Origin of the sequence: Clavibacter sp. VKM Ac-2873 (assembly GCF_015351075.1) — a bacterium.
GTDB lineage: Bacteria > Actinomycetota > Actinomycetes > Actinomycetales > Microbacteriaceae > Clavibacter.
Window position 1 is genome coordinate 1 of the sequence record NZ_JADKRS010000007.1, and the last position, 57,671, is coordinate 57,671.

Annotated in this window: 48 protein-coding genes and 1 pseudogene (1 of these 49 running past the window's edge); 19 read left to right on the top strand and 30 right to left on the bottom strand. The window is 67.9% G+C overall.

All coding sequences use genetic code 11. The features are described from left to right. Nucleotides 1-1,892: pseudogene (locus ITJ44_RS16200) on the bottom strand (DUF11 domain-containing protein); the annotation flags it as partial. 1,470 nt (nucleotides 1,893-3,362) lie between these two features. Between ITJ44_RS16200 and ITJ44_RS15350 the strand changes: the two are divergent. From ITJ44_RS15350 to ITJ44_RS15365, 4 genes are all read left to right on the top strand, one after another. Next, nucleotides 3,363-3,527: a hypothetical protein gene (locus tag ITJ44_RS15350; protein WP_194636418.1), complete on the top strand. Its 165-nt coding sequence runs from the start codon at nucleotides 3,363-3,365 to the stop codon at nucleotides 3,525-3,527. Nucleotides 3,528-3,589: 62 nt separating this feature from the next. Further along, nucleotides 3,590-3,784 carry a hypothetical protein gene (locus ITJ44_RS15355; RefSeq protein WP_194636419.1) on the top strand — a complete coding sequence of 65 codons (195 nt, stop codon included), beginning with the start codon at nucleotides 3,590-3,592 and terminating at the stop codon, nucleotides 3,782-3,784. Between the two features lie 61 nt (nucleotides 3,785-3,845). After that, nucleotides 3,846-4,226, top strand: coding sequence for an Lsr2 family protein (locus tag ITJ44_RS15360; RefSeq protein ID WP_194636420.1), 381 nt, complete (start codon nucleotides 3,846-3,848; stop codon nucleotides 4,224-4,226). Nucleotides 4,227-4,388: 162 nt separating this feature from the next. Next, a complete protein-coding gene (locus ITJ44_RS15365; RefSeq protein WP_194636421.1) occupies nucleotides 4,389-6,056 on the top strand; it encodes a YcaO-like family protein in 1,668 nt (555 codons plus the stop codon). Nucleotides 6,057-6,095: 39 nt separating this feature from the next. Here ITJ44_RS15365 and ITJ44_RS15370 read toward each other — a convergent pair whose 3' ends face one another. The 4 genes from ITJ44_RS15370 to ITJ44_RS15385 all read right to left on the bottom strand — a co-directional run bounded on the left by ITJ44_RS15370 (nucleotide 6,096) and on the right by ITJ44_RS15385 (nucleotide 9,729). Then, a complete protein-coding gene (locus ITJ44_RS15370) occupies nucleotides 6,096-7,511 on the bottom strand; it encodes an FtsX-like permease family protein (RefSeq protein ID WP_370551714.1) in 1,416 nt (471 codons plus the stop codon). Further along, nucleotides 7,508-8,293 carry an ABC transporter ATP-binding protein gene (locus tag ITJ44_RS15375; RefSeq protein WP_194636422.1) on the bottom strand — a complete coding sequence of 262 codons (786 nt, stop codon included), beginning with the start codon at nucleotides 8,291-8,293 and terminating at the stop codon, nucleotides 7,508-7,510. Before ITJ44_RS15375 ends, ITJ44_RS15370 begins: the two co-directional genes overlap by 4 nt. A 43-nt stretch (nucleotides 8,294-8,336) precedes the next feature. Next, on the bottom strand, nucleotides 8,337-8,567 hold the full coding sequence (locus ITJ44_RS15380; RefSeq protein WP_194636423.1) for a hypothetical protein: 231 nt from the start codon (nucleotides 8,565-8,567) through the stop codon (nucleotides 8,337-8,339). A 94-nt stretch (nucleotides 8,568-8,661) separates the two neighbouring features. Further along, nucleotides 8,662-9,729 (bottom strand): YdcF family protein, encoded by a 1,068-nt coding sequence (locus tag ITJ44_RS15385; protein WP_370551715.1) that lies wholly within the window; start codon nucleotides 9,727-9,729, stop codon nucleotides 8,662-8,664. Between the two features lie 981 nt (nucleotides 9,730-10,710). Between ITJ44_RS15385 and ITJ44_RS15390 the strand changes: the two genes are divergently transcribed. After that, nucleotides 10,711-11,781 (top strand): VanZ family protein, encoded by a 1,071-nt coding sequence (locus tag ITJ44_RS15390; protein ID WP_194636424.1) that lies wholly within the window; start codon nucleotides 10,711-10,713, stop codon nucleotides 11,779-11,781. A gap of 390 nt (nucleotides 11,782-12,171) precedes the next feature. On the opposite strand, the gene ITJ44_RS15395 is transcribed toward ITJ44_RS15390, so the two are convergent. Continuing rightward, nucleotides 12,172-13,383 carry an MFS transporter gene (locus tag ITJ44_RS15395; protein WP_194636425.1) on the bottom strand — a complete coding sequence of 404 codons (1,212 nt, stop codon included), beginning with the start codon at nucleotides 13,381-13,383 and terminating at the stop codon, nucleotides 12,172-12,174. A gap of 573 nt (nucleotides 13,384-13,956) precedes the next feature. Between ITJ44_RS15395 and ITJ44_RS15400 the strand changes: the two genes are divergently transcribed. Further along, nucleotides 13,957-14,274 (top strand): winged helix-turn-helix domain-containing protein, encoded by a 318-nt coding sequence (locus ITJ44_RS15400; RefSeq protein WP_228495231.1) that lies wholly within the window; start codon nucleotides 13,957-13,959, stop codon nucleotides 14,272-14,274. A 210-nt stretch (nucleotides 14,275-14,484) separates the two neighbouring features. Here ITJ44_RS15400 and ITJ44_RS15405 read toward each other — a convergent pair whose 3' ends face one another. The 4 genes from ITJ44_RS15405 to ITJ44_RS15420 all read right to left on the bottom strand — a co-directional run bounded on the left by ITJ44_RS15405 (nucleotide 14,485) and on the right by ITJ44_RS15420 (nucleotide 17,737). Continuing rightward, nucleotides 14,485-15,270, bottom strand: coding sequence for an HNH endonuclease family protein (locus ITJ44_RS15405; RefSeq protein ID WP_194636426.1), 786 nt, complete (start codon nucleotides 15,268-15,270; stop codon nucleotides 14,485-14,487). A 45-nt stretch (nucleotides 15,271-15,315) separates the two neighbouring features. Next, nucleotides 15,316-15,861, bottom strand: coding sequence for a M15 family metallopeptidase (locus ITJ44_RS15410; protein ID WP_194636427.1), 546 nt, complete (start codon nucleotides 15,859-15,861; stop codon nucleotides 15,316-15,318). A gap of 205 nt (nucleotides 15,862-16,066) precedes the next feature. Continuing rightward, nucleotides 16,067-16,381 (bottom strand): hypothetical protein, encoded by a 315-nt coding sequence (locus ITJ44_RS15415; protein WP_194636428.1) that lies wholly within the window; start codon nucleotides 16,379-16,381, stop codon nucleotides 16,067-16,069. 606 nt (nucleotides 16,382-16,987) lie between these two features. Further along, nucleotides 16,988-17,737: an ABC transporter ATP-binding protein gene (locus tag ITJ44_RS15420; RefSeq protein ID WP_194636429.1), complete on the bottom strand. Its 750-nt coding sequence runs from the start codon at nucleotides 17,735-17,737 to the stop codon at nucleotides 16,988-16,990. A 424-nt stretch (nucleotides 17,738-18,161) separates the two neighbouring features. Here ITJ44_RS15420 and ITJ44_RS15425 point away from each other — a divergent pair, with 424 nt between their 5' ends. Beyond that, complete coding sequence (locus ITJ44_RS15425) at nucleotides 18,162-19,562, top strand: alpha/beta hydrolase-fold protein (protein WP_194636430.1); 1,401 nt, start codon at nucleotides 18,162-18,164, stop codon at nucleotides 19,560-19,562. A 46-nt stretch (nucleotides 19,563-19,608) separates the two neighbouring features. On the opposite strand, the gene ITJ44_RS15430 is transcribed toward ITJ44_RS15425, so the two are convergent. Together ITJ44_RS15430 and ITJ44_RS15435 are read right to left on the bottom strand one after the other, a co-directional pair. Further along, on the bottom strand, nucleotides 19,609-20,025 hold the full coding sequence (locus ITJ44_RS15430; protein WP_194636431.1) for a hypothetical protein: 417 nt from the start codon (nucleotides 20,023-20,025) through the stop codon (nucleotides 19,609-19,611). Beyond that, nucleotides 20,022-20,933 carry a GAF domain-containing protein gene (locus ITJ44_RS15435; protein WP_194636432.1) on the bottom strand — a complete coding sequence of 304 codons (912 nt, stop codon included), beginning with the start codon at nucleotides 20,931-20,933 and terminating at the stop codon, nucleotides 20,022-20,024. Before ITJ44_RS15435 ends, ITJ44_RS15430 begins: the two co-directional genes overlap by 4 nt. 220 nt (nucleotides 20,934-21,153) lie before the next feature. Between ITJ44_RS15435 and ITJ44_RS15440 the strand changes: the two genes are divergently transcribed. Then, nucleotides 21,154-21,963 carry a thioredoxin domain-containing protein gene (locus ITJ44_RS15440; protein ID WP_194636433.1) on the top strand — a complete coding sequence of 270 codons (810 nt, stop codon included), beginning with the start codon at nucleotides 21,154-21,156 and terminating at the stop codon, nucleotides 21,961-21,963. 287 nt (nucleotides 21,964-22,250) lie between these two features. Here the strand turns inward: ITJ44_RS15440 and ITJ44_RS15445 are convergent, their stop codons facing one another. The 4 genes from ITJ44_RS15445 to ITJ44_RS15460 all read right to left on the bottom strand — a co-directional run bounded on the left by ITJ44_RS15445 (nucleotide 22,251) and on the right by ITJ44_RS15460 (nucleotide 31,506). Continuing rightward, a complete protein-coding gene (locus ITJ44_RS15445; protein ID WP_228495232.1) occupies nucleotides 22,251-22,898 on the bottom strand; it encodes a class F sortase in 648 nt (215 codons plus the stop codon). Then, entirely contained in the window at nucleotides 22,891-26,787 is a 3,897-nt protein-coding gene (locus ITJ44_RS15450) for a DUF11 domain-containing protein (RefSeq protein WP_194636435.1), read from the bottom strand. The genes ITJ44_RS15445 and ITJ44_RS15450 overlap by 8 nt, the downstream gene beginning before the upstream one ends. Nucleotides 26,788-27,236: 449 nt before the next feature. Then, nucleotides 27,237-29,957, bottom strand: a complete 2,721-nt coding sequence (locus ITJ44_RS16205) for a DUF11 domain-containing protein (protein ID WP_194636436.1) — start codon at nucleotides 29,955-29,957, stop codon at nucleotides 27,237-27,239. 766 nt (nucleotides 29,958-30,723) lie between these two features. Beyond that, entirely contained in the window at nucleotides 30,724-31,506 is a 783-nt protein-coding gene (locus ITJ44_RS15460) for a ParA family protein (protein WP_370551716.1), read from the bottom strand. A 1,272-nt stretch (nucleotides 31,507-32,778) separates the two neighbouring features. On the opposite strand from ITJ44_RS15460, the gene ITJ44_RS15465 reads away from it, so the two are divergent. Beyond that, nucleotides 32,779-33,936: a hypothetical protein gene (locus ITJ44_RS15465; protein WP_194636438.1), complete on the top strand. Its 1,158-nt coding sequence runs from the start codon at nucleotides 32,779-32,781 to the stop codon at nucleotides 33,934-33,936. An 898-nt stretch (nucleotides 33,937-34,834) separates the two neighbouring features. After that, nucleotides 34,835-35,455 (top strand): serine protease, encoded by a 621-nt coding sequence (locus tag ITJ44_RS15470; protein ID WP_194636439.1) that lies wholly within the window; start codon nucleotides 34,835-34,837, stop codon nucleotides 35,453-35,455. 366 nt (nucleotides 35,456-35,821) lie between these two features. On the opposite strand, the gene ITJ44_RS15475 is transcribed toward ITJ44_RS15470, so the two are convergent. From ITJ44_RS15475 to ITJ44_RS15485, 3 genes are all read right to left on the bottom strand, one after another. Continuing rightward, nucleotides 35,822-37,672 (bottom strand): helix-turn-helix domain-containing protein, encoded by a 1,851-nt coding sequence (locus ITJ44_RS15475; protein ID WP_194636440.1) that lies wholly within the window; start codon nucleotides 37,670-37,672, stop codon nucleotides 35,822-35,824. A 783-nt stretch (nucleotides 37,673-38,455) separates the two neighbouring features. Then, on the bottom strand, nucleotides 38,456-38,695 hold the full coding sequence (locus ITJ44_RS15480) for a hypothetical protein (RefSeq protein ID WP_194636441.1): 240 nt from the start codon (nucleotides 38,693-38,695) through the stop codon (nucleotides 38,456-38,458). A gap of 26 nt (nucleotides 38,696-38,721) precedes the next feature. Beyond that, nucleotides 38,722-39,072 (bottom strand): hypothetical protein, encoded by a 351-nt coding sequence (locus tag ITJ44_RS15485; protein WP_194636442.1) that lies wholly within the window; start codon nucleotides 39,070-39,072, stop codon nucleotides 38,722-38,724. A 73-nt stretch (nucleotides 39,073-39,145) separates the two neighbouring features. Here ITJ44_RS15485 and ITJ44_RS15490 point away from each other — a divergent pair, with 73 nt between their 5' ends. Further along, on the top strand, nucleotides 39,146-39,463 hold the full coding sequence (locus ITJ44_RS15490) for a helix-turn-helix transcriptional regulator (protein ID WP_194636443.1): 318 nt from the start codon (nucleotides 39,146-39,148) through the stop codon (nucleotides 39,461-39,463). Nucleotides 39,464-40,020: 557 nt separating this feature from the next. Here the strand turns inward: ITJ44_RS15490 and ITJ44_RS15495 are convergent. Together ITJ44_RS15495 and ITJ44_RS15500 are read right to left on the bottom strand one after the other, a co-directional pair. Then, complete coding sequence (locus ITJ44_RS15495) at nucleotides 40,021-40,755, bottom strand: hypothetical protein (RefSeq protein ID WP_194636444.1); 735 nt, start codon at nucleotides 40,753-40,755, stop codon at nucleotides 40,021-40,023. Nucleotides 40,756-41,218: 463 nt separating this feature from the next. Beyond that, entirely contained in the window at nucleotides 41,219-42,109 is an 891-nt protein-coding gene (locus ITJ44_RS15500; RefSeq protein ID WP_194636445.1) for an alpha/beta fold hydrolase, read from the bottom strand. Nucleotides 42,110-42,267: 158 nt separating this feature from the next. Here ITJ44_RS15500 and ITJ44_RS15505 point away from each other — a divergent pair, with 158 nt between their 5' ends. Both ITJ44_RS15505 and ITJ44_RS15510 read left to right on the top strand, forming a co-directional pair. Continuing rightward, complete coding sequence (locus ITJ44_RS15505) at nucleotides 42,268-42,849, top strand: TetR/AcrR family transcriptional regulator (RefSeq protein ID WP_194636446.1); 582 nt, start codon at nucleotides 42,268-42,270, stop codon at nucleotides 42,847-42,849. A 172-nt stretch (nucleotides 42,850-43,021) separates the two neighbouring features. Further along, nucleotides 43,022-44,206, top strand: a complete 1,185-nt coding sequence (locus ITJ44_RS15510) for an ATP-binding protein (protein WP_194636447.1) — start codon at nucleotides 43,022-43,024, stop codon at nucleotides 44,204-44,206. A gap of 128 nt (nucleotides 44,207-44,334) precedes the next feature. On the opposite strand, the gene ITJ44_RS15515 is transcribed toward ITJ44_RS15510, so the two are convergent. Beyond that, nucleotides 44,335-45,315, bottom strand: a complete 981-nt coding sequence (locus tag ITJ44_RS15515) for a serine protease (RefSeq protein ID WP_194636448.1) — start codon at nucleotides 45,313-45,315, stop codon at nucleotides 44,335-44,337. A gap of 462 nt (nucleotides 45,316-45,777) precedes the next feature. Continuing rightward, nucleotides 45,778-46,017, bottom strand: a complete 240-nt coding sequence (locus ITJ44_RS15520) for a hypothetical protein (protein ID WP_194636449.1) — start codon at nucleotides 46,015-46,017, stop codon at nucleotides 45,778-45,780. Nucleotides 46,018-46,357: 340 nt separating this feature from the next. Here ITJ44_RS15520 and ITJ44_RS15525 point away from each other — a divergent pair, with 340 nt between their 5' ends. Then, entirely contained in the window at nucleotides 46,358-46,987 is a 630-nt protein-coding gene (locus tag ITJ44_RS15525; RefSeq protein WP_194636450.1) for a hypothetical protein, read from the top strand. 462 nt (nucleotides 46,988-47,449) lie between these two features. Here the strand turns inward: ITJ44_RS15525 and ITJ44_RS15530 are convergent, their stop codons facing one another. Beyond that, nucleotides 47,450-48,157: a hypothetical protein gene (locus ITJ44_RS15530; protein ID WP_194636451.1), complete on the bottom strand. Its 708-nt coding sequence runs from the start codon at nucleotides 48,155-48,157 to the stop codon at nucleotides 47,450-47,452. Between the two features lie 378 nt (nucleotides 48,158-48,535). Between ITJ44_RS15530 and ITJ44_RS15535 the strand changes: the two genes are divergently transcribed. After that, nucleotides 48,536-50,449, top strand: coding sequence for an arabinofuranosidase catalytic domain-containing protein (locus ITJ44_RS15535; protein WP_194636452.1), 1,914 nt, complete (start codon nucleotides 48,536-48,538; stop codon nucleotides 50,447-50,449). Between the two features lie 699 nt (nucleotides 50,450-51,148). Next, nucleotides 51,149-52,015 carry a pectate lyase gene (locus ITJ44_RS15540; RefSeq protein WP_228495233.1) on the top strand — a complete coding sequence of 289 codons (867 nt, stop codon included), beginning with the start codon at nucleotides 51,149-51,151 and terminating at the stop codon, nucleotides 52,013-52,015. 43 nt (nucleotides 52,016-52,058) lie between these two features. Here the strand turns inward: ITJ44_RS15540 and ITJ44_RS15545 are convergent, their stop codons facing one another. Beyond that, nucleotides 52,059-52,652, bottom strand: a complete 594-nt coding sequence (locus ITJ44_RS15545) for a ParB/RepB/Spo0J family partition protein (protein ID WP_370551717.1) — start codon at nucleotides 52,650-52,652, stop codon at nucleotides 52,059-52,061. A gap of 458 nt (nucleotides 52,653-53,110) precedes the next feature. On the opposite strand from ITJ44_RS15545, the gene ITJ44_RS15550 reads away from it, so the two are divergent. Both ITJ44_RS15550 and ITJ44_RS15555 read left to right on the top strand, forming a co-directional pair. Then, on the top strand, nucleotides 53,111-53,410 hold the full coding sequence (locus ITJ44_RS15550) for a hypothetical protein (protein ID WP_194636453.1): 300 nt from the start codon (nucleotides 53,111-53,113) through the stop codon (nucleotides 53,408-53,410). Further along, nucleotides 53,410-53,799 (top strand): hypothetical protein, encoded by a 390-nt coding sequence (locus ITJ44_RS15555; RefSeq protein WP_194636454.1) that lies wholly within the window; start codon nucleotides 53,410-53,412, stop codon nucleotides 53,797-53,799. The genes ITJ44_RS15550 and ITJ44_RS15555 overlap by 1 nt, the downstream gene beginning before the upstream one ends. A 514-nt stretch (nucleotides 53,800-54,313) precedes the next feature. On the opposite strand, the gene ITJ44_RS15970 is transcribed toward ITJ44_RS15555, so the two are convergent. From ITJ44_RS15970 to ITJ44_RS15975, 5 genes are all read right to left on the bottom strand, one after another. Further along, entirely contained in the window at nucleotides 54,314-54,751 is a 438-nt protein-coding gene (locus tag ITJ44_RS15970; RefSeq protein WP_228495235.1) for a Fic family protein, read from the bottom strand. 25 nt (nucleotides 54,752-54,776) lie between these two features. Next, nucleotides 54,777-54,986, bottom strand: a complete 210-nt coding sequence (locus tag ITJ44_RS15565; protein WP_194636455.1) for a hypothetical protein — start codon at nucleotides 54,984-54,986, stop codon at nucleotides 54,777-54,779. A gap of 122 nt (nucleotides 54,987-55,108) precedes the next feature. Continuing rightward, nucleotides 55,109-55,555, bottom strand: coding sequence for a hypothetical protein (locus ITJ44_RS15570; protein ID WP_053775965.1), 447 nt, complete (start codon nucleotides 55,553-55,555; stop codon nucleotides 55,109-55,111). A gap of 7 nt (nucleotides 55,556-55,562) precedes the next feature. After that, complete coding sequence (locus ITJ44_RS15575; RefSeq protein ID WP_228495236.1) at nucleotides 55,563-56,000, bottom strand: helix-turn-helix domain-containing protein; 438 nt, start codon at nucleotides 55,998-56,000, stop codon at nucleotides 55,563-55,565. A 45-nt stretch (nucleotides 56,001-56,045) separates the two neighbouring features. After that, nucleotides 56,046-56,327, bottom strand: a complete 282-nt coding sequence (locus ITJ44_RS15975; protein WP_228495237.1) for a hypothetical protein — start codon at nucleotides 56,325-56,327, stop codon at nucleotides 56,046-56,048. A gap of 1,057 nt (nucleotides 56,328-57,384) precedes the next feature. Here ITJ44_RS15975 and ITJ44_RS15585 point away from each other — a divergent pair. After that, nucleotides 57,385-57,671: the 5' portion of a hypothetical protein gene (locus ITJ44_RS15585; RefSeq protein WP_194636457.1), read on the top strand. Its footprint extends 238 nt past the window's final position; the window shows 287 of its 525 coding nt (coding positions 1-287); its start codon is at nucleotides 57,385-57,387; its stop codon lies off the right edge, out of view.

The following is a 57,671-nucleotide window of genomic DNA, read 5'->3' on the forward strand; positions in this document are numbered from 1 at the left end:
GGAGTACCCGTCGCCGTCGCCGTGTTCGTGATCGACCCCGCATCCACATCCGCCTGCGTCGCCACATACGACGCCGTGCAGGTGACGGACGCACCCGGTGCCAGCGAGGACGCTCCCGTGGGGCAGGTCACGACGGGAGCCGTTCCGGTGCCGCTGAACTGGGTCTCCGCGACGGTCGCGTCGGTGAGGGTGACGTTGCCCGTGTTCGTGACCACGAAGGAGTACGAGACCGTCTCCCCCGCGTTCATGATCGAGCTCGGATCCGCGGACTTCACCACCGCGATGGACGGGTTCGGATCGGCCGTCACGACCGCCTGCGACGGGTCCGAGGTGACCGCCGCACCGCGAGGCGGCGTGCCGGTCGCGGTCGCCGTGTTGGTGATCTGCCCGGCATCGACGTCCGCCTGCGTGGCGATGTAGGTCGCGGTGCAGGTGACCGAGGCGCCCGGAGCCAGCGATGCCGCGCCCGAGGGGCAGGAGATGGCCGGCGCGGTGCCGGTCCCGCTGAACTGCGTCTCGTCGATCGAGACGTTCGTGAGGGTGACGTTGCCGGTGTTCGTGGCGACGAAGGAATAGGAGACCTCATCACCAGCCGCCGCGATGGTGGTGGGCGTCGCCGTCTTCGTCATGGTGATGGCGGGGGTGTTGAGGCCCGGCAGCACGACGGTGTCGGGGTCGGACGGGATCGGCGTGGTGCTCCCCTGAGGGGTGCCGGTCGCGATGGCGGTGTTGGTCACTCCGCCCGCGTCCACATCCGCCTGGGTCACCGCGTAGGTGGCCGTGCACGTGGTGGATGCTCCTGCGGCGAGGGTGGTGGTGGGGCAGCTCGCGTCCGAGATGGTCCCGGAGCCGGTGAACGCCGTCTCGTCGATGCCGACGTCGGTGAGGGCCACGTTGCCGGTGTTCGTGACGAGGAACGAGTAGGTGATCTGGCGACCCACGGTGAAGGACGCGGCGTCCGACGGGGTGGCGGTCTTGTCGAGCGTCAGCGAGGTGACAGGCGTCGTGGTCGGCGTGGTGGTGGTGGACGGGGTGGAGGTGACCGGCGTCGTGGAGCCGGGCGGCGTTCCCGCCGCGGTCGCCGTGTTGTTCACCGCCCCTGCGCTCTGGTCCGCAGCCGTGATGGTGTACGGCGCCGCCGCGCTGCAGGTCACCGTGGCCTGCGGGGCCAGGGTCCCGGCGGGGCAGGTGACCGCTCCGGCCTTGGCGTCCGTCACGCTGACGTTCGACAGCGGCACGTCGCCCGTGTTCGTCACGGCGAACGTGTACTGGATCGTGTCACCGGCGTCGGTGAGGCCGTTGCCGTTGACGTCCACCGGGGTGCCGGCGCGCTTGACGAGGCCGATGCTCGGGTTGCTGAACGTGACGGTCGAGGTACCGGGAGGGTTGAGGCCGGTGGTCGTGACGTTGTCGGGGCCGTTCGTGTAGGTGCCGGCGGTGTTGGACGTGACGTTGACGGACACGGTGCACGAGGTCTGCCCGGCGTTGAGGTTGCCGCTGACGGCGACGCTGCTACCGCCGGCGGGCGCCGTGACGACACCCGATGCGCAGGTGGTCGTCGCTGCGGACGGGTTGCTGATGGTGAGGCCGGGCGCGAGCGCGTCCGTGAACGACCAGCCGTTCTTCGACCCGAGCTCGCTGGTGTTGGTGATGGTGAACGTCAGCTTCGACGTGCCGCCCGTCGTCGTGGACGCGGGGCTGAAGGACTTGTCCAGCTGCGGGGTGACGTCGAGGATCTTGATGTCATCGAAAGCGTGGTCATTGCCTCGATTACCGCCACCGCCGACGTTGCGCATCTTGATGCCCACCGTCGAGCCGCTGAACAAGATGCCCTTGTCGGAGACCAGCGCCTTCGTGCGGATCCCGGCGGTCGCGCCGTCGCACGGATTCACAGGAGTGTTGGTCGCAGATGTCTCGACACCAGCGCTGTTGACGAGGTTGAACGCCAGGCGCGGCTGGACGAAATTGGTTCCGCCGTCCCCGCACGCTCCGGCGACGCTCACGCCGAATGTGATGAAGCGGCCGTTGGCAGACGGGAGGGGTATGGGTGTAACCGTTTTGAACTCGACCGTGTTGGCCGGCACGTCCTGCGAGGCAGTCATCGACGCGACAGCGTCGTTGGCCGCGCCGGTCCCGTTGAGCTGTCCTAACGCGGAAACCAAGTTCTTGAGTTGCGCACGCACCGAACCGGGAATGCTCCCGTTCGTGCACTGATTCGCGCCAAAAGCCGAGCTCGGGTTCAAGACGAGGCCGTTGCACTCCGCCGTATTCCGGTACAGCCCCTCGGAGTCGTATGTCTGACCACCTGCACCCGTGTAGGAGAGGAGAGGAACCGCTGTGCTCGTGTCCGCATTCTCGAAGCCCTCCGTGTAAAGAGTGGTCGGGGCGCTGGGGACGCCTGGGCTACCAGGGGCTGCTTGGGCCGACGAAGCCGCGCCCAACAACCCAGGACCCAGGGTCAAAGACGACGCGACCAGCGCGACGGAGAGGAGCAGAGCGGAGAACCGGCCACGCTTCGTGGTCGCGTCGAGCCGGAATCGCGTGGCGGATCCGTCTGGATCGCGGCGCGGATGCGTGGAGCCGAAGATGTTCATGTCAGGTGTCTCTCTGCTGTGGTGGCTGCTGACATGTCGACGGTCCCCAGAGACATCGACGTGGCCCGCCCAGTACATATCTCGCACGTCCCATCACCTAGCCAAAAGGTGCGGATTGGTACGCATGTCACGTCGATCTCACCCTGCGGTGAGGCTATGTCTTGATTTAGATGGCCCTCGAACGGGGGGTGTGCCGTATATGCTCTCGGAAGCCCTGTCCGCCCAGCGAAAAACGTGTTCAGCTCATCCCCGAGCGAGACCAGTAGTACTGCTTTCGCTCTGGCCGCTCCCATGGGGTGATGTGCAGGACCATTTCCCTCGAGGTGCGGTGAAACGCCTCGGCGGCTGACATAGAGTCCTGCCGAGCTGGGACTCCCGCCCCCACGCTCCACCGATCCGGCACCACCGTCCTACTTCTCGCACACCCGAGTCGCATGAGTCTCGTGCCGCCCTCCCTCACCCGGGGACGGGCCGATCGCACGATCCCCGGCGAGAACGAGAGAGGAACGCCCATGCACGCAAAACGCAGGAGACACCGCACGAAGGCGTACCACTGGTATCGACGGCGCCGGGCCGGGGCGAGTGAGATCTACATACGACGCGCTCCCGCGGTACTGCGGGAACTGGAGCGCATCGGCAGGCGCGAGATGCGCATCCTCGCGATGGAGCGGCAATCCGCCGCACGCGCTCACCCCGGTGTCACCATCCCGCGCGTATCACAGCTCCTCCGCCGGGTCAGGGAAGCCATGTCGAACGTCCTGCGTCGCCATGCGCGCTGACGTCGGGCTCGTGCTCGTGCAGTTCTCCTTGGCGTTGGGAGCAGGATCCATCGTGGCGTCCCTCGTGGGTGATCCCTGGAGCCCCTGCATGCTGGCCGCCTGCGGGGCCGCCTTGACGACCGGCTTCGCCCTCCTCCGGGCCGACCGCCGATGATGCGCCACGGAGTGCGTGGCGCGCGCCGACCCACCATCACCACGAAGACAGGAGCAGACCCCATGGACAGTGAGATGGCGCCCCCTCGTGGCGCGCGGCACCAGGAAGTGCATGCGAACGAGAACGGCGACACGGTCGCTCTCGCCTGCCTGTGCCGCATCGGCCGCGACCACCGCTATACGGAGTGGCTGAACCTCCCGGAGAACAGCGCGCATCTCGCCGACGCACGGAGCGTGTGGGAGCGCATGGCGCATTGAGCCGGTCGCACCCCGTTCCCGTGAGCACATCCACCTCGACCCTAGGCATCAGGAGACGCGAATGATCACCACCTCGGGCCATACGCTCGACGATCTCGACGGCGCCCTCCTCGACGATCTTCGCCCCGGCGAGACGTTGAGGTTCGGCCTCGACGGGATCACCTACGAGATCGACCTCAGCATCGCGCATGCCACCGAGCTCCGCCAGAAGCTCGAGCACTACATGGATGCCGGCCGCGAGGTGCGAGCCGTCTCCTCCCCCCTCTCCGGCCGACGGGCAGCATCCGCGAAGGACCAGGCGCGAGAGCGAGCGGATGCGCGTTCCTGGCTTCGTGAGCACGGACATCCGGTGAGCGACCGCGGCCGCATCGCCCAGGAGCTGCTCCGCCTGTACCACGACCAGCGTCCCCGCGGGACTGAGCGGCGCCGCGCACGGGCGTGACCCACGAGGAGGCATCGCGCGCGAACCCGCAGTCCGCAGCCGCTCCTCACCGTCCGTCGCCCATCGGGGGGGGCCAGCGGCATCGCACGTCCCCCACGACGCGCCCGCCTTCGGGACCGACAGACCCTGACCATCGAACCGCGACACGAACACGAGGACCCAGTGGCACCGCGAGATCCGTACCGGGCCTATGTCGACATCTGCATCGAGCTCGGGCTGATGCCGGCCGAGCGGCACATCTTCGTCGTCGCGAGCGCGGCACTCGATGAGGCGCACGCGAGTGCCCACCTCCTGGGCTCGGGGCCGGTGACCTGGGCCCTGCTGCGTGTGGACGAGCGCGACGCCTGCGTGCGCTGCCTCTCCACCATCCCCGCCTTCCTCGAGCACCATTACGGGACCGGCACGGCGACCGACAGCCGCGGCTCCGGAGCGAAGGAGATCGTGCATGCGTTCCACAACCTGCATGACCTCTCGATCGCCGTCACCACCGCTTACGCCAGCCAGGACTGGTCGTGCATCCGGCCGGTCGCCGGCTGCCCGAGCTGCGCGGGGCGCGAGCGGGCGTTCGTGCCGCCCTCGCTTCGCGAGACGGGCTCCTGCGACGAACCCGGATGCTCCGAAGCGGATGAGCACGATCGAGCCGCTGACGCTGCCCGCTTCCTCTCCCGCACCCGCTGGGCGTTCGGATTCGCGTCGATCGTCGGCAACCCGACGACGGCTCGGCGATCGCGTGGCGCATTCGTCGCGGTCGCCCCCGTCCGCGACGCCTTCGACCCCGAGGAGTGCGAGACGGCGATCGGCAAGGGCACCACTGGCGCCGAGGCGACGGCCAGCTGCCTCGGGATTGCGCTCGAACGATACGTCCTGGCCGGCTCGAGCCCTGCCATCGTCACCGCGACGGCTCTCGAGCTCGAGCGAGCAGTCGACGTCGAGCATCGATTCGACCTCGCGGGCGCTGGAGCGCGACCGGGGGTGCCGTTCTCCAGCGCGGTGGAGTTGGAGTGGATCCCCGCCGTCGATGTCCTCGAGGGCCGGCACGTGCACATCCCCGCCGCTCTCGCCCTCCACACCCGCGCGCCACAGGGCACCTCGGCGATCGGTGCGGGGAGCGACGACGGCGTGGCATGCCGCGCATCCGCCGCGGAAGCCGTCCACCGGGGGCTGCGTGAGGTCGTGGAGCGGGACGCGTTCCGGTACTACGTGCGCACGGATGCCCGGCCCACCGGCCTGGGCTGGGCTCTCGTGCCGGAGGACGTGCGCATCGCGATGGCCGAGATCGATGGCAGGTTCTCCGTCACGCTGCTCGACAACCCCTTCGATGCCCCGGTCGTCGCCGTGACCGTCGTCTGCGGGAGCTCGCACCACGCGCGTTCGGCGTTCGGGACGGCGTTCGGCTCGACGCTCGCCGCGAGCGTGCGGGATGCCTTCGTGGAGTGCGTCTCGCGGCTGTACGCATTCGATGCCCGGATCGCGACCGACCCGAGGCGGACGGACATGCGCGACCTGTGGGTCACCGGTGCCACCGTGGAGAGCCTGCCCGGGCTGTTCCCGGACATGGACTCCGGCGTGGAGGTCGGCGCCGATGAGCTCGGTCTGCACGAGGTCCACACGTTCCGCCAGCTGCTGCTGGATGCCGAGGCGCAGAACCTCTCCGTCTACGACGTCCCGCTCGTCGACGACGGCGGCATCGCCGTGCACAAGGTGCTCTTGTCGGGCATCACGATCTCCGAGTCCGCCTCGAGCTCGCCGGCGGACCGCCTGACGGGGTTCGCCATGTTGCTCGGCCATCCCGCGCCCCAGCTGCGGTACGACGGGCCGCTCGCCTTCTGACCCGCTGACCGCCGAGATCCGTCCGCCCCATCCGCCCGCTCAGCCGAGAGCGCGGGACGGGTGCGCGAGCACGTTCAGCAGGATGGGTCGCGTCGCGTGCAGCGACAGGCGCACCAGCGCGATCCCGAGGACGATGCACCCCCCGGTCGCGAGGACGGCATCCCGCAGGAGAACCACCGCGTCGATCGACCCCGAGCTGAGAGCGGGGCCCACGAAGGGCGCGATCAGGCATGCCCCCACCAGGGCGGATGTCAGCGCCACGAAGACGAGGGGCGCCATCACGGTCCGCACACGTGCTCGATCCATCACCGAGACGGGCATGCCGAGACGGTCGAGGCTCACGTAGAGCTCGCGCCGCTCGAGCACGGCCGCCGCTTGGCTGACGCCTGCCGAGCACGCGACCATGAGGAACGACGCCACCAGCGTGATGAAGATGCCCGTCCGGATATCCGTCGCGGTGGGATCCGTCGAGCCCCCATCGCCCGCCTGCATGCTCAGCGCCGCCCCCGAGCCGATCACGACGGCCGTGAAGCTCGTCATGGCGACGCCGCTGACGAGGCGCCATGCGGCCTTCGGCGACTCGAGGATGCCCCGCGCGGAGATCAGCTGCGCGGCGGTCCGCGCGACACGCAGCTTCCTCCGCGCGAACAGGGACAGGACGAACGGCCCGCTGAGGTTGAACGCCGCGATCGCGATGCTGAACGCGACGACGACGACGACGAGTCCGATCGCGGCGCCGAGCCCGTCGAGGTTCTTCAGCAGCACGAAAGCCACGATCACGGCGAGCGTCCCCCCGACCAGCCGGAGCGGCGACACGCGGGGCGGTCTCTGCTTCACGCGGACGCCCAGCGGGGTGATGACCACCTGACGCAGCCCCGCGATGGAGCTGATCAGTCCGAGCATCGCCACAGCGGCCACCGTCACGAGGATCACCACGGGTCCTACCCAGATGGCGACCGGACCGATCGGCTTGCCCTCGAAGGGGATGAGCCCGACGAGAGGCATCCCGAACGTGTAGACCACGACTCCCGCGACCGAACCGAGGACGGCGAGAGCAGTCGACTCGACCGCTGTCATGAGCGTGATGGTCCACGTGCTCGCACCGAGGAGGCGAAGGGTCGCCAGCCGGTCGTCACGCCGTCGGGCGGCGAGGCGGGCAGCGGCACCGCCGAGGGTCGCCAGGGGAACCAGGAGCAGCGACAGCGCCACCAGGCTGAGGAGCTGGAGGACGCGCGCGGACGGTTCTGTCCACTGCCAGAACATCAGCGTTCCTCCGAGCACCGTGAGCAGGAGCGCGGTGGTGACCGCGAAGGCGACGACGGGGAGCAGGACCGTCGCGGGACTCACGGCCCCGGGCCGCGTGAACATCCAGGCCAGACGCAGGACGGGCGTACGGCGCGCCCTGCCGGGGATCTGGCTGATGGCCGGAGGCGTCGGCAGCGTGACCGACGTCACGACAGCTCCTCATCGTCGGCGTCGTCGCTCGCCGGACGCCCCGTACGCGGATAGAGCTTGGGGATGGCCGTGGTCGGCGGCTTCGCGGAGCCCTCCAGGGCGGAGTCGCTCACGATGTGGCCATCGACGAGTCGCACCACGCGGGAGCACCTCGCCGCCACCGACTCGTCGTGCGTGACGACCACCAGCGTCCGGCCCTGGCCGACGGTGGAGCGCAGCAGGGCGTCCATGACGCCCACCCCGGTCGCCGAGTCGAGGGCGCCCGTCGGCTCATCGGCGAACGTGATCCTCGCGCCGGTCACCTGCGAGCGGGCGATGGCGACGCGTTGGGCCTGACCACCCGAGAGCTCCCCGATGCGCCGTGCCTCCATGCCCGCGAGCCCGAGGGCGGCGAGCCACGAGCCAGCATGCGCCTCGGCAGCGGCGCGTTCGGCACCGCCGAGCAGGAGCGGCAGGGCGACGTTCTCTACGGCCGTGAGCTCGGGCACGAGGAGGCCCTGCTGGAAGACGAACCCGAGATCCCGTCGACGCATCTCCGCACGCTTCGCGTCGGAGAGCCTGCAGATCTCGACGTCCCCGGACTCGCCGCTGTAGGTGACGCTCCCGGTGTCCGGGCGGAGCACTCCGGAGAGGCAGTGCAGGAGGCTGGTCTTGCCGGATCCGGAGGCCCCCATGACCGCGACGGACTCGCCCTCGCGGATCACGAGGTCGACGCCGTCGAGGGCGGGGTCTCTGCCGTACCGGAGGACGAGACGGGATGCGCGGAGGATCGGCGGCTTCATCACCGCACCCGGTTCCGTGCTCGGGCAGTGCTGCGGTCCTGGCTCACTCGGTGCTCCATCCGTTGATGCGCCGAGCAAGGGCGTCGAGCAGCTCCGGACGGAAGCCCGTCCAGGTCGCCGCTCCCGCCTGCACGGCGACGGTCGTATATGCGCGGTCGAGTCCGCCGACCGCGCGGGTGATCCGGAAATCGATGCCCCTCTCCTCTAGACAGCGAAGGGTCTCCCGGAAGCCCTCGCTGCTCGGCACTCCTGTCACCAGCACGTCGACTGCCATCGCCATCCCTCTCTCCCGTCCTCCTCCCCGCGTGGCACGCGGCGGCGTGCGACACGGTCGGTCAGGTCGGCAGCCCCCGCTGCCCCCGACCCGGTCACACCCATCTGCTGACGTAGTCGAAGAGCGGATACGTTGCCAGCGCCGCGAACGGAGCGCAGCAGACGACGTTCAGCCAGCGGTGCTCGACCGTCACGGCCACAAACTCGCGCAGGAACGCGCTGGGGACGTAGTAGCGCGCGGTCGGCGATCCGATGACCTGCGCAGGGAGGTCGAGCCCCCGCGCGAGGGCCGCGGCCCGGAGGACGTGGTAGTCATTGGTCACGATCATCATCTGACCGTCGCGCTGCGCCGCGATCTGCAGGTCCCGCGAGTACTTCAGATTCTGACGCGTGTTCCGCGACATGACCTCTGGACGCACGTGATCCGGCTCAGCCCCGTGCGCCACGAGGTAGTCGGCCATGGCGTCCGCCTCCGCGCGCGGCTCGTCCGGCCCTCGGCCTCCGGACGGGATCAGCAGGGGGGCCCGCTGGAGGGCGCGTTCGTCCTCGTACGCGGCCAGCGCACGATCGAGCCGACTGCGTAGCAGCGGCGGGACCTCGCCACGGACCAGTCCCGAACCCAGCACGACGATGACGGCCGGCACGAGCGCGTGCCGGGTCCTCGCGTAGATCACGGCGTACACGGCGAACGCCACGAAGGACAGCGCGAAGTACGACGGCACGAAGACCAGCAGCAGGAAGATGACGGCCAGCACGGTGTCCCCCGCGCTGTAGGGCTCGTCGAAGTCCGACGCCGCGGAGATGGCGGTGATCGCTGCGGGGAGGAGCAACAGGGAGACGCCGGCGATGAGCGAGAGGAGATTCCCCAGGCTGCGACCCTCGAGCCGGATCATCTGCACGCCGTTGACGATGAGGGAGGCGGCCAGCCCGAGGACGGCGAGCGGGACGAGCACGGTCACGAGCGCCGCGATGAGGATGGCCACGAGCGGCACGAGCAGGGCCAGCACCGCGATGAGGGCCATGACGGCGCTCAGGACGGCGGCGACGAGGAATACGCCGTTGCGCAGCATCCGGGGGTCGCGCCGCCGACCGATGACGTAGAGCACGCCGAAGCCGCAAGCGGAGCCCGCGCACCCCCAGGCAGCGGGCTCGAGCAGGTTCACGCGCCGCTCCTCGGGGCATCCGCGAAGGGGATGCCGGCGCTCACCTGTCGACCGCCGGTACGCGATCGTCGAGGGCGGGATGTTCCGGAGGACGAGCCCGAGCGGTCGCGCCTGCACATGAGGGATCGCGAGACCCGAGAAAGGCCGGAATAGGAATCCCTGTCACGTGGGGTGAAGCAGTGGAGAGCATTGTTCACAGCGGCATACTACACATCCTCATCACGGCCCGATCGTCACTCCGCACACCTACGCAATCGCCGTTCCACGTGATCGGCCGACATTTTCCGACGTCCTGATGATTCTGGTACCCGGCTGGCCCTGGACCTCACCCCGATGCGAGATCGACGCTCGGGCACAATCACCCTCGGCCTCATCGCGGCGCCGGTCGACCATCGCTCGCGAATGCCCTCATGGCCATTCCAGAGAGCGTCTCCCCTGGAGTCGCCGGCGCCGCGGTGGATCCCCTGATGCGATACCTCTTGGTCGACCGGCCCGCCCGCAGCGCACCATCGGCACGGGCCCGCTCCCGGTCGTCGCGAGCGGGATGCTCTAGCCCTCCCCTCGCCGCCATCGTGGGCATGTTCGACCGCCTCGGCACCCTCGCGGCCGCGATGTCGGTCGGACCCCAGCCGACGTGGCGGCTCCGCCATCCACCGCACCGACACCAGGCGACGCGATCGACGTTTTCCCGGTCCAGAGGCTCATGTTTTCCTGGGATATCCCGCCCGAACGGGCCCGCACGTGTGGCGAATCGTTCGGGCCCGGCATGAGCGGGTGCTGTGGCGACCGTGTTCCGCCGCCTCAGGAGATCGGTGACCGGATAGGCCACGCGATCATCTGGGGACCGCTTGCGCAGCCTCCGCGACGCGCGTCGAGTACCTTCGAGTCAGGCGCGTCCCCGGCCCGTCAGAAGGTTTACCCGAATTCCGCCCGAGCCGACAGAGAAACCATACCCGAAATCACCCCACGGAGGAGCGACACGTGGCAAACATCATCCCCATGCTCATCACCGCGATGGTCGTATTACCCATCCTGCTCGTCTTCTTCATATCGGTCTTGGTGGTCATGTCGCGCCGGCGAGGCGGGCTCTCCAGGACGTTCCTCATCACGTGCGCCGTCAGCATCGTCTATCTCTGCGGCCTGCTCTCCTACGTCCTGTCGCCGCCTGCCAGAGCTCAGATCCACTGCGCCGGGGTCGAATGGAACCCCCTTGCAGGGATCCTGGCGCTCGACGGCGCCAGCCCCCTCGACGACCCGGACTTCGATCAGATGGTCGCCAACATCATCCTGTTCATGCCGTTCGGCTTCCTCGCCCGGCTGCTGACCGGACGAGGCGTGATCGTCGCGGGCGTCGCAGGGCTCGCGACATCGCTGATCATCGAGACCTCGCAGTTGACAGGCGACTGGGGCGTCTTCCCCTGCGCCTACAGGGCCTTCGACACCGGGGACCTCCTGACCAACACCGTCGGTGCCGTGGCCGGCTCGCTCGCCGCGCTCCTGATGGCCCGGAGGCGAGCACCTGGCGACCCGATCCGGGTCAGCCGGCTCACCAGGCGTCGCCGAGTGGCCGCGATGGCGACGGATGTGGTCGCCGCCATCGCCATCTTCGAGCTCACCATCCGTGTCTACGACGCGCTGGCCATGACGACGGCGCTCTTCGACGACGGTGCACCGACGGATCCGTCGGCAAAAGCCATCTGGGGCCTCGTGGACGGCTCATCGGTCCTGTTCATTCTCATCGCCTGCGCTGTCCACTCCACCGCCGTCCTCGTGACCGGCACCACCATCGGCGAGCGGGTCCTCCATGTGCGCGTCGACAGCGAACGCTTCCGCAGCGCGTTGCTCGCACGGACGATCCGCATCCTGGCGGGCCTCGGAGGGCTCATGCTCACCGCGCTGCTGCCCGACGCCCTGGGGAGGATCGCTGCCGTCGCCCTGATCCTCGCGAACGCGGTAGGCGTCTTCGTCACGAAGGACGCCCGCGGCTTCGCGCAGTTCGCGGCGGGCATGCATCCTCGGGTGGAGCATCCGGATGACCCCGATGGCCTTTGACCACGAGGTCGTCCTCGCATGACGGCCCCCCGCACGCCCTCCGATGACGACCTCGCCGAGCTCGCCGACCTGTCTCGAGAGGCAGGAGAGCGCCTCCAGCGGTACCGGCGGTGGCTGACGGTCACGTTGGTCCTGGTCTTGCTCGGCCCCGGGTGCGCGATGATCGCCGCCGCGGCCACCACCGAGTCGATGGTGGCGAGGGCCGCCGCCAGCGCCATCTCCGTGGTCGCCATCGTCGGCTCCCTCGTCGGCGTCCACCGTGCACGTCTGCGCGCGGAGGAGGCTGCCTGCGTCGCGGAGGGCTGGGAGCGGACGATCACCAGCCGACCGCGCTCCCCGGGGACGACCGGGCATCGCATGCGATGGTCGGCGCGACGGGCGACGAGGAGATCAGGCGTCAGGACGGTTCGGTACCGTGCGCGCCATCGGCACGCAGGACGTCAGCACGAGTCCGCCGCCGAGCGTGGTGCCGGCACAGGCGAGGCACACCACTGGCCATGGCCCGTGGTCGAACAGGACGCCGGCGGCCAGGGTCCCCACAGCAGCGGAGAGGAGCGCGACGGCCTCGTAGACGCCGAAGGCGCGGCCGACCGACCGGGTACCCGCAGCAGCGGCGATGATCGTCTGCTCGATCGGCAGCAGGGCGGCCAGCCCGATGGCTGAGAGCGCCCAGACCGCGGCGATCATCGTCGGCTCGTGGCTGACGGTGAGGCCGATCGCGCAGACGACATGCGTGGCGACCGCGTGACCGATCATGCGCCGCCGACCGTACCGGACCGTGAGCACCCGCATGTTCTCCTGGGCGACCGTGAGGGCCACGATGCTCGGGAGCGCCGTGGCTCCGATGGTGAGTGGGCTGAAGTGGAGGTCCCGCTGCAGGTGCATCAGGAACAGGAGCGAGATCGCCGCCTCGCCCGCGCCGACCAGGCCGACCCCGAGGAGCGGGACACGGAGATCGCGCACGAGCCTCCGCGCGCGGCCCGTGCGGATGTCGAGGAGCGCGAGCTCGCAGATCGGCCGCGACTCGGCCGCGGATGCGCTTCCGTGGATCCGCAGGGAGACGAGGATCGCGGCCGCGCCGACGGAGCACACCGCAGCGACGACCAGGGCCGACGAGCATCCGAGCAGCGACACGAGCCCGACAGCGGGGACGAGCACCGCCCAGGAGCCGAGGTCCTCGGCCCGGAGCATGCGGGAGGACGCGCGGGGTTCGGTGGAGCTCCTCCCCGCTGCCATGGCACGCAGCGCGATCCAGAGGAAGGTGCTGGCGGCCCGGCCGGCTGACGCGGCGAGCGTCGCCACCGCGAAGGAGTCGGCGGCCGCCAGCAGTGAGTACGCGAGCCCGAGCACGACGGCGGACGCCGCGGCCACCGTGCACCTGTCGCGACGGTCGATCCAGACCCCGGCGAGCGGGCGCAGGAGGAAGGCGGTCCCGAGCGCCGCCGCGAGCAGCATGCCCGTCTGGGTCGCCGAGAGGCCGAGACCGTCCGCGGCCGACAGCGGCAGGACGAAGTCGATGATCTGGCCGGCGCCGCTGATGAGGGTCACGCTGCGGAGCATCAGGCGGATGCGGTCGCTGGGGCGCGGGGAGACGGCACTCATGCCAGCCCCCTCACGGGCGCCCGGAGCTCGTCGACGGGCGGCGACGGGTCGAGCCATGGCGCGCCCGCACCGACGGTGGACGTCAGCGGCTGTCGGGGCATGCACGTCTCTCCTCGTCCAGGGGCAAGCCGCGCTCCGGGCCGGCGCGGCCCCCGACCAGAACCGGTCCGGAGCCGGCCGGTCGGCTCCGCTCTCTGGGCAGGCGGGGATGGGATTCGCCTCGCACGTCGCACGGAGCCGACCCCCTCGGCTCGACGCGAGATGCGATGCGCGAGCTGAGGGCGATGTGACCTCACGGGGGCTTCAGGGGGATGTCGCCCCCGCGAGGTCGGTCGATGGTGACACGGTGACGGCCCAAAGACAAATCGGTTGTACCATTTTGACCTCAGCCCGATGACGAGTCATGCGCTCGCCCGATGACCGCCTCTCCGTCACTTTCGGCCTGTCTAGTACTGGTTTCTGACGAATGGTGCACGTCGCCATCCTGCTCCTCATGTCGGAAGTCACCCGGGTACTAGATCGCTCTCCGCGATGGAAGGTGAGGTCATCCGAGGAACTGGGACAATCCATCACATGCCCAAGGACCTGCTGCGCCAGCGTGGAGCGCCCGACAACGTGATCGCGTTCCACACGCTGGTCCAAGCCCCGTCCCGGGTGATCGTGCTCCGCCACCTCCTGCGCGGCCCGGTCGTCTTCGACGAGCTGATGCGGGAGCTGGGCATGTCCGCCGCCGCCTGCAGGGAGGCCATCTACGCCCTCACCGAAGCGGGATACGTGACGGATGACGCCGACGCCTCCTACCGACGCAAGCCCTCGCCGACGAGGTACTGGGCCCTGCGCGATCGCGTCGCCGCCGACACGCTCGACTTCGCGAAGTTCGTGCTGAGCTGAGGCGCCGCTCGCCAGGGTCTCGACGCGGGTGTTGCGATGCCCTCGCCCGCGCCGAACGGCCCGGTCATCGATCACCGTCTCCCCCGGGCGGACGTCGAGGAGAGCGGGCTGCAGTCCTCCTCGGCCCCATCTCGGCCGACGGTCGGGGTGGCGTGCTGCGCTTCCGCCTCATCCACATGCCGCACCGCGAGGAGACGATGTGACGTGGCGTCAGCGCATGATCTCCACGCCCTGATCGACGATCTCCAGCGCGGGACAGGTGCGGCTGGCCGCCCGCAAGGCCTCCCGATCCCCCTCACCCAACGCCAGCCCGTACTGGCTGACCAGGTACGCGAAGCGAGCGGCGTACACGCACCGGTAGTCGTCCCCGGGCGGCAGCCACTCCGCCGGGCCCTGCTCCCGCTTGTCCCGCATGGTGGGCCCGTCGACGGCCTGGAGGTTCTCGAGGTCCGAGGCCAACGCCTCCCGCTGGTCAGCGCGCCATGCCGCCGCACCGTGCGACCATGCCCACGGCAAGGGGACGATGCGGTCGACCTCCACCGCAGCGCTCGTGCCGGCGCCTCGCACGTAGTCGATCCCCTGGCCGGTGTAGGGATCGGCCAGGTTGCCCGAGTGGATGACGCAGCCCTGCGTCCCCGGGACCACGCTGACGGCGACGAGGTCGCGCGCGAGGACGTCCTCATGCTGATCGCAGCCGTTGCGGTCCGTGTCGCTCCACGACGGGCCGAAGGCATGGCGGTCGTAGGCGGGCTGCCGATCAGGGGGCGGCGGCGGCGGCGCGCCGTCGACGAGAGCGCGGACGGCTGCTGCGTCGATCAGTCCGTGATCGACGAGACCCGCGTCCCTGAGCGCATGGGCGACGTCCCGCCTCGGGACGCGGGAGGGGGGCAGGGGGTCCGCCTCTCGGCCTGAGGAATCGAGGGAAGCGAGGACGCCGAGGACGGTGATGGCGGTACCGCCGAGGGCGAGCGCAGCCCAGGCGGCCCGTGACCTCACCGGAGCTCCACCCGCCGGCGGCTCGCGCCGACGGGGAGCGGCGAGCTAGGGACGCGACTGCCGAGCATCATGGAGCAGCTCGGGGCAGGTGCCGCCCGGGGTCGTGGCGAGCTCGAAGTGCCACGTCTCGTTCGCGTACGTCCGGCAGAGGCCGAATTCCGAGCCGTGGTCCTCGAGCCACAGCTGCGCGTCCGGATCCGCGATGTCCACGGCGTCGCCACTCACGTGACGGGAGTCCTCGCTCGAGGCCACGTACTTCCGAGCGGCCTTCTCGCTGCCGTATTTCTCGATGCCATCCTTCAGGAGCTGGTCTTGGAAGCGCTCGCTTCGCCAGCCGCTCGTGATCAGCAGGTCGAAGCCGTATCTCTCCGCCGTCGTAGCTGCTGCAGCAGCCGCCGCCTTCCGCAGCGCCTCGTGCAGGTCCGGATCCAGATTCTCGATGGCCGGGAGATCCGAATCGACATCCACACCGAGGGAATCCGAGATGATCCCGTCGTCCGCGGTCAGCGCCGCGTCGCCGATCTGGGTCTCGTATGAGCCATCGCCGCTGGGTCCTGTCACCTCATCCCTCGACTCGCGGGGCTGCGTCATGAACGCCCCCGCGGCGAGGGCGACCGCGGCGCAGGTGATCGAGAGGACGATGATCCGGCGGACGTCACGGCGCTCCCGACCGTGTCGGGGGATGTGGGTCGAGTCATTCATGCGAGCCTCCTGATGAGGGATCGATGCCTCGGGGTCGAGGTCGATGGGGTGGTGAGCAGTACGGAAGGAAGGGGGTCGTCGTCGTGTGGGCAGGTCAGGCGCGGCCCGCCCACATGAAGCTGCTCGCCAGGGAGAACATGACGATGACGACCCAGACGGAGAGGGCGAAGGCGTTGAGGACGACGCCCCATGTGGCCGCACCGTGTGATGCCGGTTGCCGCGTGCCGGCGGCGACGCCGAGGCAGACGCCGATCAGGGGCACGACGATGGTCCATCCCAGCACCAGCGAGAGGAGTCCGAGGCCGATGCTGAGGATTCCGCGGTCCGAGACGATGAGCTGGGCCGTGGCGCTGGCATCGCCCTCTCCGGAGCCCTCCGAGTGCACGGGGGCGTCGAGCTGTGTGGTCATGTCTCCCTCATGGTCTTCATGTGCCGGCACCGCTCGCGAGCACGAGAGGCCGTCGGGGCCGACGGCGAATGGCGCGGGAGCGGTGCGACCGGCGTTCCGGAGCGCGGATGCGCCGCGCCGTGTGGCCGCGATGTCCCGACGGCCGCAGCATGTCGAGCGGTACGCATCGCGACGCCGCCGATGGTGGCCCCGTCACTCTCCCCCGAGCGTGCGGTCCCCCATCGGATGCCACGGAGGAGCCGGCAGGACCCTCGTGCATCGTTGGAGGCGAACCGCAGACGATCGCCGACCTTCTCCGCAATGGTCTCGTGCCGCCGCATGCGCGGCATCCCTCTGAGGAATGGACATGCCTCCTCCGGACGACGGACCAGCGCACGCGCCTCACGGGCCCGGCCCGGCGCCAGGGAGCGGCTGCGGATGCGTCCCCCGCGAGCTCGGACATCTCATCCGCTGTGCCCGCGTGCTGCTGGACCTCGATGACGCTTCCTCGGAGCGCGCTCGCCTCCACGAACCCGGGGCGGAGGAGGACGGGGTCTTCCTCGATCACCGCTTCCAGCGACGGTTGTCGGCCGCTCCGCGACGCGGTGAGGTCGCGTGAGGCCGCGGTCAGGTGACCTGGTCCATCTCAGCCATCATCCGCGTGATGTCATCGACGTCCAGCCGTCGCCGGTCACCGACGATGACACCGCCCGACAGGAAGATGACTCGGTCGGCCTGCGAGGCGGCGTACGGATCGTGGGTGCCCATGAGGATCGACTGCCCGTACTGACGGGTCGACGCCCGGAGCAGCGCGACGACCTCGGCGCCGACGCACGCGTCGAGATCGTCCGTCGGCTCGTCCGCGAGGACGAGGCGGGGCGAGGACGCGAGGGCACGGGCGATGGCCGCGCGGCGCTCCTGACCGCAGGTCAGCTCGTGCGGGAAGCGGAAGCGCTGCTCCTGCAGACCGAACGAGGCGACCAGCTCCCTCACGCGGTCGTCGTCCTCCGGGCGCATCGGCCGGCCGCTCCTGAGGAACGGGAGTCGGACATTGCTGATCACGTCGAGCGTCGGGACGAGGTCGAGCGGCCAGACGAAGCTGACGTCGCGCCGGCGCAGGGGGCCGATGTCGTCTTCGCGCATCCCGGTGATGTCGACGTCCCCCAGGTACGCGTGCCCCTCGATCGCCGTGTCGAGGCCTCCGACGACCTTCAGCAGCGTCGATTTCCCGGCCCCGGTGGGGCCGATGACCGCAGTGAGCTCCCCGTCGACGATCGACAGGCTGACCCCGTCGAGTGCGGTGGAGGGGGACGCATCGCCATAGGTCTTGCGCACGGCGACGATGTGGGCGACGACGGAGGGACTCGTGATGACCATGCGCCCGAAGGTACGAACGGGACGCGGTCCCTGTCATCGGCCGCGAGAGTCGGCCTCGTCATCCGCCCGGCGGACATCTGCACGACCGGCGTCCCGGACGCTCGGCCGGGTGATGATGCGACTGCAGGCGAGCCGAGGTGAGGCTGCCCGCGCTCCAGGACGAGGCGTGACGGTGCGTCCCCGCCACGCCGGATCGATCCGGTATGAATCCCAGGACGATATGCCGGTGCGAGCGGCCGGACGGCGCTGATGCGGGCGGACGGTGCGGCAAGCTGCGGCAAGGTATCGACCCCCGGCGTAGCCGTGCGCCACGACATGCACCACGGCGGTCGTCCCGCGAGCTCGGCCCGGGCGGTGGTGCGGCAGGTAGGCACAGCACCAGCGTGGCGGCAGCGCCCCATCATCTGAACGCAGAGGAGGCATCGTGCGTCACTTCCTCGGCGAGATGTCCCTCATCTCCCCGTCGTTCGTCGCTGTCGGGACCCTCGCCCCGCTGCTCCTGTTGGCGCTCCTCGCCGCACTCGCACGGCGGGGACGGCGTGTGCGCGGTGCGCAGGCGCGCTCCCCCCGATGGACGGTCGCGCACCTGGCGGCCGGTGCGCTCGTCGGCTCCGTGCTGGGACTGCTGCTCGGGTGGCTGGTCAGCGACGTCCTCGTCTCCTTCGGCTTCGGGCTCTCCGTTCCCACGAGGGCGTGGATCGCCGTGGGGATGGCGGAGCTCGGGGTGGCGATCGTCGTCATCGTCCTCAGCCGTCGCAGCGTCACGGGAGTCGGTGGGCGCGCCGCTCCGCCTCGCGGGCTGCGGATCCTCCATCAGACGCTGGCGGTCCTCTTGGCGCCGGTGGCTCTGCTCTCGGGCGCGATCGGGATCAACTCCGACGTCGAGGAGTACCCGAACATCGCGGCGGCGTTCGGGCTGGTGCGAGTAGGTCCCCTGGACCTTGCTGACATCCCCGGACCGCTCTCGACCCCCGGCTCCGAAGCCGCGACGTCGGCGGGGGGCGCCGCAGGTGCAGGAGGGAGGGAGGGGCAACCCCTGCGGGGAAGGAGCGGCACGGTCTCGATCCCCGGCACGGAGTCCGGCTTCTCCGCGCGCGACGCCATCGTCTACCTGCCTCCCGCGGCGCTCGTCCCCGATGCGCCCGAGCTGCCCGTGGTGATCGCGTTCGCCGGCGAGCCCGGCGCCCCCCTCGACCTCATCGTCTCCGCGCGGCTCGACCGCATCCTCGACGGATACGCGGAGGAGCATCAGGGGGTGGCGCCCATCGTCGTGATCCCCGACCAGCTCGGGGCTCACGACGCGAACCCGATGTGCGTCGATTCCCCGATCGGCAATTCGGCGTCGTATCTCACCCAGGACGTCCCGGCGTGGATCCGGAGCCATCTCCGCGTCCTCGATGACCCGACGCATTGGGGCGTGATGGGCTTCTCGCAGGGCGGCACCTGCGCGGCCCAGCTCGGGGCGAGCCGACCCGATGTCTTCGGAGGCCTCCTCGACATAGCCGGCGAGCTGGGTCCATACGCCGGGCCCACGACGGTGGACGTCGCGTTCGCCGGCGATCAGGCCGCGTACGAGGCGGCGTTCCCCCAGAACATCCTGGCGAGGAACGCGCCGTATGCCACGATGACGGCGCTGTTCTGCGTCGGCGACCAGGATCAGAAGTTCCGCCCCGCCGCCGAGGCCCTGCATGCCGCCGCGGAAGCCGCGGGCTTGGACTCGCGACTCCACCTCGTCAGCGGGAGCGCGCACGACTGGCGGACCGTCCGAGAGTGCGTGAAGGACGCCTTCCCGACGCTGGCGCAGCACCTCGCGGTGGCGCGGTGATCGCCTCACGATCGTCGAACGACGCCGTCCATGCCGACGCCGACGTTCACACGGAGCGCAGGAACCTCTCGAGGACGTGCGTCAGCTCCCGAGCGTCATGGGGGCTCAGCGCAGGCGCTCGGCCGACCGCCGCTCCTTCCAGGGCATCGCGGCGACGGAGGCTCACCTCCGTCAGGAGACGCCACCCCGGGCTGGTCAACGCGACGGTCGAGCCGGCGCCGTATGGGAGCTCGCTCACGAGATCTCGCGCGACCAGCGCGCGCAGGCTCGGGACGACCGCGGCTCGAGCCGTGTGGGAGCGCGCCGCGAGGGCGTTCCGATCCACCGGCTCGGGGTGCTCGAGGAGCGAGAGGAGCGTCCTCTGCAGCATCGTCAACGAGCCCCAAGCGGGGTCCGCGGCCAGGTCGAGCGCGCCGGCCACATCTCTCAGGGATCCCGCGAGTGCCAGGTAGGGATCGGTCATGTCTGCTCGAGCTCCCCGGACCGGGGCATCGGACCGGCGGCAGATGGACCCGTGGCCACGCGGATCTCCGACGCGGGACGGACCGCGACGCCCTCCACCGGTCGCCGGTCGTGATGGCTCACATCTCCACCTGGTTCCTCGGAGAGCCACAGGGTGTCATCTCGGCTCCTCACGGGAAGAGCGCCCGAGACGATCTCGGCGGCGGCCTGCCGGATCGTCATGCCCAGCTCCGTGGCTCGGCTGCGGAGCATGAGCATGCTGCCCTGACTCGTCGCCCCCGTCTGGTCCGCGATCGCTCCCACCGCCAACCGCACGACGCGACGCGACGACGCATCACCCCATGTGAGCTCGTCGGCGTCCGCGCGGTCGTCCGGCAGCATGGCCCGGTAGAGGACCTGGCGGGCGGCGATGCTGGCCAGCGTCTCCGCCGCGTGCAGTTGCACGTCGCTGAACGGTCTCGCATTCCAGGAATAGAGGTCGACGGCCCCGATGCTCGTGCCGGCCACGGTCATGGGCACGGAGAGGACGGCGCCGACGTGGGCATCGCGGAAAGCCCGGTGGTGAGGACCTTCACGTCCTCCTTCGCGGCGTGCATGGATGTCTGGTTCCGCCACGACTTGGGCCGTCGAGGCCGCCCGCCAGCATGGCCCTTCACCCAGGTCCAGCTGCAGGCCGGCCAGGGCGCCGAAGCCCGGGGACGTGGCGCACACGACGGCCGTGCCGAGCAGGTCGCCGATGGTCATGACCGCCGCGCCGTCCGTGCCGAGGGCGACGGCGATGGGGCCGCAGAGATCGGACCCGTGAGTCGTGGCCTTCCGCAATTCAGTCGCCGCGGCGAGGACGGCGCTGTCGTCGACACGTCCGATCGAGTCCATTGCCGCGCCTCCCGGATCGCTGGTCTCGGGCACGCGCGGCAGGGCGTCGGGTACCGGTGTCGATCTGATTTTCACCGTAGCTCGCCGCGGGACGGCCGCCGATCGCGAGCGGGTGAAGTCCGGGTGCCCGGGGAGACGGCTTTGCGGCCGTCTCGGGTGAGGACCAGGGTGGCGCCGTCGCGAGCCCAGCCCTCCCCCGACGGCACCGAGCTCAGTCACCACCACGACCTCCACAAGAGAAGGAACCCATCCGATGAGCAAGAAGAACTCCGAGGCGCGTCAGCGCGTCCGTGGCATCAAGGAGAAGGCCAGAGCAGCCCGCGACCTCGACGCGGTCACGGAGCGGCGCAAGCGGATCCGCATCCGCCTGGCCGTGTCCTCGGTGATGACGATCATCCTGCTCGCCGTCCTCATCACGATCGTCGTGGCGCATCAAGCGAATCTGGAGTCGTCGATGCCGCCCTCCGTGGACACGAGGGTCGTGTTGGCGCATGTCGCCGAGGAGGCCCCGTTGGCCACCGGGCTGGACAGCGTCCTCGTCGGCTCCCCTGACGCGCCCGTGACGCTGGACGTCTACGAGGACTTCTCCTGCCCGCACTGCGGGGCGTTCGAGGCCGCCTCAGGTCCGCTCCTCGACCGGATCATCGCCACGAGGCAGGTGCGCATCGCCTACCACCCGCTCCGGATCGTGAGCAACTACGGGACGGTCGCCGGGACCGCGGCAGCATGCGTGCTCGCCCACGATCCCGCCGACTGGCCGCGCATCCACTCCGCGCTCTTCCAGGATCACTCGGCGACGACGGACTCCTGGACGAAGAAGGACATGGCCAAGTGGCTCGCCGCCAAGGGCGTGGACCGCGAGGAGACCACCTCATGCACCGCGCGAGGCGGGTTCACCGGCTGGATCGACGCGAACACCCGAGCGGCCGCGGATGACGGGGTGACGGGAGTCCCCACGCTGCGGGTCGGGGAGCAGACGATCACGTTCACCACGGGGCAGGGCCTCGTGGATGCCCTGATGGCCGCAGGCGCTGTCCTCCCGGACGGGATCGCGAACCCGTGATTCGGGGTTCCCGGAGGCCGGAATGCGCCTCCGGGAACCGCGACGCCGACACGAGCGGCCAGGACGATGCCGGGCCCCTCTGGCAGCCGCGCCGCTCGAGCCCGTCCGGTTCCGACGGATGGCCGCACCTCGCGCGCTGTCCGGACGCGACGAAGGGGCCGCACGCCTTCCGCGTGCGGCCCCTTCGTGCATCGCATCGTCTTCGCGCAGGGCGTCGCGCCACGACGGCCCCCTCGCCCATGCATGCATTCATGCATGGGCCGAGCAGAAGACCCTGCCCGTGTTCGCTACCCGGTGACCCCATCCTGCTGGGCCTCGATGATGACGTTCTGCGTCGATGCGGTGCCGCCGGGCTTCTGGAGGCAGGTGATGACCACGAGCCGGCCTGGCACGTTCTCCCAGACCGCCGACGCCTCGGCGACGGCGGGCTTGTCGATCGTCTGCGTGCCCGTCACCGTGTACGAGGTGTCGTCGACGACGATCTTCGCGCCGAGCCCGACCTTCGATGACGCGTTGTCGACGTCGATGAGGTAGTTACCCGGTCCCGACCCGCCGTTGCGCAACGAGTGCATGACCACGAAGACGGTCCCCTTCGCCCCGTCCACCGGAGCGACCCCCTGATCGCGCACCCAGTACGCGGACGTGAAGCCAGGGGGCTCGATCACACCGCGCACCGACTTGAGCGCCCCCAACGGCACGTTCAGGCCGACGGAGTCGACGATGAACCGATCCGTGCCGACCTGCTCGACCGCATCTGACTCCTTCGCGGAGGGCGGCGAGAAGTCCTCGTACGCCACATGATTGCCCGCCAAGTCCAGCGGGCTCGAGAGGTAGCGAGCGATCCCGATGCTCGAGCTGATGAGGACGGCGACGGCGGCGGCGCCGGCGATGAGGATCCATCGCCGGCGCCGCACCTGCGTCTGTCGATCAGACACTGTCACCATCACGGCGACGACCGGCCATCAGCAGCACCAGCAGAGCCAGCAGCACGAGCACCGAACCACCCGCGAGCCCGAGCATCGGCCACACCTGCGCGGAACCGAGCGTCATCCCACCGGTCGACACCGTCGGGAACCGCGGCGGATCCGGGACGATGTTCGTCGTCGTCGCGCACCCACCCGCCGTCGAGCACGAACCCGACGGATCCGCCGGCACGACCGCGTTCTTCAGCTGCTTGTCACCCGTGTCGGGATCGTTGACCGTGAACGAGTACGTCACCGTCTTCGTCTCCCCCACACCGAGCGCACCCTTCCAGGACAGCGTCTGACCCGACACGGTCGCACCATTGCTGGCATCCCCGTTGTACGTCGCATCATCCAGCACCTCGGACAGGTCGTCCGTGAACGACGCCGGCTTCTCATCCGTGTACGCCGCCTGACCCGTGTTCGTCACCGTGATCGTGTACGACACCCGATCACCCGCAGCAGCACTCGACTTGTCCACCGACTTCGCAACCGCATACGTGGGCACGAAGTGCTCCACGGGCGGCGGCGGCGGGAAGTCAGGATCGTTCGGCACGGCCTGGTTCTTCAGGTGGTGATCCCCCGTGTCCGGGGTGTTGACCGTGAAGGAGTACGTGAACTCCTTCGCCGCGCCGGCCGCCAGAGCGCCGGACCACGAAGCGGTGTTCCCGTTCACGGTCGCACCACCGGTGACGTCTCCGTTGTAGGTCGCGTCATCGGTGACCATCGACAGGTCGTCCGAGAACCCGGCCGGGTCCGCGTCCGTGTAGTCGACGAGCCCGGTGTTGGTGACGGTGATCTTGTACGTGACCGTCTCACCGGACCGCAGAGCGGCGTCCGGCTTGTCGGAGGTCTTCTCGACCTTGTACTCCTTCACCGGCACCACGACCTCCGGCGGCGGCGTGAGGGTGGGGTCATCCGGGACAGCCTGGTTCTTGAGCTGGTGATCGCCCGTGTCGGGGGTGTTGACCGTCACCGAGTAGGTGAACGTCTTGACCTCGTCGACCGCGAGCGGCCCCTTCCAGGAGATGGTGTTCCCGTCCTTCGTCGCACCACCGGTGACGTCCTCGTTGTACGTGGCGTCATCGAGGACCCGCGAGAGATCGTCCGAGAAGCCCGCAGGATCCTCGTCCGTGTAGGCAGAACCGCCCGTGTTCGTCACCGTGATCGTGTACTTGACGGTGTCGCCGGCCTTGACGGAGCTCGTGTCAGCCGACTTCTCCACCTTGTACTCCTTCACCGGCACCACGACCTCCGGCGGCGGCGGGAAGTTCGGATCCCGGGGGATCGCCTGGTTCTTCAGCAGGTGGTCTCCCGTGTCGGGGTCGTCGACGGTCACGGTGTACGTGAACGTCTTCGCAGCTCCGATCGCGAGCGCGCCCTGCCACGACAGGGTGTTCCCGTTCTGCGTCGCACCACCATCGATGTCGCCGTTGTACTCGGCATCGTCCACGACCTGCGAGAGATCGTCAGAGAAACCCGCCGGGTCATCGTCGCTGTAGTCGACCTGACCGGTGTTGGTCACGGTGATCGTGTACGTCACCGTCTCACCCGGACGCACGTTCGCCGTGTCCGCCGACTTCTCGACCTTGTACTCCTTGACCGGCACGGTCACCGGCGGAGGCACGCCCCACGTCGGGTCCGTCGGGACGGCCTGGTTCTTCAGCACGTGGTCGCCCGTATCCGGGTTGTCCACCGTCACCGAATAGGTGAACCTCTTCACCTCATCGACGCCGAGCGCGCCCTTCCACGAGATGGTGTTGCCGTCACGCGTGGCACCACCGCTGATGTCGTCGTTGAACTTCGCGTCGTCGACGACCTGGGAGATGTCGTCGGTGAAGCCGGCCGGGTTCTCCGTGGTGTACGGAGCCTGACCCGTGTTGGTGAGCGTGATCGTGTAGGTGACCACATCGCCGGGGTTGGCAGTCGTCTTGTCCGCTGACTTGGTGACCGTACCCGCGCGCGTCGGCACGTCCGTCCGGCACGGGCCGTCGCAGCTGCTGCCGGGGCCGTCGGGGACGACCACGTTCTTCAGGTGCTTGTCACCCGTGTCCGGGGTGTTCACCTTGAACGAGTACGTGATCGTCCTGGTCTCACCCACGGCGAGCGGACCCGACCACGTCAGGGTGTTGCCCATGACCACGGCCCCGTCGGACGCGTCGTTGTTGTAGGTGGCGTCATCGGTGACATCGGAGAGGTCATCGGTGAAGCTCGCGGGCTCCTGGTTCGTGTAGGCGACCTGGCCGGTGTTCGTGACCGTGACGGTGTAGGTGACGGTCTCCCCCGGGTTGACTGCCTCGGCGTCGACCTTCTTCGTCACGCCGTACGACCGGACGGGCGTGCTCGTCTCGCAGCCACCCGACGTCTCGCAAGTTCCGCCCGGACCATCCGGGGTCACGGCGTTGTCGAGCTGATGGTCACCGGTGTCCGGGTTGTTCACCTTGAACGAGTACGTGATCGTCTTCGTCTCATCGGCCCCGAGGGCTCCTGACCACGAGAGGGTGTTGCCGTTGATGGTGGCACCCTGCGTCGCGTCCCCGTTGTAGGTGGCGTCGTCGGTGACCTTGGAGAGGTCATCGGTGAACGACGCCGGCCTCTCGGCCGTGTACGGCACGCCGCCGGTGTTCTTCACCGTGACGGTGTACGTGATGCTGTCGCCCGCGTTGACGACCGACTTGTCGGCCTTCTTCGAAGTCGTGTAGGAGGGGTCGCGGAACTCGACATTCGCGCAAGCGGGGAGGTCGAGGCCGCTGGTCGTCACGTTCGTGGTCGGGCAGTTCGAGTAGGTCCCGGCGGTCGCAGAGGTAACCTGAACGGTGATCGTGCACGATTTGTCGCCCGTCGCGAGCCTGCCATTGGTGACGTCGATGGTGTCACCACCGGCACTCGCGGTTGTAGTCGCGTTGCACGTGCCGCCAACGGTCGAATTCGCGAGCGTCAGACCTGAGGGGAGCTGGTCCTTGAACGACCAGCCGTTCTTCTGGCCGAGTTCGCTCGTGTTCGTGACCGTGAAGGTCAGCGTCGAGTTTTCGCCTGTGCGTTGGAGCGCCGGGCTGAACGACTTGTCCAATTGCGGCGTGACGTCAAGGATCTTCAGGTTATCGAAGGCGTGGTCGTTGCCGCCGTTCGACCCGTTGTTGTTGAGCATGCGCACCCCGATGGTGGACCCGGTAAAGAGCACCCCATCGTTACTGCGGACAGTCTTGACATTGACGTTCTTGGCACTACCGCTCCCAAGCGCAGGCGCCGCGACGGTATTGCCGTTCGTGCATCCATTAACTACGGGTCCGGCATTCGACGCTTCTCCTGCGTCGTTGATGAGCTGGAATTGCAGCAGTGGAGCGGATACTTCACAGCTTGTAGCGGCGACGTCAACACTAAATGCAACGAACCTGTTTGATGCCACAAACGGAACGTTAGTGGCGGTCTCGAATTCGACCTTGCCAGCCCCCACCGGTACGGGGCCAGATGTATAGGCGGAGACAGCGTAGTTGCCATTTGCCGTCGAAGCCGCTTGGCCATTATTGGTTGCAATCGCACGCGCTAACTGCTGAACATTGTTCCACGCTTCTCTCGTACCACAATCAGCGATCGGCGCGGCCGCATCCAAGTCTTCATTCGCCGAGGCAATCCAGCCGTTGCAGTTCTTGAGCCAGGCCTCGTCGGCTGTATATTTTTGACCGGTTGTTCCGGTGTAGTCGGTGAGCCGCTGAACGGGATTCACAGTGGCATTCTGGAAATCTTCCTCGTAAACCGTCGTCGGCTCACCAGGAGTACCGGGGCTACCTGCGGCAGCTTGCGCCGACGGCGCAGTCACGAGCGCCGAGGCGCTGAGTGACGCGGCGAGGATCGCGAGAGTCACGGTGACAGCCGTGAGGCTTCTACTACGCGGAGGCGCGCCATCTTGGCGACGTGAGAGAAAATGCGGCACGGTGTGTCCTTACTGTGGGGCCGAGCTCGCCAGGGTCGGGATGGTAGAGAGGCCTGGGAGCGTGCCCTAGTAGAACGGCTGGAGACCCCATGCTCCAAGTTCTGGAGCGAATACCACCCGTCTCCTCACCCTGGATCTTGCCGAAATCACCCACGATCGTCCCGGTGTGACGCTTCACCTGGCCGAATGTCCTCGATCTAACGACGACAGTTCTCGCCACCCGCACTCGAGCCGCTCATTCCCTACCTCTTCATCGTCACTTCACGATCATCACGTGATCAACCGGCAGGGATATGCGAATGCCGCGGGAGGGAATCGTCAGGACGGCGGCGGCGCCGGCGATGAGGATCCATCGCCGGCGCCGCACCTGCGTCTGTCGATCAGACACTGTCACCATCACGGCGACGACCGGCCATCAGCAGCACCAGCAGAGCCAGCAGCACGAGCACCGAACCACCCGCGAGCCCGAGCATCGGCCACACCTGCGCGGAACCGAGCGTCATCCCACCGGTCGACACCGTCGGGAACCGCGGCGGATCCGGGACGATGTTCGTCGTCGTCGCGCACCCACCCGCCGTGGAGCACGAACCCGACGGATCCGCCGGCACGACCGCGTTCTTCAGCTGCTTGTCACCCGTGTCGGGATCGTTGACCGTGAACGAGTACGTCACCGTCTTCGTCTCCCCCACACCGAGCGCCCCCTTCCAGGACAGCGTCTGACCCGACACGGTCGCACCATTGCTGGCATCCCCGTTGTACGTCGCATCATCCAGCACCTCGGACAGGTCGTCCGTGAACGACGCCGGCTTCTCATCCGTGTACGCCGCCTGACCCGTGTTCGTCACCGTGATCGTGTACGACACCCGATCACCCGCAGCAGCACTCGACTTGTCCACCGACTTCGCAACCGCATACGCCGTCACCGGTGTGGAGACAGGCGGGAACCCCTCGAGGGCGTTGGTCAGCACGCCGTCACCCGACCCGGCCGGCTTCACGGTGAAGGAGTAGGTGAACGTCTTCGTCTGACCGGCGCCCAGTGCCCCCTTCCAGGAAGCGGTGGTCCCGCTCACCGCAGCGCCGCCCGTGATGTCGCCGTTGTAGGTCGCATCGTCGGCCACATCGGAGAAGTCATCGGACATCGCCGCCGGATCGCCTTCGGTGTAGTCGTACTTGCCCGTGTTCTTCACCGTGACCGTGTACGTGATCGTGTCCCCTGGAGCCACCATGGTCTTGTCTGCGGACTTGGAGCGCTCCAGGAGCTTCACGGGCACCTGGGTGGGCGGGGTCACTGGCACTCGGGGCGGCCCCACAACACCATTGGTGAGCACCATGTCGCCGGTCACCGGGTCGTTCACGGTGAAGGAGTAGCGGAACGTGCGCGTCTCCCCGACCGCGAGGGCCCCGCTCCACCGCGCATCGTCCCCGTTGATCGCTAGTCCGTTGCTCGCGTCGTTGTTGTACGTCGCGTCGTCGGTGACCTGGGAGAGGTCGTCAGAGAAGGAGGCCGGGTCGCTATCCGTGTACGGGACCTGTCCGGTGTTCTTCGCCGTCACCGTGTACGTGACCTTCTCACCCGGGCTCAAGGACGACTTGTCCGCCGTCTTCGAGAGTTCGTAACGCTGGATGAGCGTCACGACGGGAGGGACGTCGGGGATCAGGTTGACCATGCGGTCGTTGCCAGAGCCCTCGGCCGTGACTGTGAACGAGTACGTGAAGCTCTTGGTCTCGCCGACTGCCAGGGCGCCCCTCCAGGACGCCGTGGTCCCATCCACTGACGCTCCCCCGGTGATGTCGTCGTTGTACGTGGCGTCGTCGGCCACGTCAGAGAAGTCGTCGGTGAATGACGCCGGGTCCTCCGTCGTGTAGGCATATCGCCCGGAGTTCGCCACCGTGACTGTGTACGTGACGATGTCCCCGATGCCCGCCGTCTGCTTGTCGACGGTCTTCGTCGTCTCGTACTGCTTGGACGCGTTCGTGATCTCGCATGAGTAGGGATCGTGGGTCGAGACCGCCAGCGTCCACGTGGGATACGAGCCACCTGTCTGGACGGCGCTGCCCGTCCTGGTATCCGTGCACACGAGGGTCCCGTTGTACTTGTCGGCGCCGCTGGACGACCCTTCGGCCATTCGGTCGGTGATCGTGTAGTTCTGTTCGTACTTGACGTTGGCATCTGGGCTGGTCGCCGAGTTGGCGGCCCCCGTGGTCGTCGCGGACGTCAGGGTCGTACCCGCCGAGTCGATGACCGCGACCGTGAACTGGTCTGAATCGGACACGCGTCCATCGACGGTCTTCGTGACCTTGATCGTCGGGCACAGCGACTTCGAGGTGACTTCCGCGCGGAATCCGGTCGCGGGGTCGGCGCTCTTCACCTCCACGATGATGGTGTTGCGTCCGCTCTTCCAGTCCCCCTTGAGCGACGTCGTGGCCGCTCTCCGATCTGTCGTGAAGCCGTCATGCGTGTACGGCGCATTGGGGTTCTGCGGTAGGTTCGTCCCCGTTTGAGCCATGTCGTTCACCCAGATGCCCGCGACGCTGTTGTCCGCGAGCCACCGCATGTCGAGCTGGAACGAGTCCGGGTCGACCTCGGGATCGAGGTCGAAATCGTACCGGTAGTACCAGTCGCCGGAGCCGTCCGATTGGTTCTGACCGACCGCGGGGGTGACGTATCTCGGTGAGATCCATTCGGACGTGCCGGACTGGCTGTTCGCCCACGCGTTGTTGACACGGCCGGCGTACGCCGGTTCGTAGGTCGTTCCCTGGGGAGGCAGCTCTGTCGAGCTCGCCCCTTTCACACCGGACGTGTGGTTGAAGCCGTCATATCCACCCGCTACCGTCCAGCGCTGGTCCTGGCTTCCCGGAGCCCTCCGTCCACCTGTAGCCGAGTCATAGCCCGTGTTGAAGATGGAGGAATCAGTGGAGCACCCTACGGCCGGCACCGTCGCCGCGTGCGCTGCCACCGGTGCGATTGTAGAGACAAACGCCGCCGCGGCTACGAGAGCCAGAACGATCGTCGACGCGACGGCGGAGACCCGTCTTTTCCCCCCGGAGAGCGGTGGTGATGATGCAACTCGGCGCATGGTGTATTCCTCTGTGTCGGGCACGCATTCCTCTGCACATGGCAGACCGCGTGCGGGCACGACCCATTAGAACCACCCGAAGATGGGGCTGCAAACGCTGCTCCGATCTTCACCCGATACTTCACCCGTCGCCCTGGGCGGGGAATGGATCGGTACGAAATAGGCGGCGTCGCGACGAATCCTCATGCCGGGTACGGCGAGTTCGCCCGCCAGCCGGCGTTCTCGGCCGACAGCAGGCGCATGAACCCCACACAGGACGGATTCCCACCACCGTCAAGCGCGGCCATGTGTGCTATTCACGCACGGCCGAGCTCGCGCGCGGATGCGGTCCCGGCATCCGCAGTTCGTTCATGTGCTGAACGCCCTCGCCCCCTCACGCGCGGCGCGGCGCCGCGCTGCGCCGCGAAGCCCCGGCTCGTCGCCGCACGCATTATTCAGGAATGGCCGTACATGGCCCCATAGGTGTCGCGGATGGCTTTCTCCACGACATGTCGGACCTTCCCGTCACCTTCGCCTGCGGCTCGCGCCCGGTCTATGAGGTCCAAGACCTCGGGCGCAAGTCGGGTGCTGAAGGGCAACGCCGTGTCTCGACGGGAACCCAGGCTCCGTACGGGAGCGTGGTCGGATGGAGATCGCGCCCCGATCGCGTGATCAGGCGCCGACGGCGTCTCGAGAGCCGGTTCCGGCGCCCGGTCCGCGCGGTAGTCGACGGGGTCGATTTGCTCATCCGCTGCGGGCACGGGGCGACGGCTCCGCCTCAGATCGGCGGGACGGTCGGGCATGTCGGCGCTCATCGGATCACCTGCTCGACGATCGAGGTGTAGGCATCCAGCACAGGTGCGCCCTTGCGATAGTTGCCGTACCACTCCCCTGACAGCCGGACTTCCTGCACGATGGCCCTCTTCGGGACGAACGGCACGAGCAGCATCCCCATCTCCCTGAGCTCCTCCACGCTGGCCACCTCGGGTCGCGTCATGATCGTGTCGTTGATGCCGCCGACGACCACGCCGGCCTCGTGCAACGCGACGGGCGCGTTGATGCGGATGCGGCTTTCCCGGAACTGCTGCACGGTGCGACGCGCACCCCGGACCCCGTCGATGCCGTCGCTCGACGCGGTAGAGGCGTACACGACCGTGTCCGATGCGTTCAGGGCAGCCAGGGTCAGAGGGCCGCCTTGTCGATTCGGGCAGTCGATGACGACCAGGTCGGCTTCGATCCCGTCCAACGACACGCTGAGGCGGAGTTCGGCATGGTCGGCTCGATCGGCCTCGCGGTTGGAGACATTCCGCGCCGACGGCAAGACCCGCAGATTCTCCGACCATGTGGTCGAGACCGCGAGGTCCTGTGCCCAGCCCTGCGGATCTTCGTTGCCCAAGATGGCGCCTACGTGGAGACCCTCCCCCGATGGCTCGACGTTGAGCCACTTCGTGGATGCCGCTCGAGGGTCGAGGTCAACGAGGACCGTTCGCCTCCCCTGGCTCGCCGCGATCATCGCCAATGAGACGGCTGTGGTCGTCTTGGAGACCCCCCCAGACTCGCTATAGACCATGACTGTTTGCATGACAGCCAGCATGCCAGTTGGCTTGCAATAACGCAATCTTGTCTGTCTGTCTGACTGAATGGAAGCTGTCCGTCATGCATGCAGTCCGTCCTGCAATACCGCCTGCACGCTTTACTACATGCTTGTTTACATGCCGCCATGCATGCATGCATGCAGCGACAGGGCGCCGTCTCCAGCGAAGATCGACCGTCGCTAACCGAGAACGACACAGGTTCGACCGGCGCGCGATTGCGCCTGTGAGAAGCGTGCGCACCTGATGGGGGAGTGAGACGCGACAGGGGCACGCCCACGGTGCCGCACCGCCTCGGCGCGACTCGCTCCCCTGACGCGAACGCGATTCGCCGCCCTATGACCTCCGCTCCGGCTGGCTCCACCCAGCGCCCGCCGACGCGCCCAACCGCAGTCACGCGCTCACAGGCGCGTTCGCCGCGGTCGGCACGTCATCTGCGGCAGTCGCTCGAACGGACACGAGCGCTTGCAGGACGCCACCGACATAGCCTTAGCGTGACGGACTCCCCGAGCCCCGGCTTACCCCTAGGGAGGCGATCACGCTGGCCGGCCTCCGCTCCCAGACGTCTGCACCGAGCTGTGTCCGATCGTCGGGGAGGCCCGAAGGACAGCGTGCCTTCCGCGGAGCACGTCACCGGGGGAGCGGGGTCGTACTCAGAGAGCTGGATAGCTGTTCGAGGATGACCTCCCCATCAGCATGGCCTGCGACATCCGATACGGGAGATCTTCTTCCCCTTCCCTCACGCCCTTATCTCACCGACGGCCATGTCGTGCCGCGCGTCCGGGACCCCTGGTAGAGGGCTTCCCCGCAACCACGAGGCAATGGGCCGCGGTGCGGACGACGAGGCACGAAGTCGACATGACCGCTGGTCCTGTGCACGCACCTCACGTCCCGTGCGCACGACCTACACCCGCCTATCCCGTGGATCGGCGCTTGGGTGTGCTGCAGACGGCCCGGATGACGCCCGAGGGATGCCCACATCCACACCCAGCGGATCCCGGGACTCATCGACCGAGTTCGCCGGATGCAGACCATTGCACGCACACCGGAGGGGCGACCCGCTCCACGCGGGTTGGCGACACATCAGACCGCGATCTTCCTCCGGCACCCGCGGCTCAACACGAGCGTGACCTCTTCCGTACCATCGCGGCTTCTCGGAAGCCACAACGCCGCGCCATCTCCCACGCATTCGTCTGTGGTCCGTCTCCGCGCGCAACACCTGTCATGCACTAGCTTCCTGCGAACCACGCATCACCGTGGTATCCGGCTAGGGAGTGAGGCAGCTCATGCGCAGAACACTGATCCTGTTCGTCATACCTCTCGCCGTCCTGTCAGGAGCGATGGCATCCCCGTTCCCGGCGACAGCGGCGGTCGCAGAGACGACTACGGACTCCTACCAGGTATCACCCGCGTCTCCCAAGGGTCAGGCAGCGGTACACGAAGTGACGGCGGTCCTCGTGTCGCCGGCGGGCACCAAGCGGGATTACACACGAGATACCGTCATCGCCTCGCTAGACAAGACGGCCGCGTACTTCGAGCGCGAGACGGACGGATTCGTGCGCTTCACCACCGTGTCCGTCAGCGACTGGGTGCAGCCGGACGACCCGAGCATCAGCTGCAGCGACAAAACCGGCGTCGAGTCCTTTGCCCGCAAGTACGCGAACTGGACCCCCGGACCCAACAAGCACCTCATGGCCTTCGTGCCCGATGGGAAGCAGTGCTCGCCCGTCGCCACCGGATCACTGCCGAGCAGCGTCAACACCGGGGGAGTGACGTACATCATGAATCCTCTGCCGGCGATCGTGGCTCACGAACTCGGACACAACCTCACTCTGTACCACGCCTCGAGCATCCAGTGCCAGTCGAGCTGGGACTTCGACGCGACCACCGGTCTGCCTACCTCATGCACACGCACGGAGTACGGGAACACCACGGATCTGATGGGATCCTCGTACGCGTTCTACCCGCTGTCCGCCCCGTCATTGGATCGTCTCGGCCTCATCTCCCATCGCGCCGTTCCGAAATGCGGCGCGACGCGGCGGATCCCGCTTCAGACCATGAGTGCCGGAGCGGAAACCCAGCGGGTGGTCTCCTGGGATGACCCGTCACATCAGTCAATCAAGTACTACGTCCAGTACAGCGACAAAGTCGATCAATCCGCGTACGACGGAGTATGGAAATCCGAGTACAAGGTCGCCCGACCATCCGGCGTTCAGATACTGCGCTCGGATCCCCAATCTCAGGACGGCGGCACGATCCTCGTACGTCCAGGTGACTCCGGGACCAGCAAGCAACTTGTGAGCGTCGGCGAGAAGGTCGCTCTCAGCGGCGGGATGTCCGTCTCCGTGGCCAGCATGGACGAGTCCTCGCACACGGCCGAAGTCGACGTCACCGTCCCCTGCCCGTCCGCAGCAGCAGGCGCGAGGAGGTGACCGAGCGCCCAGAGTCATTGCGCCTCATGCCGGCACGCAGCGCTAGTCGAGTGGTTGTGGTGAACGATACGTAGTGGCGTCGAGCAACATGCTGAACACCAACATGGTGATGACGGTGAAGTCCGTCGGGCTGTCACGGTCAGCTGCAGTCCCAGCCCATCCGGCTTGACCGCACTCCGCGCCTCCGGGCGCATGTGGTGCTGATGGTCCCGCAGCGTGCCCCGCCAGCGACGACCGCGCCGACCTACGTGAGCGCGTTCCCGGGAGAGCACAGGGTGCCGAGGCAACTGGTACGACGGCTCCCACCCCGAGAGCCGCGACGCCCAGCGCACCCTGCCTGGCCCGTGACATGACGATGACCATATGCGCCCGGCGAATATCGCAACGGTGGTGGGATTCGACTTTTCCCCATGTTGCGAACAGCCCATGGGCGTCGGAAGCCGCCGACAGAAGCCCTTCCGAAGTCTGTGGAAGCCCGGTGCGGCACAGGGACTTCGTCTGTACAGTCCCGATTGCCTCACGGGACACGCAACGCGCGTGCATGTTCACTCAGCACCAGTGCGCCACGCCTGCAGAACCAGACCGGGAACATGCCGTTGCCCTATCTCGTGCACCGCTGACGAGGCACGAGTGCGCCCCCCGCCTACTCCACAAGACCCACCTGCAATAGTTTCGTCCATTTTCTGATTGGAGCAAGAGCTTGCCAAGGAGATCCACACCCAGACACCGCCGAAACCGCCGTTGGGCCATCGTACTGAGTGGGGTGCTCGCTCTGACACTCGTCACAGCCGGTGCGGAGCCAGCAAGTGCGCAAGAGACGCGGAACCAGCTCCCCATCATCGCGGGAACGCGGGTGGAAGTGCCAGGCTCGCGACAGTGCACGGTCGGAGCAGTTCTCGTGGCCACGGGATTCTTTTCCAGCATCACACCATTTCAGCGCGGGGTCCGCTATCTCATGATAGCGAAGCACTGCGCCCAGAACGGGGCCGAGGTCAAGGTCGGAGGTGAAGTAGTCGGTTCGGTCACGTGGACAGCGCCAGACTACGATTTGGAGATGGTGCGCGTCGATCCCAATGTACGGCGCACTCCCGTGTGCACCGGCGCGTCCCAGCTACACAACTGCTTCATCAAAGAGGATATATTTCCCCGGGCCTTCGGGCGCGTTTTCCTCGATACGCCGTTCGGTGAGCGTCCCATCCCCATGCGGGCCGGTGCACAACCCGGAGCCGATGAGACTTTCTGCACGAGCGGGAGCAGCACGGGCGTGAACTGCTCATGGACAAGCGCTCCGACGCCCGCCCGTGGTTATGAACCCGGCGAAGTGGCCGCAGCCCACGCAAGCGGTATCGGCGTCATCATGGGAGACTCCGGAGGCCCGGTCGTCGGTGTCAATGGCCAGTTCTACGGCATCATCGTGACCCAGGGGCTTCAAGAGAACGTCGGCCTCATGGGCTACATCCCAGCCAGCCGTGTCCTCGGGGAGGTCTCGAGCAACTACGCTCTCGCTGACCCGAACTGACCCGGGTGCCGCGACCGAGGAGGGTCGCTGGTACCCACGCACCGTGCGTCGGGCCTGATGCAGAATCTCAGGATCGTGGTCATCCCCGACGCACGGGCCGCGCCCGACGTTGCGTCACCTACGCTGACGTTCTGGTCACGAGCCGTCGACGCCGCCAAGTGACGCGATCGATGCGCCATGCACCCGTTACTCCGCCTCGACAGGCGGTTCCACGACACTGTCATGTGCGGGAAACCTCTAGGCCGATGGCTGCGAGAGCGGGCGTGGCAAGCAAAGCGCGTCATGGAAGACGAGAGCCAGCATCCGGAGGACGCGACACCGCCATTCGGAGGCTCGGACTGCGGGACATGCATCCGCCATGACACATCACGCGACATCACCGAGGTACTGCCAGCGGGCTTCAGGGTCGAGGGCCCCCTGGATGACGAGCGCCCGCGCTGCTCGATGGTCGGCACGACTGTTGGTCCGCGGGTAGCGCGGCCACACACGCTCACCCGTCCCTGATCCTGCGAATAGCGGTCGACTCGATGCAGTAGGACGTCGAGGACGAGCTCGCGGGGCCGTGTGCATCGTCATGAGCTCGGCGTTCCACCAGGCCCAGACCTCCCGCTCGGCGCGGTACCGGTGCGCCCGATCCACGAGGATCCCGGAGACATCGAGCGCACGGGCGGCCGCGTCTCGGAGATCGCGTACAGCACGAGCCCATCCGTCGGGGTCAGCCTTGATCAGGCGGTGTCTGCGGAGCCTACTGAAGATGGTCGCCGTATGCCGGGCAGTGACGCCGAGCAATCCCGCGGCCCTGTCGACCGTCAACGCCCCCTGGCGACCGAGGGTCGCATACACCTTCCCAGCGAGATGACCCAGACCTGGGCGCGTGAAAAGGTCGTGCCGCTGGTCGGTCAGTTCGTTCTCGAGGATGCTGGCGAGTTCCGCACGACGCCCGAAGAGTTCGGAAGGGGGGGCGGGGTTATCTAGTGGTTGTGACCCAACCGTGTGCCGAGGTGTGGAAAGTCGCCAGGTCACCCGCCATTCAGCAGCGTTGCCGGCGTCAGCGACAGTCACTCGCTTGACGAACCCCGCCTCGGCGAGGGCGACGAGGGCTCGCTGTGCGGTGCTGCGGCCCAACCCGGTCATCAGGGCGAGATCCCGGATGGAAGCCGCCACGGTCCGTTTGCCGGTCTGCAGAGTCAGGTACACCAGGGCGGTGAGGATCGAGCGCCGCGAGACGGCGGCCTCGGAACGTCCCCACCGGCCGGGGGTGACGCGGAATGAGGTGAGGATGGAGTCGACGTCTCGGATGATCGCCGCGAGTTCCGTGAGGTCTCGCGTTTCGCGCGCGGACGGGAGCGGGCGCTGCACCGCCGCATATTGCTGGGCCTTGGCCCACTGCCGCTCGAGGCGCTCTCGTGCTTCGTTGACGTTGCGCTTCCTCCGAGCACCCCGGCCTGCGTTCTTGGTCCGGTAGTGCTCCATCCCCGGCGCGGTACGAGCGGCGTGCTCGACATCGCTGAAGGTCCAGCCTGCGTTCGCGGCAGAGAGCAGGCACATGAAGCCGGTCCAGGACGGGTTGCCGCCGCCACCGATCGTGGCCATGTGCGCGATTCCGGCGCGGCTGAGCTTCCGGTGCGCCCGATGCTCGCTGTCAACGGGACCGGAGGGATCGCTGTCGGCCCCGCGGGTCGGCATGCGGTTCGTCAACAGTGCCGTGAGGGCGTCGAGGTCCTGCGCCGACGTCGAGGGGACCAGGAGCGAGCTCACGTCTCCAGCGAGCACGCGCGAGTTCGTCCCGTCACGATGCGGGGACAGGGGAGGACGAGCGGCACCCTCGGCGGGGTTGCGGAGCATCCCGTGGTCCAGGGTGGGGAAGTTCGCGCGCGCCGCGGACGCGAGGGCACCGACCTGAGCGGCGTCGGCGCCGCCCTGGACGGCGAGCCACACATGACGGCCGCCGGCGCCGGAGGAACGGCACAGAACATGGGCGATCGCGAGCTCGTCGAGCATGCGAGCAAGCACGGCCGCCTGATCCTGCGCCTGTTCCATCAGCTCGGGCACCGCACCTGAGCTGTCCTTGCCGTCGAAGTCGAAGCAGATGAGCCGGTAGCGGCCGGCAGCGTCGGCGAGGCGGATCGCCCACGGCGTCGCTGGCGCATCCGGGCCCAGCGGGTGCAGACGAGGGTAGCTGTTGGTGTCCAGGCGCCCGTAGGCGTCGCGGATCATCGCGCGCACCTGGTCCCGTGGACTCAGACGGCGTGTCAGCTCCCATGCGGAGCCGATGGACGGCGACACGCCGGGGGGGTTCTCAGGCCGACGTTCTGGCGCTTGCAGGCGCGATGGAGCTACTATGGCGACATCTCCTCGGAGGTACAACAAAGACCCGGTTGGTAGCCGGTGTGGATGTGGTGGAGCTCGGACCCTGGGTTGGTAGCCGTTGAGGGGGTCGGAGCTACGAATCTTCAAGAGCCCGTCGTTGGTAGCGACGGGCTCTTATTCGTTAACTGGTCGTCGGGCTGGCCTCCTCGGAAGCAGTCGCAGGGGAGAGCACGGGCAGTGCTCCCAAGTCGTTGCGCAGCGGTGCTGCGGGGCGCTCGGGGGAGAGCGAGAGGGACAGACCATCGGCCGCGAACGCGGCAGCGGACGCAGTGGCGAGGACTGCGGCGCCGGTGTCGGATGCAAGCCGGGTCTCGTGTGCCTCGGCGGACTCCCCTCGAGGACGTATGTCGCGTCGCGGGCCGATGGGGGTGCTCGTCATGCGGCGGGTCTCGCCCTCGAAGGGGTCGCTGACGTCCTGGTTGGAGTGCGTATCGCCGCACCCTTGGACGGATTTCGCGGCGAGTCCATCTACAACCCGGTGTTCGTGGGTTATGCTCGCGGACATAGAGAGACCTCCTGTGAAGGCTGGTTGATCTGGATTAGCTCGCACCTCGAGCCGGCAAGCAATGACGGTGGGAGCTACAACACGTGTTGGGGGTCTGCCGCGAGAGCGGCGGGCCCCCCTTGCTTTTAGGCGACGTCTGCGATGGGCAGCTCCTGTCGGGTGGGTATCCTCACTGGCTGGACCGTGACGAGCTCGGGCATGCCGAGGTTCTGCGCGAGGAGCGCGGCGATGTAGTCACTCACCGTCATGCCGCGCATGTCGGCTTGGGCCTTGACGGCCTCGCCGAGGGGCGCGGGGACCCGCGACAGGAGCGCCTGCCGGTCGCCCTTTGCCGGTCGTCCTCCGTGGTGTCGCTGTGCAGCCATGTCTCGGAGGTTAGTGGCTGCTTGATTCAGAAACAGCTCTCGTTCGCGGCGTGTCCGATCCGTGTCGTGCAGGACACCGTGCCGTGGTGGGTGATGCTCTGCGTCTCGAGCGACGCGAGCACAAGGTCTTCGTCCGAACCCGACGGCGGCCGGTGCAGTCGCAGCTCGCCGGAGACGCAGACGCGCTCACCTGCATCTAGGCCGAGGAGCACGGTGACAGCCAGGGAGCCCCGGCACACGACCTCACAGCATGCCGCCGACGAGGTCGATGATCCACCTCGTACCGGATCGGCGCAGGTGAAGGTGGCGGTGATCGCGCCCGCGTCATCAGCGAGCAGGGGCCCGTCTATGACGATCCCATGCAGTAGGACTTGCATCGCACCTCCCCGCCTATTGGTACTTTATAGACCAATAAGTGCTACGTACGCGCTATTTGGACACACTCGCGAGGTGCCCAGACGCGTCGCCCCGCCCCTCCCCACCGAAGTCGGCATCAGCGTCGACGCCCTCGGTAGTCGGGTGAGGGTGGGCTTGATCCGCCATCTGCTGGCGCATGGGCCGAAGACACGACCGGAGCTGGCACGGGACATGGGGCTCTCGAGCTCGATGGTGGCGAAGCACCTCGACGTCCTCGAGAAGCTCGGAGCAGTAGCCCTGGACCCTCCCCGCTCGGAGCCGGACAGAAAGCCCCGCCGCTATGTGGTGCAGCAGAAGCGCGTCGATGGCATGTTGAAGACGCTGTCGATGGCGCTGACGGGTGCTCTCTAGGAGCCGAGCGGCCGTCGCCCGGAGCGGGTGGTCTCCGGCCGCTGCCAGAGCCCTTCAGCGCGGTCGGCGCGAGGGAGCAAGAGGGCCCCACCGCCATGAGCGCAACGAAAGCTCTTCGACGCCGGAGCCGGCGTTGAGGCAGGGGAGGGAGAGGGGAACATCACAGCAAAGGCGCGGTAGGCCGTCGAGCCCGTGGCACACGCACGTATCCCCAGGGCGCGCACAGCATGGTGACGGTGGATGCCCCCTGAGATGCAGATGGGCAGAAGCCCGCCGAGGCCCGAGAGGCCTGGCACCCATGGCTACGCGTCTGTAGCTCAGCCTCCAGGGGAGACCCCGGCACTTGTCAGCGCGATCCGTGAAGACAGCCTGGCCTAGGGGGAGATCCCGTCCCGCGGGACGGGCTTCACGGTAGCGAGGGCACGGGACGCTGGCGGCGACGGGCAGGAGACGGCGACGCGATGAGGACGCCCTGAGCCGCGGACGGCCGCGCCGGGGCGCAAGCTGCGAGCACGGCAACAGCGTCGTCGACGTGGACGTACGTCACCAGCATGCGGTCATCCCAAGGACTCCTCGATGCGGCGGGCGGCAGCCTCGTCCTCGTCATGGCGGCGGGCAGCGCGATGCGCGGACGCGAGCCTCGCTCGCACCAGCTCCATCAGCTCCGTCTCGGACAAGAACCCGATGGCTCGTTCCCGGACGCGGTCCGGCCATCCCGCTTCTTGCAGAGTGATGATCCCAGCCGCGGCCAGGCCTCCGGTGAGAGACGTGCGAGCGACTCGAGCCACCTCCACCAGGTGACGCACCGTCATGCCCTTCTCGTCGACGTGACGGGACAGCCGCTGCGCCGGCATGTCGAGGCACTCGGAAAGTCGGTGCCGGAGGTCGCCGGCGGCGATGGCATCGAGCCAGCCCTGGACGCTGTTCGGCTGAGGTGGGTTCTGGTGGATCCGCTCGTCACGCAGACGCGCCGCGTAGTGGCCGCTCCGGCGGCGCAGCAGGGCGGCGGATGCATCATCGAGTGTGACCTGAGCCAGGACCTCTGCTCGGGTGGGCGCCATCACGCCACGACGGAGGTCCTCGTACTCGACGAAGGTCGACAGCACGTCGACGGGGTTCGCCGACACGGCGCGAGCGGCGGCGATGACGGTCCGCTCCTGCACCCACCCACTGGCCAGCTGTCGGTGCAGTGCCATTCGCCCGAGGCCGATCGCCTGGGCGAGCGGAGCATTCGCGCTGGCGAGGGAGTTGTCGCTGGCCCAGCGTTTGAAGTCGGCGGCGGAGACGGGCATCCGGAGTCCCTTCTGGGAAGGTGGAGCTGTGTGGTTCGCCTTCGCGTCGTGCGCCTTCGTCACGTCCAGCCTTCGTGGATCCGGCGATGAAGCCGGCATCGAGTCAGACGGGCGGCGTCGATGCGCCCGAGAGCCGCGGCGAGTGGACGCATTCCCGGCCCACGCGTGCGCTGGCGTGGGTGATGCAGGATCGGCGAGCAATGGGGGTCGCTTTCGCCCCTCTTGGGAGGTCGGCTTGGGCGGTCCGGGTAGGCGTGGTTCCATGACGACGAAGGCCCATGGGGCCCGAGCACCGGGAGACAGACCCGCTGCCCCTACCTCGCGGGAATCGCATCTCGAGGGGACTCGCCCGCTGAGCGGCGATGCGGGCCGAAGCCCGACGGGGGATGCCCTGAGCGCCCCACCGTCGGGCTTCGACTGATCGCCAGCGGCCATGCGGATCACGCCACGGGGTCACGCTCACTCAGCAGGCGCTGCGGAAGTCACTGATGAGCCAGCTCCCCACCTGCGCAGGGCAAGCGAAGGGCTGGTATCGCTGGTCATCGTCGATGTAGCGCTTCAACCACGCGATGCTGGCGCTGGCGATGGTGGCGTTGGGGTAGTTCGGTGCGAAGTGGCTCTGGTTGCGCAGCTCGATGTACTCCTTCGCCCGCGCGGAGGTCAGCGACTCGTAGAACGGCCTCGCGTGGTAGGCGACCGGCGCGATGGTGTCGTCCTGCGCACCGATGATGAGGGTGGGGGCCGTCACCTTCGGCGATGGGCTGTCGAGGTCGTACGGCGTCATGGGGATCACGGCACGGATCGAAGGATCGTCCTCGGCCGCCTGGAGCGCTCCGCCGCCGCCCATGGAGTGGCCCATCACACCGAGACGCGCGGGATCGACGCGGTCGCGGACCGGGCTGCTGGTCGTCAGATATGAGAGGGCCGCACGCAGCTCGTCACCTCGCTGCGCTGGCTGGTCACCCGTGGTGATCGTGTCGATGATGAACACGACGAAGCCATGGGAGGCAAGGCGCGGTCCCAGCCAAGCGAGGCTCCACTCGTTCGCGGTGAAGCCGGGTGCGATGGCGACGGCCCCGAACTTACCTGCGCTCGTGTCGGTGGGGTAGTACACGGTCCCTCCGCCGAAGCCGGACACGGAGTCCGCCGAGACCGCGCTATCCGCGACAGCGAAGGAGCCGCGTTCGGCTGAGATGCTCTCGGCAGTCGGGGCCGGACCTCGCTGGTAGGGGTTGGTCGCCGCGTTCGCGGAGACGGTGGTGCCGAGCGCCGCGGATGCCGCGACGAGCATCGTGGCGGTCGTGATGAGCAGGCCGCGGCCGCGGGGTCTCATCTTCGTCATGGTGTCCTCCATCTCGAGGGGATCATGGGCTCGCTCAGTTCTCCGGGATGATGTCTCGGAGTCTCACGAGCACCTCGTGGGAGCACGGTAGTGGTAGATCTACCACGCGGTCTAGCAATAGTGCACATGCCCATCGTTTGTGCACGCGAGGGAAGAGGAAGACAGACGGGATGAGCGAAGAGACCACCGATGGGCGCCGCCTGCGCTATGCGCACCGTCGTGGCGAGATCCTCACCGCGGCGACCGAACACGCCCTCGACAACGGCCTCGATGGGCTGACGCTCCGCGGGATCGCGGACAGCGTCGGCGTCAGCCACGCGACGCTCGTGCACCACTTCGGCACTCGGGACGCGCTCATCGCGGAGATCGTCCAGCACGTGCTCACCGAGGCCCTCTCCGCTCCCGCGCCGGTGGCAGACGGAGACGACCCCTTGCGCGCCCTCTGGACGCGAGCGACCGACCCCATGGGCCGTCGACACGTGCGGCTCTTCGCCGCCATCACCGGCAGTAGTCTCTACGGGCAGACGCCCCTGGCCGAGGCCGTCACTCATTCCATGCGCGATCGCACGGCACTCCTGGCTCGCGCGATCGAGGCCGGAGGGTGCCCGGCGTCGGAGGCGGAGGCCAGGGCGACGCTCATCCTCGGCGTGACACGTGGACTCATCGTCGACCTGCTCGTCACCGATGACCACGATCGAGTCGAGGCCGCGTTCACCGCATTCGCCGCGTCCCTGCGATGCGCACCCCTGTGAACTCGGCCGTTCGACGAGCCCGCGGGCCTCACGAGGACATCGAATGGCCGACGGCCTGGACGCCGCGAGCGGAAGCCGTCGAGGCGCCCCCCCCCCCCCCCGTCGGACCCGGCCAGCACCCGACGGGATGACCCCTGTAGGGATAGAATAAAGTAAATACGATTTGGAGAGCATGATGGTGGATACGGCGCCCAGCCCCTTCACCCCGGGATACGGGAAGAAGCCAGCGATCTTCGGCGGGCACCGGGATGAGCTCACCGAGCTCAGAGCCGTGTTCGAGACCCTCGACTTCGGGGAGAACCACTCCGTCCTCGTATCGGGTTTGCGCGGCGCCGGCAAGACCTCCTTCCTCACCACCTTGCAAGACGAAGCTCGCGCAGCGGACTGGCTGGTCATCAGCGACGACGCCAGCGCCGGCCTCATGGGGCGCGTGATGGACTCCATCATCCCCGCCCTCATCAACGAGATGACTCCCGAGAGCCGCATGCGACTGACATCGCTCGGGATCTGGGAGTTCAGCGCCGGCTTCGAGCACGTCGAAGGGCACCGGAGCGTCAGACCCCAGCTGCGCAGCGACCTCGTCGCTCTATCCACGGCGCTCGGCGGCCGCGGGGGGATCCTCATCACCATCGACGAGGTCTCGTCGGGCCGGGTCCGCCTCCGCGAGCTCGGTCGGTTCGCCCTGCAGGTCTCGCACGCCCTCGAGGACGGAGCGCAGGTCATGGTCGTCTTCGCCGGAGTGAAGGTCAGTCTCGACGCCCTCCTCGCTGAGGAGCACACCACCTTCCTCCGGCGCTCCCGCGAGATCGAGTTCGAGCGGCTTTCCGCATCGGAGACCCGTCGCGTGTTCGCTGAGACCGCCGAACTCGGTGGTCGCGAGATAGAAGAGGCCGCGCTCGACAAGCTCGTCTCCCTGTCCCAGGGGTACCCCTACCTGGTGCAGCTAGCCGGCGACTACGCCTGGCGTAATGCCTCCACCGCACCCACCATCAACCTCGACGACGCCTCAGTGGCTCACGACAAGGCCATCAGGGCGGTGGAGAGCCGGGTGATCAGCCGGGTCTACGGCGACCTCTCCGACGTGGACCAGAAGTTCCTCAACGCGATGGCCGCGGACGACGACCGTACGAAGGTCGCCGACATCGTCAGACGCATGGGAGTCTCCGACGCGTATGTCCAGGTGTACAAGAAGCGCCTCATCGACAGTGGGTACGTGCACGCCGCCGGCCACGGGTACGTGCAGTTCTCCTTGCCGTACCTGGGCGCGTACATCCGCCGCCAGCTCGCGGCAGAGGAAAGCGACGGCCGCGAGAATGGCGGATGGGATGCGTACCCGGCCCCAGCCCTGCCGTCTTGAGCGGCTCGCTCGGTGGGCCGCAGGCGCTTCACGCGGTCGCAGGTGCCGCGCGATCGTGGCAGTGCCCGGGTCGGGCGACCCGGGCACTGCCTCATTTGGCTGGGTGAGCGGCCCTATGGCATGGTGGCCTAGCCTCGCCAGGAGTCGACAGCCCTGAATACCTGGTATTCCACATCTCCCCACGGAGCGAAGTACGTCGAAGGCTGATTGCCTTTACGCACGACGGAGCTGACGACTCCGACCTGCGTGCCATTCACGCCCCTGCCCGATTCGTGATAGACAGGGCCACCCGAGCTACCGTTTACCATCGCGCAGTTGCCTATGCCGAGGTAGGAGGCCTCCGGGTTCAAACGGGAACCGACCCCGGAGCACGTCAAAAGCGGATGAGAGACGTAACCTGAGATCAGTTCGTAGCCGAACACCTCGTAGTGCAGTCCTGCTCTTGCGAGACCGAAGTTCGTGGCAGTCGCGCCCGCCTCGTCAGCGAGATACTTTTTCTCCCCCTCCCATGAATGCAGGGGCTTCAGCTGGATGAAAGCGGCATCATGCTGCAGATCCTGCTGGTAGCGCCACTCTCGGGGTACCTGATACATTGCTGCGCCCCACGTGAGGAGAGGCTTGTTGGCCCCGTCCCACGCAGGGATGAATCGCAAGTTCCTGGCGAAGTGTCCATCGCGATAGAGGCAATGCGCAGCCGTCGCTATGACCAGCTTCGAGTCGGACTTGATGGACGACGCGGTGCAGCCCTTGTCCTGGCCGTCGCGCGTGAAGTACAGCCTGCCGATCCACTTGACCGGTTCGAACACACCGGTCGCCGCGCTGGCGTCGACTGGAGTGCTCGCATCCGGGGGAGGCGTCGGCGTCTCATCGAGCGACGACGCGGCCGCCATCCGCTCTGGCGTCCAGTAGTTCGCGGATGCTGCGTCGTCTGCGTCGGAGAAGTCCCGGCCTGTGTCGGTCGCGTCCCCGCCCCCCGAGGAACTCTCGCTCGCCGCGTGCGCGAGCTGGGCGCTGGAGATCAGCGGTCCGCAAGCCAGAACCAGACCGAGCCCGACGGCCGCGATGACCATCGACGTACGACGCTTGCGGGGTACTTGTGATGTGTGCATGTCACTCCCGTAATTCTTCTGCTGTGGTGGATGTCGTCTGCGCGGAAGACCGAACGCGTGAAGAGCTTCGAGATGCGCACGTCGTCTGGCGCCATCGCAGACTAGACAGGGGACAGGCTCGTCGTCTTCGGCCAGGAACGCCCACAGCAATATTTAGCTACGTCTTTCGTCCGAAACTTCATCCTGCGTGGTCGGTAATTCGGACACGTGACCTGAGGGCAGGCTCGGGCCCCGAGTCCCTGCTGGCTGCCGCACGTACGTGGCCGACCCGAATCGAGTGGTAGCCCGGTGCGTCACGGCCAGCGTCCGTCCATGCCGAGATGGCCGTCGGGCCACCTGGTCGCTAGTCCGCAGGTGGGGAACTCGAGTGGGTCTCGACGCCCGCGCGCCGTCTACAGAGCCGGCCTCCGAGGATCACACCGACGCCCGCGCTCCAGCCAGAGAACGGTCCGCGAGGGGAACTCACCACGTGAGGATCGCCGGGAGCCCGCGCCGATGACCGGAGTGACGCACGGCGGACACGTCCACGTCGAGCCCGGTGACGCAGCGCTCCATCTGAGGATCGCGGAGCAGCGGGTCGAGATGGGCCTCGGCGAGATCGGGCACGAACTGCGGGCTCCCCGTTCCCATCGCGTGCACGTCGACGTCCCGGATCGTGCCCGGGGTCCCCGGCAGGAGATCCCGGACCAGGCGCGCGTGCACGCGTGCGGGTACGGAAGGTCGAGGCGCTCTAGCGGGGGATCGGTGCAGATCTCCGCCACCACGAATGACGCGACGCCGTTCATGGGCCTGTCGAGCTGCGCGTGGCCACGCCGCCCCGCTCGACGAGTGGCCACCGGATGAGTCGACGGGCCACCGGGCGCAACACCAGCACTGTGCAGAACCCACCAAGGGATCGCGGCGACCGCATAGCTTGTGGGCCTTCCCGATCCGGATCCACTCGACCGAACAGGCAACCATGCAGCGCTCTGCCCCATCATCCCTCTCCCGCACCCGCCAGGGCCCACGTCACCGGAGCTGGCCCCTCGTCGCCACGGTCGCGATGGTCGGCATCATCGGATCGCTCACGACGGGGATTCCCGCCGCATATGCCGATGAAACCTCGATCGCCGCCGCCGTGCAGGATGGCTCCTTCCTCGAGGATGTCGTCGATGGGCGCATCAGCGTCGAGCAGCTCGTCGCCGCGAGTGCCGCCGGAAACCCGCAGAGAGCGCAGGCCATCGATCGTGCGGCCCTCACCCGCGGGATGACGCTCGAAGTCGAGGAGCTCCGCAACACCGGCGACGTGGCGGCTTGGGGCGACCCGGGGGATCAGGAGGACGGGGGAGAGCTCATGATCTTGCGGCCGGCGACGACGACCACCTCCGCAGCGGGCTCGATGGTCGAAGCGCAGCTGTCACTCTCTCGCGATCTCAAGCGGCTCTTCCACCATTGGGGGACCGCCAAGATCTCCGCGCCCACCGGAGGGGCCCTCCTCGGAGGCGGTACGGCGGCCGGCATCGCGGCCGTCGTCGCTGGTGCATTCTGGCTGCTCGCCTCCGCGATCTTCGTGAGCATCGGCGCCGTAGCGTTCGTCACCCTCGGGTCGATCGCGGTGAGCTGCCATGGCAAGCACCTCCCGTACCTCTACATCAAGTTCCCTGACTTGGGAAACAGCCACTGCGGGCAGTAGCGCATGCATTCATGTCTGATGAGCTGATCGTCGCTCGACTCGGGTTCCGACTCGGCTTGGCCAGACGACGCACACTTGATGTCTCTATCCACGTTCGACGGCTTGCCCCGCGAGAAGGCGCAACCACCCGGAGCGGGTCTGGTGCCCACGAGCGAGGAGGGTGAGGGCATCGGGACTCCCGCGAACTTCCGGCACGGACACGTGGAGGGGCCTCAGTTCTGCTCCGCGAGAGAAGCCGATACTCATCATCGTGTCCGATCGGGGCTCTCGACCCGCCGATGAGCGGCCGAAGGAAGCGGCCTGTGCAGCTCCCCTGTCGTGGTCGTGAGCGACCCCGGCCTGGCGAGTCATCTACCGATCCGGCTACCCACACGATGCTCCGGCGAACAGAACCCCGCCGTCCGCGCCCTCGATCGCGGCGTAGCAGAGCAGCGGTTGCGGTCGGCGGGGGTGGCCCGGCTCCTACCGCTCGCAGTGGGAGTGCACGGTGTCGGGGATCTTGACGTAGAGGCCCTTGCCGCTGCAGGAGGCATCGTTCTTCACGACGTCGGCGAGGCCACCGGCGAAGAGCACGCCGATGAACGCACAGGCCACTCCGGTGATGGAGAAGAACGAGCAGATCGCGACGGTGGCCGCGCCGATGCCCACACCGAGGAGCCCGCGCAGCCAATCGTGGTTGATGTAGATCGTGTACCAGTGGATGAGATGCCTGTACCAGCGCTTGGACTCCATGAAGCGACGGTCGGCGGCTCCGGCTGCAGGTGGCATGGCATACGAAGCCGCCGAGTCCACGATCGCGGCCTTCGTGCTCTCCAGGGAGGCGGCCATCTGGGGATCCGCGTCCATGGAGGCGTGGAGCTGCGCGGTGAGCGCATCCCCTTCGGCGACCTGCTGGGGCGATAGGTCCATCCAGTTGTCGACATGCTGGCCATGCAGATCGATGCCGGTGGCGGCCGACTGGACGACGTCGGCTTCGGTGATGGCGCCCGACTCGATGTCGTCGATGAAGTGCCCGCTGTCGAGCGCTCGCCCCACTCGCGCACCCGGGGAGGTCGGATCGGTGACGGCGAACGCGCTGCTGCCGGGGGCGACGATGACGAGCCCGAGGGACGTCACAGCGCCGATGGCGATGGTGCTGAAGAAGGAGCGTCTGGGGCGCATGCTGGTCATGCGGATTCCTCTCTCGAAGCGCGACGGCTGTCGCCGCTGTCGCACGTTAGACCGCCGCGGGTAGGCGATCTCCGGTGCGCACGGGTACCAGGTGCAACACCACCCGAATGTCCACCTGCACTCCCGGCGCCTGCCCCGCCGTACGTGGCTCATGCCACTCGATCTCCCGCCCCGAAACCTCCCGGCTCCGCACCGGGCCAGGCATCGGTGGAGCACGCCGATGCCGGGCTTCGATCGCTCCGGGCGCCACTTACCGGTCGACGCCACCTTGAGGAGACCCGACGCGTGAGCGCTGCGCAATCCTCTAAGTTGTGTGCTCCGTGACCACGCCCCGCGGATCCCCAGTCGATGCGCGGCGATCTCCGAGAGGGCCCTGCCATGCGACCCCACCTCAGCGGGCGACTCTCCCGCCTCGTCCTTCCGTCGCTCACGACACTCATCCTCGCGCTGGCGCTCGGCATCGTCGTACCCGCCGTCGGCGCCTCCGCCGAAGCGCCCGCGAACGGCCCCTGCGACATCTACGGCGCCGGCGGCGCACCGTGCGTCGGTGCTTTCAGCACCACTCGGGCGCTGTACGGCAGCTATGGCGGTCCGCTCTACCAAGTGAAGCGGGCCAGCGACGGCGCCACCGTCGACGTCGGAGCGGTCTCCCCGGGCGGCCCGGCGAACGCCGACCAGCAGACCTCGTTCTGCTCCGGTACGAGCTGCACCGTGCCCGTGATCTACGACCAGTCCCCCAACCACAACGACCTGACTCCCGCCCCCGCGGGCGAGCAGGGCGCGGCGAACAGACCGGCTGCCGCCTCGGCCCTCCCCGTGACCGTCGCCGGCAAGAATGCATTCGGTCTCTATCTCCCTCCGGGAGTCGCCTATCGCCGCTCCAGCAAGGTGACCACAGGCATGGCCCGGGGCGCAGCGCCGGAGTCCCTGTACATGGTGGCAAGCGGGACAAACGTCAACCGCGCATGCTGCTCCGACTTCGGCAACGTCGAGACGGAGCCCACGGACACCGGTGCCGGCCACATGGACGCCCTCAACCTGTCCACCCTGGGCGCGACGGAGACCTCCGGGTGGGGGCCGTGGGTCCAAGCGGACCTCGAGGAGGGCGTCTTCCAGGGCAAGACGACCGTCTGGGCCCAGAACCGCGGCAACTCGTCCGAGTTCGTCACCGCGACGCTCAAGAACAACGGCGTCGACACCTTCGCCATCAAGGGCGGTGACGCCCAGCGCGGCGCGCTCTCCACCTGGTACGACGGGTCGCTGCCCGACGGCGTCGACCGGTTCGGCAGCAGCTGGCAGCCGATGAAGCTCGAAGGCTCGATCGGCCTCGGGGCAGGAGGAGACAACTCCAATCGCGGCACCCAGTTCTTCTTCGAAGGTGTCATCACGTCCGGCTACGCCTCCGATGCGACCGAGAACGCGGTTCAGGCGAACGTCGTCGCGCAGGGCTACCACGCGAAGGGCACGGGCGGCGGTCCCGGCAGGCCCATCGTCGGTCCAGGAGGCAAGTGCGTCGGCATCCGCGATGTGGGCGGCAGCGGCGACGCGGCCGTCGCCCAACTGGACGACTGCCTCGCGATGGCCGTGGATCAACGCTGGGTCGGGAGCACCGTCGGCGAGGGGACGCTGAACACCCTCGGAAAGTGCTTGGACCTCGCTGGCGTGCCGGGCGACGCGGGAGCCGGGGTGGTCCTGCACGATTGCGACGGTGCGGCGCACCAGCAGTGGTTCCCCCAGGCCGACGGCTCGGTGCAGAACCCGGGGTCCGGGCTATGCCTCGAGTCGCCGAACGGCTCGACCGCGAACGGCACAGCGCTCCGCGCCCGCCCCTGCAACGGATCGGCCGCCCAACGATTCGCCGCGTCGACGCCGATCCTCCATCCCGTCCCGGGCGGCAAGTCGAAGTGCGTGGACGTGTCGGGGGACGACACCGATGCCGCCGGCAGGGCGGTGCAGATCTACACGTGCCAGAACGCCGCCACAGGAGCGCCTGCCGGCCTCACCGAGGCCGCGGACCAGCAGTGGATCTACGACCCGGCGGATCAGAGCCTGAGGTCCAATGGTCGCTGCTTGGATGTCGACGGCAATCTCACCGACGCCGGCACGGCCGTCGAGTCCTGGACATGCAACGGGGTCGGCGGCCAGCGGTGGGTGCCGCGGCCGAGCGGCGCGCTCCTCAACCCCGCATCGAACCTCTGCTTGGACGCGCCGGGTGGGTCGACGGCGAACGAGACCGTCCTGCGCATCTGGCCGTGCGACGGGACCCCTGGGCAGCGCTTCATCCTGAACTGAGCGGACAAGAGCGGGAGCAGCAGGGAATCCTCGGGCACCGCACGGGGCAGACCGGAATCCGACGTGACGCTGCGCAGCCCTTCGAGGTCGAGCTCGGGACACGACGACGGATCCCGCAGCGCCGAGCATGCCCGCGCACGCCGACCGCTACGGGATGGACGAGTACGTCCTCGACTAGGCAGCAGAGACGCCGTTCTGAAGACGGCAGATGGTGGTGGGGGAGGGTGAAGGCGACCGCAGCACCCGTCGGGCGGGCATCGTGTCAGTGAAGGTCGACCGCGGCGGTCCCTCCAACGGCTCGCCGCGGCGCGTCCCGACGTCTGCATGAACTCGTTCTTTTCCTACCTGTTCACGAAAGAACAGCTGGATGAGTGCTGTGACGTCCATGCGCGCGGACAACAGAGCCCCGTGACGACGATGCCTGATCCGGTGATCCTGACCATGGCTCGTGTGTCGCGAATCGACTCATCAGGAACCCCGTGGTCCCGCCTTCTCCGACGGCCATCTGGCCGATCGACGCGGATTTCCCCACGGCGGAGGTTCCGACGAAGGAGCGCGCCTCGCCTTCTCTTGCCGAGTGCGAAGCGATGTGCGACCACCCAGGATGTGCGGGCATCGTCCAGGATCAAGACCTGGTGACACCTACCCTGACGCCCACCGCGAAATGCGCGGTGATATCGCATGATGGGTTAGGTCACCATGAAGATCACGCACAATTCCTCTATTCGCTCGTCGGTGCGCCGGCGTACGGCACGGATGCTCATCGGGGCGTCGGTTCTCGCCGCGGTGATGTCGCTCACGGGTCTGGTTCATTCAGCCCCGCCTGCGTCCGCTGCGCCTCTTCCGGATCGCGGTTCCTCCATCACGGAGATGCCGGAGTTCCCGAAACCGACCTCCGTGCGACCTGCGCGGTCTACCCCGTACATCGTCCCCGCTGGTCAGACCGTCGACTTCGGCTACGCCGAGCTGAATGGCTCGACCACGGGTCGCAGCGAGTTCCAGCAGCCGGTGATCCTCGTCAAGCCGGGCGGGACGGTGAAGAACGTGATCATCGGCCGGCTCGCCGCGGACGGCATCCACTGCGAGGCCTCATGCACGATCGAGAACATGTGGTCGCCGGATGTCGGCGAGGACGCGGTGACCCTCCTCGACGGTTCACCCGACTCGTCCGTCGTCACCATCCGCGGGGGCGGGGTGGCGCACGCGTACGACAAGGTCGTCCAGCTGGACGGTGCGGGCACAGCCCGCATCTCGCACTTCGCCGCGTCCGACATCGGCTCGCTGGTGCGATCCTGCGGCGACTGCGCGCACCAGTACCCGAGGCACATCGTCGTGAGTGACGTGTTCATCACCGGCGGCCGTTACAAGGTCGCCGGGGTCAATCAGAACTTCGGGGACACGGCGAAGATCGACCACGTCACCATCCGCGGGAACCGCATGCAGATCTGCGACAGGACCGTCGGTGGCCGGGGCGCTCCGGCGAAGGAGGTGAGCGGCGGCAGCGGCGACCCGTATCCGGGCGTGTGCGATTTCACCTACTCGACCATCCTGTTCCAGGAGGGCTAGAGGCCGACGCCCGCCGAGCTGTCGCGGCTGGCCTCGTGGATGGTCAAGCGATGCAGACGGCGCCGAGCAGTCCCACGAGGAGGCGTCCGGCCGCGCAGCCGGCGTCGACGTCCCGGGCGTCGACTACGACGGGGGGGGGAGGGAGGACGACGACTCGGTCGGTGAGCGCCGCGGCCGCGGAGGGCGTGTTCGCGACCGCGAGCGTCTTCTTGACGGTCCGCGCCCCGGTGCCCGTGCGCTTGGAGATCGCCGTGGCGCTCAACCCCTCGAACTGCAGCTGCTTGAACGCGACCGTGCGCTCCGTGTCCGTGAGCGCCAGGCGCTGGTCGTTCTCGACGAGCTGCTGCACGATCCGCTCGGCGGTGGTCTCGTCGCCCTCGATGATGTGAACGGGCATCGTCGCCAGACCGACCTCTCGTGCGGCGAGGGTGCGGCGCTGTCCGGCCCGGACGAGCACACGGCCCTCGCCGTCGCGGCGAGCCCGGACCGGCGTGAGGACGCCGTTCGCCTTGATGCTCTGCACGAACTCCCGGTTGAGGTCCGCGATGGGGCGCACGTTCTCCTCGATGATGAGCGTGTTCGGGTCCAGGTACTCGATGACCCCGACGGGACTAGTGGTGTTCTCGGTAATCGTCACGTGTGTTCTCTCTTCCACTCGTTTTTTTGCCGTGAAGGCGTTTTTACGCCTTAGCGACCGGAGGGCGTAGTGCAACCCGGAGGGCGGTGGGGGAGAGAATTTCGGGGCGAAATAAGGGAGCTTGCGACCGCGTCCCGAAACTCTCGGAGGAGCCGGCGGCGGAGCCGCTTGCGCGGAGCCCGCAGGTGGCTACGAGGGAGCGCAGCGACCGAGCCGCCGAAGGCTTCACGGCCAAAAAACGAGCCCGCAGGGCCCAGAGAGGGGCGCCGCGCAGCGGCTCAGATCAGACAGACAGCGCCGCGCAGCGGCACAGATCAGGCCAACAGCGCCGCATCGCGGCTCCATCCACGTGTCACCCGCGCATCCCAGCGCTGCCCACGCGACGGACGGCACCACCAACGCAGACACCCTCGTTTGAGGGATTCCCAGCTACAGCTGCACTCCATATCGTAAAAGGTATGGATTCCATTCTCACGGACGACCTTGTCGACCGCATTCGGAAAGACCCAATGCAGACCTCTTACGGTGGAACACTTATCACCGTTCGGGCATCCGAGCAGCTATCACCTCCCGGTGACCTACAGCAGCGCGCGCTGCTCGAGGTGGTCAAGTTCGACGACCCAGATACCGTGGTGGTCTACATCTGCCCGTACAACGGGGACGAGCGAGCATTCTTCTCCGCGCAGATGTTCGGCGCCGGCGTGGTCGGGAAGGTCGCGAACGTGCTGTCCGATGGCCTGCGGCAGACGTTGCACTGATGACCTATCGACGCTCATGCCGGGATCTCACGGGCCACGACTTCAACGTGGAGATCGGCCCCGGCCTGATGAACAAGTTCGTGGTCGACAAGGTTACTGTCTTGCGCGCCCGGGACCTCGATCCCGACGCGGACGATGTTCTCGCCTTCACGCTCAGACTCCCCACCACCGGATACGAGTGGCCGAACGCCGACGCCACGCTACACATGGAGGCACGCGTCGTCGTCCGCGGTGAGGAAGCCGTCGACGTTACCCGTGGCTTCGGCGGCCGTTGGGAGCTTCGCCGCGGCGAGGTCGTCGGCGAGCCGTGGTTCGTGACCACCGTCGCGACCGACGCGCACATCGTTCTCGCCGAGGTGGATGTCGTGCTCGCCGTCCCGGGCACCTAGCCCTTGGTGGGTGTGCCGGCAAGCCTGTACCCACCCCGAGCGCAGGACGGCGGCACCACCACGCCGCCCACGTGCGCGTCGGCGACGCGGCGACGTCGTGGCACGCGGGATAGCGCTCGAGCGCGTCGTCTTCGCGAGCACGGTGAGGCTCGTGCGATCTCGCGCTCGTCGTCGACGAGCCGCGGTGCGGCGCACTGCGCTCGTCCGGGTCGATGCCCGCCGTGCGGAGCATCTCGCGCTCGGCGAGCTCGCGGCGGCTGTAGGCCGGCGCCTCGCCGGCGTCGCGCGACGGCCCCTGCTCGCGGCCAGCGGTGCGCGCCGCGCTCAGCGGCACCGCGCCCTCGGGACCCCGGGTCGGCGCGGTGTCGACCAGGTGCGCACGGAGGTAGGCGGCGAGGGGGCGGTCGGTGCCGGCGATCGCCTGCAGGCGGTGGCGGCGGAGCTCGTCGACGTCGATGCTCGCCCAGTCGATCGGGTGGCCGGCCCGCTGCGCGAGCACGGCCACGAACATGGACTAGCTGCGGGTGTTGCCGTCGCGCCAAGGTTGGATCGCAGAGAGCTCGCCCCACCGATCAGCCAGCCGCGCGGTGAACGTGTCGGCGTCGAGGCCGGTGAGGTAGTCCTCCCGCTCGAGCTTGCGGAACAGCGTGTCGAGGTTGGCCTCGATGAAATCGGGCCTGCAGTACGGGATGCCGGTTCCCGTCGCCTGGACGTCGACGTCGCGGATCCGGCCGGCGATCCCCGGAAGGAGATCCCCGAACATGCGCATGTGGATGCCGCGGAGGTACTCGAGGTCCAGGCGTTCAGGGGCGGGCTCGGTGTAGATCTTCGCGAGCACGAACGACGCGACGTCGTTCATCGCCTCGTCGAGCTCCGCGTGGTCGCGGATGCCCGCCGCGTTGATGAGGACGCCGCCGCTGCCCGGGTACGTGTACTTGTCGTCGACGCTCATGCGGTCGTCAGGGCGACGCCGGCGCTCAGCGCTGGCGGAGGGGAAACCCGTACTTCGCCGCGACCTCCGCGCGCGCCTCGTCCTCGGTCATCGTTCCCTCGAGGACGTTCCGGGCACGGCCGAGCGCCTCGGCGTTGGGGAAGTGTCCGGCGAGCTGCTGTGCCTTCTCGACAAGCGCCATGCCCTGCTCGACGTCGACCGTCGGCGCACTGCGCTGCGTGATCTTGGTGCTCATGGGAACCCCCCTGCTCACCTGCAATTGTACGGGTTGCGGAGGTCCCGCGCCTGAGGAAAACGTTCTTCCATGCTGCTACCCGAGCGCCGACCCGACGGGCCCCGACGGCACGGAGAGCAGACTCAGGCGGGAACGTCCTGGACGTCGAGCGTAATCTCGCCGCGGTCGACCATGGGCAAGTACAGGGGCTTGCCGAACACGCGCCCGGAGACCGTCGAAACCGCTTCTCGGAGGTAGGGGAAGAGAGACATGATGGCCACTTCGTTGCAGAACTGCTGGACGGTTCGCGTCGAGGGGGAGTACTCGTCTGCGATGGAGTATTCGCCGGCCATGCTGACCGTGATCTTGCCGACCGGGATCGTGACATGAGCGATGAGGCGTACCCCGAAGCTACCGTCGTCGTACCTGTACTGAGCGGCGATGTTGACGGTGCCCTCCTCCGGAGCGTCCGGCTCCGGAGGTTCATCGTTTCGGTATGCCGACATCTCGTGGCACTCGACCGACTCCAGCTTCGAGCTGGCGAGGAGGGCGTGGATGAGCTCTACGTCCTTCGGCGACAGGTCAGCCATGGCGGTGTCAGGCTGCGCGCGTCGGGACGCGAAGGTGGGCGGACTTGGAGCCCATCCAGCCCGCCATAGTCTCCGAGCGGACCACCAGCTTGGTGGCAAAGGTCGCGGAAGTGACGCCGGACAGGTTCTCCCAGCGGGTGGCAGAGGCGGCGCTGAGGGACTGGCCGACGTCCGGGGTAGCACGGTGCTCCACCAGTGCGCCGACTGCATTGGCGTAGCGGCGGAGGGTCGAGAGCTTGGGGTCGGAGTCGTAGCGCTCGATCTTGTTGACCGCCTGCTGACTCGTGCCCATGAGCTCGCCGACCATCGCTTGCGTGAGGCCGGCTTCCTGGCGCATGCGCACGAGGTCAGCCTTGAGGAGGCGATCTTCACGTGCGAGCAACTTGGCGCGGGCCTTGGCCTTGCGAAGAGCGAGAGGCGACGTCATCGTCTGGAGCAGGGACATGAGATGGAGCCTACGACCACAACCTGCAAGTTGTGTAATCGGGTTCTACACCCAAGACGAGGGACGGCCCGCGTCGAAGCGATCCGCAGCGAACTCGATCTCGGCCTGCTGAGCGGCGGCAGTGGTCTTGATGTGCGCATGCAGGTGCACGAGGATCGTGCTCATGTGCGCCGGCTCTCCGTGGTAGAACCGCAACGCCTTGCTCAGGGCCTTGTGGCGGAGCTCGAAGATCTCCGGATCCAAGGCGATGGGCTTGATCGGAGTCGTCGCGTCCCCGGAGTCTTTGAGCTCGCCCCGCGCAGCCGCCTCCATGAGGTCCTCGAGCACGCCCTCCTCGTGGGCTCGTGCCCACGGAGTGAGCGTGCTGAACCAGGCCTCAAACGCCACCACGGACGCATGGGCGTTGTCGCGGTAGTCGCGCCAGACGTACCCAGCAGGGCTCGGCTGACAGCACCGGGAGTCGGAACCCTCGCGCCTATTTCGGACCATCTCGAAATCGTAACCGAGGAGTCCGACAAGACGTCTTGGTAGGGGAGCACCTCACGCCCACGCCGGGCTGGGCCGAACGCTGCGCATGATCCCGAGGCCACGGGCGTGGATCGGACGAGCGCGACCCTGCGGTAGGTGGCCTGTGCCGACACCCACTACTCAGTCGGCGCCACAAAGCGCCACGCGTCGAGGTTCCGGTCAGAAGGAGTCCGCTCATCGCGCCCGGCGAGGTACACGGCCGGCGCCGCGAAGACCACAGCGATATGTAGGGATCCCGTCGTCACCGACGGATCCGCGGTCACGCCCGCGCCCGGCTCGACACCGCCGCACCGATTGGTCCATTCGAAGTGGTCGCGGTTCCGGAGGACGCCGAACCGCCACCCCACCTTCAACGGATGAACTTGAGCGCCGAGCCCGGCCGCATCCAGGGCGCTGCAAGATGGGATGCGCAGAACGGCCATCGAGTTCGCTGTCGCGGCCAGCGCCCACTCAGTACGACGCATAACCTCCGTCACCGGAGGCACCTTGCCCTTGGAAGCCAGGCAGCGACCCCACTCCTACCCACATCCTCGCCGCACGCGCGGGTGCGCTCCACGCCGCCTTGGCACCCCTCGGGCCCCTCACCACCGTCGGACCGAGATCGGCCGCGAACCTAGCCGTAAGCGGGATCTGCTTCTACAGTGAGCAATGACGCTGCAAGGCTCGGCAGCGCATAGCGACAGGAAGTTCGATGGCAGACAAGCCAACGGAGACGGAAAACAACGACGCGTGGAAACGCCCCGTCCAAAAGACAAGCCCTCGAGGCACCGGCGAATTCAGCGAGTCCACCCGTAGGCAGCCGCCACCTGAAGCGCCCCGCATCTCGCCGGAGACGAAAACGGACAAGTGACAACAGGTGAGCGACGCACCTAAGGAACGGGAACTCAAGAAGCGCTCCCGCCACCTATCAATCATAGAAGCAGAGCTCGATGCGGAGATCAAGTCATTCGTTGCCCGCGATTCTGCGATGCAGCAAAGAGCCACGATTCTCATAGGAGCCGCGAGCATCACCGGCGCACTGCAGGCAGGCACAACCCTCGGCTGGGCCACAATAGCTAGCCTTGTGCTCTCCTTCATGGCGGCAGTCGCGGGAGTTGTCGTCGTATTTCCGCGCACCGGCGACGCATTGAACATCCGAACTAT

Bases quoted from the DNA above. Each gene is read 5' to 3' on its own strand.
- ITJ44_RS15475 (WP_194636440.1), bottom strand. From the start codon at position 37,672: ATGATCCGCGACGCCTACGGGCGCCTGGACACCAACAGCTACCCTCGT.
- ITJ44_RS15395 (WP_194636425.1), bottom strand. From the start codon at position 13,383: ATGAGTGCCGTCTCCCCGCGCCCCAGCGACCGCATCCGCCTGATGCTC.
- ITJ44_RS15410 (WP_194636427.1), bottom strand. From the start codon at position 15,861: ATGACGCAGCCCCGCGAGTCGAGGGATGAGGTGACAGGACCCAGCGGC.
- ITJ44_RS15540 (WP_228495233.1), top strand. From the start codon at position 51,149: ATGAAGATCACGCACAATTCCTCTATTCGCTCGTCGGTGCGCCGGCGT.
- ITJ44_RS15480 (WP_194636441.1), bottom strand. From the start codon at position 38,695: ATGGCTGCACAGCGACACCACGGAGGACGACCGGCAAAGGGCGACCGG.
- ITJ44_RS15485 (WP_194636442.1), bottom strand. From the start codon at position 39,072: ATGCAAGTCCTACTGCATGGGATCGTCATAGACGGGCCCCTGCTCGCT.
- ITJ44_RS15440 (WP_194636433.1), top strand. From the start codon at position 21,154: ATGAGCAAGAAGAACTCCGAGGCGCGTCAGCGCGTCCGTGGCATCAAG.
- ITJ44_RS15375 (WP_194636422.1), bottom strand. From the start codon at position 8,293: ATGAAGCCGCCGATCCTCCGCGCATCCCGTCTCGTCCTCCGGTACGGC.
- ITJ44_RS15525 (WP_194636450.1), top strand. From the start codon at position 46,358: ATGGTCGGCATCATCGGATCGCTCACGACGGGGATTCCCGCCGCATAT.
- ITJ44_RS15550 (WP_194636453.1), top strand. From the start codon at position 53,111: ATGGATTCCATTCTCACGGACGACCTTGTCGACCGCATTCGGAAAGAC.
- ITJ44_RS15970 (WP_228495235.1), bottom strand. From the start codon at position 54,751: ATGAGCGTCGACGACAAGTACACGTACCCGGGCAGCGGCGGCGTCCTC.
- ITJ44_RS15460 (WP_370551716.1), bottom strand. From the start codon at position 31,506: ATGCTGGCTGTCATGCAAACAGTCATGGTCTATAGCGAGTCTGGGGGG.
- ITJ44_RS15355 (WP_194636419.1), top strand. From the start codon at position 3,590: ATGGACAGTGAGATGGCGCCCCCTCGTGGCGCGCGGCACCAGGAAGTG.
- ITJ44_RS15570 (WP_053775965.1), bottom strand. From the start codon at position 55,555: ATGGCTGACCTGTCGCCGAAGGACGTAGAGCTCATCCACGCCCTCCTC.
- ITJ44_RS15515 (WP_194636448.1), bottom strand. From the start codon at position 45,315: ATGCACACATCACAAGTACCCCGCAAGCGTCGTACGTCGATGGTCATC.
- ITJ44_RS15535 (WP_194636452.1), top strand. From the start codon at position 48,536: ATGCGACCCCACCTCAGCGGGCGACTCTCCCGCCTCGTCCTTCCGTCG.
- ITJ44_RS15400 (WP_228495231.1), top strand. From the start codon at position 13,957: ATGCCCAAGGACCTGCTGCGCCAGCGTGGAGCGCCCGACAACGTGATC.
- ITJ44_RS15500 (WP_194636445.1), bottom strand. From the start codon at position 42,109: ATGGAGGACACCATGACGAAGATGAGACCCCGCGGCCGCGGCCTGCTC.
- ITJ44_RS15350 (WP_194636418.1), top strand. From the start codon at position 3,363: ATGCGCGCTGACGTCGGGCTCGTGCTCGTGCAGTTCTCCTTGGCGTTG.
- ITJ44_RS15575 (WP_228495236.1), bottom strand. From the start codon at position 56,000: ATGTCCCTGCTCCAGACGATGACGTCGCCTCTCGCTCTTCGCAAGGCC.
- ITJ44_RS15510 (WP_194636447.1), top strand. From the start codon at position 43,022: ATGATGGTGGATACGGCGCCCAGCCCCTTCACCCCGGGATACGGGAAG.
- ITJ44_RS15555 (WP_194636454.1), top strand. From the start codon at position 53,410: ATGACCTATCGACGCTCATGCCGGGATCTCACGGGCCACGACTTCAAC.
- ITJ44_RS15430 (WP_194636431.1), bottom strand. From the start codon at position 20,025: ATGACCGATCCCTACCTGGCACTCGCGGGATCCCTGAGAGATGTGGCC.
- ITJ44_RS15495 (WP_194636444.1), bottom strand. From the start codon at position 40,755: ATGCCCGTCTCCGCCGCCGACTTCAAACGCTGGGCCAGCGACAACTCC.
- ITJ44_RS15565 (WP_194636455.1), bottom strand. From the start codon at position 54,986: ATGAGCACCAAGATCACGCAGCGCAGTGCGCCGACGGTCGACGTCGAG.
- ITJ44_RS15380 (WP_194636423.1), bottom strand. From the start codon at position 8,567: ATGGCAGTCGACGTGCTGGTGACAGGAGTGCCGAGCAGCGAGGGCTTC.
- ITJ44_RS15415 (WP_194636428.1), bottom strand. From the start codon at position 16,381: ATGACCACACAGCTCGACGCCCCCGTGCACTCGGAGGGCTCCGGAGAG.
- ITJ44_RS15420 (WP_194636429.1), bottom strand. From the start codon at position 17,737: ATGGTCATCACGAGTCCCTCCGTCGTCGCCCACATCGTCGCCGTGCGC.
- ITJ44_RS15530 (WP_194636451.1), bottom strand. From the start codon at position 48,157: ATGACCAGCATGCGCCCCAGACGCTCCTTCTTCAGCACCATCGCCATC.
- ITJ44_RS15360 (WP_194636420.1), top strand. From the start codon at position 3,846: ATGATCACCACCTCGGGCCATACGCTCGACGATCTCGACGGCGCCCTC.
- ITJ44_RS15505 (WP_194636446.1), top strand. From the start codon at position 42,268: ATGAGCGAAGAGACCACCGATGGGCGCCGCCTGCGCTATGCGCACCGT.